The organism is Kordia sp. (assembly GCF_022447245.1).
In the GTDB taxonomy this organism is placed as follows: Bacteria; Bacteroidota; Bacteroidia; order Flavobacteriales; family Flavobacteriaceae; genus Kordia.
Map to the genome: position 1 here is coordinate 57,672 of NZ_JAKVBC010000005.1, position 57,671 is coordinate 115,342.

The 57,671-nt window shown below is 34.8% G+C and carries 21 protein-coding genes (2 of these 21 cut by a window edge); 20 read left to right on the forward strand and 1 reads right to left on the reverse strand.

Annotation, left to right across the window (positions count from 1 at the left end; all coding sequences use genetic code 11):
* The 6 genes from MK119_RS05245 to MK119_RS24210 all read left to right on the forward strand — a co-directional run.
* On the forward strand, window positions 1–857 hold the 3' portion of the coding sequence (locus tag MK119_RS05245; protein WP_290671560.1) for an immunity 49 family protein. The gene continues 16 nt to the left of window position 1, outside the view; 857 of the gene's 873 nt are visible here — the last part of the coding sequence; its start codon lies off the left edge, out of view; it ends in the stop codon at window positions 855–857.
* Window positions 858–947: 90 nt separating this feature from the next.
* A complete protein-coding gene (locus tag MK119_RS05250) occupies window positions 948–3,746 on the forward strand; it encodes a hypothetical protein (RefSeq protein WP_290671562.1) in 2,799 nt (932 codons plus the stop codon).
* A 128-nt stretch (window positions 3,747–3,874) separates the two neighbouring features.
* Window positions 3,875–5,179: an ATP-binding protein gene (locus MK119_RS05255; RefSeq protein ID WP_290671564.1), complete on the forward strand. Its 1,305-nt coding sequence runs from the start codon at window positions 3,875–3,877 to the stop codon at window positions 5,177–5,179.
* 426 nt (window positions 5,180–5,605) lie between these two features.
* On the forward strand, window positions 5,606–5,851 hold the full coding sequence (locus tag MK119_RS05260) for an ATP-binding protein (RefSeq protein WP_290671566.1): 246 nt from the start codon (window positions 5,606–5,608) through the stop codon (window positions 5,849–5,851).
* 12 nt (window positions 5,852–5,863) lie between these two features.
* A complete protein-coding gene (locus tag MK119_RS05265) occupies window positions 5,864–6,316 on the forward strand; it encodes a response regulator transcription factor (RefSeq protein WP_290671567.1) in 453 nt (150 codons plus the stop codon).
* Window positions 6,313–6,507 (forward strand): LuxR C-terminal-related transcriptional regulator, encoded by a 195-nt coding sequence (locus MK119_RS24210; RefSeq protein WP_366512773.1) that lies wholly within the window; start codon window positions 6,313–6,315, stop codon window positions 6,505–6,507. Before MK119_RS05265 ends, MK119_RS24210 begins: the two co-directional genes overlap by 4 nt.
* 39 nt (window positions 6,508–6,546) lie before the next feature.
* On the opposite strand, the gene MK119_RS05270 is transcribed toward MK119_RS24210, so the two are convergent.
* Entirely contained in the window at window positions 6,547–7,443 is an 897-nt protein-coding gene (locus tag MK119_RS05270) for a bile acid:sodium symporter (protein ID WP_290671568.1), read from the reverse strand.
* A gap of 465 nt (window positions 7,444–7,908) precedes the next feature.
* On the opposite strand from MK119_RS05270, the gene MK119_RS05275 reads away from it, so the two are divergent.
* From MK119_RS05275 to MK119_RS05340, 14 genes are all read left to right on the forward strand, one after another.
* Window positions 7,909–8,157 carry a hypothetical protein gene (locus MK119_RS05275; protein ID WP_290671569.1) on the forward strand — a complete coding sequence of 83 codons (249 nt, stop codon included), beginning with the start codon at window positions 7,909–7,911 and terminating at the stop codon, window positions 8,155–8,157.
* A gap of 625 nt (window positions 8,158–8,782) precedes the next feature.
* Complete coding sequence (locus MK119_RS05280) at window positions 8,783–9,106, forward strand: hypothetical protein (protein WP_290671570.1); 324 nt, start codon at window positions 8,783–8,785, stop codon at window positions 9,104–9,106.
* 902 nt (window positions 9,107–10,008) lie between these two features.
* Window positions 10,009–11,547, forward strand: coding sequence for a YifB family Mg chelatase-like AAA ATPase (locus MK119_RS05285; protein WP_290671571.1), 1,539 nt, complete (start codon window positions 10,009–10,011; stop codon window positions 11,545–11,547).
* A gap of 589 nt (window positions 11,548–12,136) precedes the next feature.
* The gene (locus MK119_RS05290; RefSeq protein ID WP_290671572.1) at window positions 12,137–12,718 is read left to right on the forward strand and encodes a UpxY family transcription antiterminator; all 582 of its coding nucleotides are present in this window, start codon (window positions 12,137–12,139) and stop codon (window positions 12,716–12,718) included.
* Between the two features lie 137 nt (window positions 12,719–12,855).
* The gene (locus tag MK119_RS05295; RefSeq protein WP_290671574.1) at window positions 12,856–23,412 is read left to right on the forward strand and encodes an SDR family NAD(P)-dependent oxidoreductase; all 10,557 of its coding nucleotides are present in this window, start codon (window positions 12,856–12,858) and stop codon (window positions 23,410–23,412) included.
* A gap of 40 nt (window positions 23,413–23,452) precedes the next feature.
* A complete protein-coding gene (locus MK119_RS05300) occupies window positions 23,453–24,874 on the forward strand; it encodes a DUF1302 family protein (protein ID WP_290671576.1) in 1,422 nt (473 codons plus the stop codon).
* 85 nt (window positions 24,875–24,959) lie between these two features.
* Window positions 24,960–26,711: an aminotransferase class III-fold pyridoxal phosphate-dependent enzyme gene (locus tag MK119_RS05305; RefSeq protein WP_290671578.1), complete on the forward strand. Its 1,752-nt coding sequence runs from the start codon at window positions 24,960–24,962 to the stop codon at window positions 26,709–26,711.
* 18 nt (window positions 26,712–26,729) lie between these two features.
* A complete protein-coding gene (locus MK119_RS05310; RefSeq protein ID WP_290671580.1) occupies window positions 26,730–30,473 on the forward strand; it encodes a beta-ketoacyl synthase N-terminal-like domain-containing protein in 3,744 nt (1,247 codons plus the stop codon).
* Window positions 30,474–30,617: 144 nt separating this feature from the next.
* Window positions 30,618–31,544, forward strand: coding sequence for an NAD(P)-dependent alcohol dehydrogenase (locus tag MK119_RS05315; RefSeq protein ID WP_290671582.1), 927 nt, complete (start codon window positions 30,618–30,620; stop codon window positions 31,542–31,544).
* A gap of 89 nt (window positions 31,545–31,633) precedes the next feature.
* Window positions 31,634–34,234, forward strand: coding sequence for an MMPL family transporter (locus MK119_RS05320; protein ID WP_290671584.1), 2,601 nt, complete (start codon window positions 31,634–31,636; stop codon window positions 34,232–34,234).
* On the forward strand, window positions 34,221–35,129 hold the full coding sequence (locus MK119_RS05325) for an outer membrane lipoprotein-sorting protein (RefSeq protein ID WP_290671586.1): 909 nt from the start codon (window positions 34,221–34,223) through the stop codon (window positions 35,127–35,129). Before MK119_RS05320 ends, MK119_RS05325 begins: the two co-directional genes overlap by 14 nt.
* Before the next feature lie 104 nt (window positions 35,130–35,233).
* Complete coding sequence (locus MK119_RS05330; RefSeq protein ID WP_290671588.1) at window positions 35,234–36,496, forward strand: GMC family oxidoreductase N-terminal domain-containing protein; 1,263 nt, start codon at window positions 35,234–35,236, stop codon at window positions 36,494–36,496.
* A gap of 91 nt (window positions 36,497–36,587) precedes the next feature.
* Window positions 36,588–37,316, forward strand: a complete 729-nt coding sequence (locus tag MK119_RS05335; RefSeq protein ID WP_290671590.1) for an START domain-containing protein — start codon at window positions 36,588–36,590, stop codon at window positions 37,314–37,316.
* Window positions 37,317–37,621: 305 nt separating this feature from the next.
* Window positions 37,622–57,671: the 5' portion of an SDR family NAD(P)-dependent oxidoreductase gene (locus MK119_RS05340; protein WP_290671592.1), read on the forward strand. 4,049 nt of this gene lie beyond the right edge of the window; the window shows 20,050 of its 24,099 coding nt (coding positions 1–20,050); it begins with the start codon at window positions 37,622–37,624; its stop codon lies beyond the right edge, outside the window.

Below are 57,671 nucleotides of genomic sequence, written 5' to 3' on the forward strand. Positions count from 1 at the left end.
ATTTTAAAAATTGGGATCAAGGAATTTTTGAATATAAGCTATCAAGAAACTTTGAAGGATTTAGAGATCAATTCATAGAAGTTGTTCAAGGAAATGCTACACGCCTCCATAATTTATTTGCTAGGAATAAGCTTTGGTTTACGTTGAAATATGTAGAAAATGAATTGTCATTAAAAGAACTGACAACTTATTTTAGACATGCAATGCAAAGTAGTTATGCACATATTATAACAGAAGAAAATATAACGAAAGATCAAGAAGTTTGGGTTGCTGATAAAAAGGTGTTGCTTAAAAAATCGGCAAAAGGACAAGACACTTCTGTAGATAAGTTGATGGATTTCTTTTTTATCGCCTCTATATGTCGTTGTAAAAAAGTGATAGAAGCTGTATTACGTCAAACGGATCCTGGACCATTTTTTCACAATGTAAACTTGTCAAAATCCTATCATTATCCGTACTACTATTTAGAAAAATCTTTGCATAAAATAGATGAAACAATCATTGAGCGTCAGTTAGAATCTATGAATATGAAAGCTGAAGGTTTTTTTAAACATGATGATGAATGGAACGATTGGTATCATGCAATCTATATTCCCTTAAGCGAATTGCGAAAAGCTTTTTACTTGCGAGATGAAGCTTCTTTCAATGAAAAATTGCAAGCAGCTTTAGATAAAGACCGTGCATTCAATGACGATGAAAAAGGAAGATATGCAAATCCAGATAATTGGCTTCCTTGGGAAATCATTTCGTTTGCCTGTAGAGCCTTTGATAAAGGTTGGAATATAACAGTGGAGGACAGTCGATTGCCAGTATTTTTAGTTGAAGGTAAATGTATTATTACAAATTTAGCACCTTAATTCAGTTACTACAAAATCCCCAAACATAGGTAAAAATCGTACAAATCTATTTTAGTATATTTAAGTATACAAAAGTAAAATCGCACTCGTATGGAAGCTAATCTACCTAATGAAGAAAAAGTTAAGAAATCAGTACTTGCTAAATTAGGCAATGGATTCTACAATTTCTTTGCATCATTGAACAAATTTCGACGTTCTTCTTTTTTAAGTATCATCATACTCATAGTCATGTTCTTATTGATCAAAGGACTCGATCAAGCATATACACTTTTAGTAGATATGATTGAAGATGATGCTTCTTGGTCGCTAATTTTATGTTATACAATCATTTCTGTATTTGCCTTGGTCATTTCGCACTATCCCATTTACATATATTACGCAAAAGATATCAATGACAGTAAAGACGAAAACTATTGGTACGCTCATGTTTGGTTGCGGTTTTATAAAATATTTACATTTAGTAAAAAACCAGTATCTCAAAAACCTCGGAGAGAATGTGAAAAAGATAAAAAAGAATATGAGCAAGATTATATGGCAAAGTATTTCCGTTACTGTTTGGGCTTACTCATTTTTTCTATTTGGACATATTACATCTTCAAAACCTACGAACCAAAGCTATTATTCGCGTATGATACCTTAGATGGAATATGGTGGTGGAATATCATTTTTTATGGATATCCTTTTCTAGTCATGTTTTACATGCTAACCAAAAAGCATAAAATAGAGAAAGAAAATGCTGTGTATAAAAAAGAAAATGGTACAAATTCTAAAACTTATGACAAGTTTTATACGTTTGGAGTAATATCATTTTACTTAATTACGATGATTTCCATAATACTATTGCTCTTAACGGCTTTTTGGGCAAGTTTTAATACAACATCGTATTTCTTGTTACAGTTCTTAACGCTATCATTAGCCTTAACATATATAAGTTTTCGACTCTTTCGTACAAAGTTAGATACCTACGCATCTATTAGCGATGTAAAATATATAGAAGTAAATTTTAACTACGTAGTGTTTTTCTTCATCATTGCAATCTTAATTTTAGGATTGATCATGTATAGCAATATTGCTGTGGCATACGATTTACCAATGCCAAATGCTATGGCGATCTTATTTAGTTATTTCTACATCTTTTATTACGGATTTGCATGTATGTTAAAATATCTTTTTGTAGTACAAGCGATCAAAAGGCAAAGTGAAGCATATAAGTGTGGAGATATTGATGAAAAAGAATATCTCGCTTATTCTGGTTTGCAAGAAGGTAGTATTTCTCGTCTCATTCCACTATCAGAACAAGAAAGTTTTGTGAAAAAAGGACAAAAAAGAACAGTGTATAGTTTAGGATTAATCCTTGTGATTATAGGAGTATCTATGTACATAAGTGAAAGTCCTGTACATGAGTTAGATACTTGCGAACTTCGTACTGATACTGAAGTTTTAAAGATGAACGACTATTTAAGTACACTCAATACAAAAGTTGAAAATGACAAGCCAGTTATTTTTGTAGCATCTCATGGAGGTGCCTTAAAAGCCAATATCTGGACAATGAAATTGTTGAATCATATCCAAAAGGCTACGGATGGTGAGTTTTTAAATCATACGGCTTCTTTTTCAGGAGCTTCTGGAGGAATGATGGGACTTTCGATGTACGCGGTTCTGGCAGGAAAGTTTCCAAAAGATACTGCAGGTAATTATAAAAATATTAGTGACAGAATAAAAGCAGTTGCATTGAAAAACTATGCTTCAATGGATGTTTCGTATACTTTAGGCTGGGATTTTCTTCGAAAAGCAATTCTATTCCGATACCTAAGTCAGCATAGAGACAGATCATATTACTCCATGGTATCATATCGGAACTTATTAGAAGATAGAGAAGATGATCGAAGACTGGATACTTTTTCATTTCAAAACTACTGGAAAGATAGCATCTACGATAAAAACAAATACTTTCCAGTAATCTTAGTGAATACAGCCAAAACCAATGGTAGAAGAGGAGTTTTTAGTTCGGTTCGTTATGATCAGTATGAAAGAAACTTATTTTTAAATGCTGATAATTTAGCACAATTAGAACCAATAACAGATGGCAAACGACCAGTAATTTCGTTTTACCAAGCGGTATCTTGTACCAACCGTTTTCCTGGGTTAAGTCCAGCCGCCAAAATAAAAGGTTATGGGCATTATATAGACGCTGGAGCTATTGATAACAGCGGATTGTTGACAAGCTTAGATTGGTACGATTTACTCAAAAATTCGGATGATGCTATTATCAAGCCAGAAACCAATGTCATTTTCGTAGAAATCATAAACGGAAAATCTAACTACATTAAATATTTAGTAGAAGAATTTAAGGATGTAACAGGAATAGATTTTATTGTATTCAATGAAAAAGAACAAGGAAACCTATCAGCAGTCATCAGTGCAGGAGCTAATCTAGATAAAAATCCAGACTATTTTAGTGACTTAATAAAACGTTTGGAAGAGCGTGGAAGAAAACCAGAAGCGCAAATCACAGATTCTACAGACATTGCTAGAAATTGTTGTAAATATCATGTAAAACATTTACCAATTTATTTACCAAGAGTCATCACCATAAAAGATGTAGAAGGTTTTATTGGCGGAGTTGTAGCGGATACTATCAAAAATTCTGAAGGAGAAAAAATACCAGTTAAATCCAAACTAATTGAATACCTCTCTAAAAAGAACAAGGAAATTTATGCAATGACAGAAGATACATTGCGTAAAACTGAATGGGAAACATATGAGCCTACATTAGCACGACATTTGAGTCCAAGTACACTTTTATACTACAATAAAGTTTTGGACAGAAGTGATCAAATAAAACAAAAAGTCAAATTTATAAAAGAAGCACTAAAAATGGAAGAGTAGAAAAGGGGAAAAACACCCTAAAAATAAGTGTTTCAACGGTTTTATAAAACAGGAACTATTCTTTTATTTATATGTTAAAATTGAGCATTGACCAAGTGCATTTTTTTAACACATAAACTTATAGGATTATGACAACAGAACTCATAGATTATATAAAACAAGCCGTACGATTTCGACTGGTAGATATTTCAGGAAGTAATGAAGAAATTGCATTTCCTTCGTTTGACTTTGCCAATGACGACTCAGAGTTTTCAAAATTTGTAACAGAGAATAACTTCCAAATCTATGAAATTTTGATACTGCTGCTTTCCATGTTGCCGTATATTGCACCTGGTTTTATGACAAATATACTCTCTGAATTCTTCCCTGATGGAAGTGATTTTCCTGAATTTGGAGGAGTAAAAGGAACGCAATATCGCGGAATCTTGCCTACAGGTGAAACGGCTATTTTTATTGTGGTGGGCGATAACTACAGAGCGAGAAACTTTATCATATCAATATTTAATGAAGAACATGTATTTGCCAAAAAGTCAATTTTGAGACTTGGAAATGTACCTGTAGGTGAACCAAAGATTAGCGGAACTTTATTATTAGATTTTGAATATGTAGAACTATTCGTTTACGGTTCGGTATCTAAGCCAAAACTTAGTCAAGATTTCCCAGCAGAATTGTTAGAAACACAAATGGAATGGGACGATTTGGTTTTAAATGATAAAACGCTTGATGAAGTCAACAATATCTTGGTTTGGATGGAACATAATGAAACCTTATTGAACGACTTCGAAATGCGAGACAAAATCAAGCCAGGATATAAAGTCATGTTTTTTGGTGCGCCAGGTGTTGGAAAAACGCTTACAGCTAGTTTGATGGGAAAACAAACAGGAAAAGATGTCTACAGAATCGATTTGTCATTGGTGATTTCGAAGTACATTGGAGAAACGGAAAAAAATCTCTCTAACCTTTTCAATAAAGCAAAAAACAAAGATTGGATTCTCTTCTTTGATGAAGCTGATGCTATATTTGGAAAGCGTACCGGAGTTAGAGATGCACATGATAAATATGCTAACCAAGAAGTATCATACTTATTGCAACGTATCGAATCACATTCAGGGTTAGTCATACTAGCTTCTAATTATCGTACGAATATTGACAAGGCTTTTACCAGAAGATTTCAATCTATCATCGACTTTGAAGCGCCAGGAATTCCTGAACGTTTGCGACTCTGGCAAAAATACATTCCAGAAGCTTTTATGAATGATGAAATTGATTTACAAGAAATCTCAGAAGAATATGAAGTAACAGGAGCCAATGTTGTCAATATTGTACAATACGCCTGTTTACAAGTCTTAGCGGCAGGAGGAACACAATTGACCAATGAAATCTTAATCGACGCAATTCAAAGAGAATTTATCAAAGAAGGAAGAATGGTGTAGTAGTACGTTTTGTATAATAAAACTAACAGCATAAAAACGCTAATAGTTAATATAAGACCGTGTTCTATTATGGTAAGAATCCATTATAAATGAATTGAATTCAGCGTTAAAATATTTTATAAATATTTCTTTTTCAGAAAGATACGTAAATCTGTCTATGTCGGTATATAATGGAGTAATCATTTCTTTACTTGTAACAACGTCTATAAAACCCTGCAAATCATTCAAATCATTACCCAAGTAATCAGAAGCATTTCGCACAGATTTGATCAAGATCCGATTCCAGAATTTAATCTAAAAACGGCAATTACAAATTTCTCTGAAAAAGTAGAAAATGAACAACTCAAAGTACATACGGCAATTCATGGTTTGGAACATTTTCAAAATTCACAAATCAGTATTTTTATCTTTCGAATCTAGCAAGAATTGGTCAATAATGCCATCAAACATACAGAAGAAACAACGTTGACCATTTACATCACCAAAAATGCAGATGCCATAAATATTATGGTTCAAGATGACGGAAAAGGTTTTGATGCTAACCAATTAGCAAATGGAATCGGATTGAAAAACCTACGTAAAGAAATACTAATCATGGAAGGAAACTGTGATATTGATTCAAATCCAAATCGCGGAACAACTGTAAACATTGATATTCCAATAAGAAACTAAAAAATTACACACATGAATAAGCTACAATTATTACTATGCGATGATCACAATTTAGTTTCGGAAGGTATTGTAATTATGTTGCAAAGCGAAGATCGTTATGATATTGAAATTGTGACTTCAGGAAAACAAGCCTTACAGCACATACAATTACATACAATCAATGTGTTGATTTTGAACATCTCCGTGCCTGAAATGGACGGTTTGGAAGTGTTAGATGCATTTAAAGAATTTGAAAACCCTCCGAATGTTTTGATGTTGACCATGCATGAACAAGTTAAGTGTATCAAAGGAGCTATTGCCAAAGGCGCTACAGGTTATGTGTTAAAAAGTACCAGCAAAAGTATGCTTATGGATGCGATAGAAAAAGTTGCGGAAGGAGAAAATTTTTACGATCCACGCTTTACAAATATTTTACTCAATAATCCACAAGAAACGACTCAACAGAAGCAGTTGGAACTTGTATAACTTACGCCAAGGGAGATAGATATTCTAAAGCTCATCGGACAAAACAAAAAAACAAAGAAATCGCCGACATCTTTTTCATATCGGTAAACACGGTACAATCACACAAAAAGAATTTGTACAGTAAACTTAATATCCATTCTGTATCAGAATTGGTAACCCAAGCCTTTCAACATGGTTTTGTGGAAACTTAGCGTTAAAAATTTGAAGTCAATATTACTTTAACATCTATGTTATTGTTCTTTTCTTTTCGTAAAACTCTTTAACAATGCAGTTCTGTTTTTCATAACATAACCGAAAATCAAAGTTGTAAAAAAAGAAAAAATAGCAAAAACTAAGGCTGGTTGAGACATAACTTCATTTTTAACAATAGTTGTGCTTACAAGCAATGCCAAACCTGTGTTTTGAAGACCTACTTCAATCCCAATTGTAGTCGATTGTAGGTTATTCAATTTTAGTTTTCTAGATAAAAAATAGCTGCCAATCATTGAAATGCTATGAAGTAGTAAACAAGCAGGCAATAAAACATAAATTATTTCTTGATTGATGCCGCTACCTCCATTCGTTTCAGATGCAAAAAACTTTACACCAAAAACAAAGGCAAGCAACAGGATGTTAAAATACTTTAGATAATTCTGTATTTTTTGAATGGTTATTGGATATTTCTCATTCAAAAAGAGTCCAATTAAAACTGGAAAAATTAAAACTAAGAAAACCTGTGTAATCGTATTTACAAGACTTAAATTCTCATTACTTTTTTCCAATTCAAAATACTCCAAACCAAAAAAAACTAAAGTCGGAATTGTAAATAAAATGATAAAAGAATTGACAACCGTTAGTGAAATAGATAGTGCGACATCCGTTTTCAATATATAGCTTATAAAATTAGAAGTTGTTCCTCCAGGACAGATAGATACTATAAAAATTCCCATTTTCCACTCCGGACTCAGATCGGTAAAGGAAACAATAAGCAACGCCAACAAAGGCAAAGCTATAATTTGTAAAACTAGGCCTATTGTTAAGCTTTTAGGGTTTTTAAACACATTTTTGAAATCTTCTGTTCTTAAAGAAGAACCTATACCGAACATTATTAACCCTAAAGCAAGGGAAATTAGAAAGTCTATATCCATATTTAATCTCTATACTGCCAAGATATGCAATTATATTTTTTATAAAAATATAATGCTCTTATTTATGTTACACAACACAGTTTTGTGGAATTGAGAAAAGTTCTTACATCTAAAATAAACAAACAAACCATTCTTTTTTCATGTAAAAAGTTACACGCCTACTTTGTATCCTGTTTTTAACATGTACATTTTCCTATGCGCAAAAAGTATCTGCTGAATTGCTGACAAAGCAGATAAAATCTTCTTCAGTACAAGAAAAAGATAGTCTTTTCAATGAGTTTTTAGATATTTCAAATATAGATGAAAACTGGATAAAACATGCTTTGCAGATAGTGTATCATTTCTGTAAAGAAGAAAAATATGATAAAAGCATGCTTTTTACGGAAGCTGCAATAGTAGTCTTGCCAACAAAATCAAGACAATACCCATCTTTCCAAAGCTTACTTGCTAAAGGGAAATATGTACATGCAGCGAGGAGCGCATGAAAAAGCACTAAATGCATATTATTCACTGCTACAAATTGCAGAACGAGAAGCAGATGCTAACTATCAGTTTATTGACAGAATGAATATTACAGTGATTCACAGAAAGATGCGTCAAAACCAAAAGGCGTTGGAAAAATGCACTGAAGCACTACAAATTATTGATCAAATGAAATATAAAGACAAACGAAATCATGTAAACTTGCTCACCATTTTAAGTGAAACTTATTAGGATATGTGGTAACTAGACCAAGCTGCAGCTATTGCTGAAAACGGACTAATCATCAGTGAAAAACTAGCGTATTCTCTTGGAAAAGTAGATTTATTGATAAAAAAAGGGATCATTTCTTATTAAAAAAAACTATGAAAAAGCACTAACATATTCACACCAAGCAGAAGTCATTTTACAAAAAGATACATTAACAAATGATTTCTATGAAAAAAACCTATACCAATTAATTTTTAGCGGCATGTTTCTTGAACAAGAAAAATACCAACAAACGGTTGATAAATTGCTGAAAACTATCAAATTATTATAAAAATATACCAAACGTGATGCCTATATTTTAGATATATATTTACTACTTTCTAAAAGCTATAACGAACTTAAAAACACCGAAGAAACCTTATTTTGGCATGATGAATATTTAAAACTCAACACAATTTTAGAAAAGGACGAAGACAAAGTACAAACAAAAATATATGAACAAGAAACACAGCAATTTTTATCATAATCTGGATATTTACCTTGTCGCGATCTGTAAAAAAGAACGTTCAAAAAAAGTTGTATTTAACAAATTGAACTCCAAAATAGAATCTCTAAATGCAGAATTCCAAAATCTGGCCAACAAAAAAGTGTGCAAAAACTATTTGATACAGAGGATGAAAAAGTCGCAACAATTCTAAAAGGAATTGACAAGTTAGAAACGAGTCATTATTTTTTGAATTTATATTATAGCTTAAGCACGATGGCAAAAAAGCTAAAAACAAATCGAAGCTACTTATCACAAATTATAAAAACGCACAAAAAGAAAAAGTTTAACGAATTCATCAACGATCTTCGCATAACCTATGCGATCAATAGATTGCAAACAGATAAACAATTCTGTAAATTTTCAATTTCTTCTATCGCAAAAGAAGTTGGTCACAAAAGTGATTATTCCTTCGTTAAAACACTTTAAAGAACGAACAAAAGTTAAGCCATCTGATTGTATCAAAAAACTTCAAGAAGAAAATGCCTAAAAACACAAAATAAGCACCCCATTTTGTTCAAAATTAGAAACGGTATTTTTTTAAGAATGCCTTTATTTACTATCATTGAAGAGAATATTTATCCAAAAGCCATTTTGGGAAAATAGATCATTAGTATTGATTTTTTTAAAACATTCACATTATGAAATCAAAAACGAACAGAAAAATTGAGTTAAAAAAAAGTACAATTGCTATACCATTATTAAGAAAACTGACAGGAGGCCAATGCCTCATAAGCGACGACACAGAGCCAATTCAAGTGGATAGTCCTACAGGAGCGGAAATCTCTTTCATTAAAAAATAAGTGTGAAAATTGACTGCAAAAGTATCTTTATTTTGTTCAAAATAAGGATGCTTTGTTTTTTTCATAACGATACCAACATAACTTTTGGTCACATTAATGCATTAATCTACAAGGCGAAACCGAAAACCTTTTAAAAGAGTAGGTATCAATTAGTAAAACGATTATTAAGAAAAAATCAAAAATAAAAGCACCAAAGCTAAAAAAGAAACAATTAGTAACTTTCAAGTTAATAAAGCAAAAGGCGGAGTTACGTTACGAGAAGGATGTGAAATAGAGACATCACCTCTTGGACAATGTCATTCATTTGGACAACAATGTGATCAAACCATAAGATTTGCATGTAACTCTTTAGTAGTTTGGTGTCCATAAAAACACACACAACAATTACAACAACAGGCTTGAGTTTTGCTCAAGTTTGTTGTTTTTTAACCTAAAATTCAACGCTCACAAAAAAAAATTAACGCTTACAAAATAATTTACCATTTGTATTATATAAAAAGATAGCTTTATGATAAAGATGTCTTTATTATGCTTAAAAAAGTCTATGGGAGTGCCGTTTTTGGTATTGAAGCTACTACAATTACGGTTGAAGTAAATATTGCAAAAGGAATTGGCTATCATTTGGTGGGTTTGCCAGATAATGCCATTAGAGAAAGTAATTACCGAATTGCTTCTGCTTTACAAAATAATGGTTATAAAATTCCAGGAAAGAAAATAACCATTAATATGGCGCCTGCCGATTTACGGAAAGAAGGAAGCGCGTATGATTTAACCTTAGCGTTAGGAATCTTGGCAGCATCGAATCAAATTCAATCTGAAAACTTAGAGAATTATTTGATTATGGGTGAATTGTCTTTGGATGGAAGTTTGCAACCTATAAATGGCGTATTGCCTATTGCTATCAATGCACTTGAAGAAGGTTTTAAAGGCTTTATTCTACCTGAACAAAATGCCAAAGAAGCTGCTGTTGTTAGCAATTTGGAAGTATATGGTGTACAAAACATCAAACAAGTCATTAATTTTTTTGACAATAACGAACCTTTGGAGCAAACCATTATTGATACACGTGCAGAATTTTTGAAAAACCTTGCTTTTCCTGAATTCGATTTCTCAGATGTTAAAGGACAAGAAAGTATCAAACGCTGTATGGAAATTGCTGCTGCTGGCGGACATAATATTATACTCATTGGCCCACCAGGTTCAGGAAAAACAATGTTGGCAAAACGCTTACCATCAATACTTCCACCATTAACTTTACATGAAGCCTTAGAAACGACGAAGATTCATTCTGTAGTAGGAAGCATAAAAGACAAATCAGGGCTCATTTCTGAACGTCCATTTCGAAATCCTCATCATACTATTTCAGATGTTGCACTCGTAGGGGGAGGAAGCTATCCACAACCGGGAGAAATCTCTCTAGCTCACAATGGAGTGTTGTTTTTAGATGAATTACCCGAATTCAAACGAAGTGTCTTGGAAGTCATGCGTCAGCCCTTAGAAGACAGAGAAGTAACTATCTCTAGAGCACGATTTACCATTACTTATCCAAGTAGTTTTATGTTGGTCGCAAGTATGAATCCAAGTCCCAGTGGATTTTTCAATGATCCGAACTCACCAATGGCAGCTTCTCCTATGGAAATGCAACGCTATATGGGAAAAATTTCAGGACCTTTACTAGATCGAATTGACATACATATTGAAGTAACACCAGTTCCTTTTGAAAAACTTTCTGAAGAACGGAAAGGAGAAACCAGTGCTGTTATTCGTGAACGTGTTATCAAAGCAAGAACGATTCAAACCGAACGTTTCAAAAAATCAGAAACTTTACATTACAATGCTCAAATGAACACCAAACAAATTCGAAAGTATTGTAAGTTAAGCGTAGAAGCATTGGACCTTCTCAAAAATGCAATGGAGCGTTTAAATTTATCTGCGAGAGCCTATGATAGAATTCTAAAAGTCGGAAGAACTATTGCCGATTTGGATCAAGAACAAAATATTTTACCCGATCATATTGCAGAAGCTATCCAATACAGAAGTTTGGATAGAGAAGGTTGGCTAGGGTAAGCTATTAAAAAAATAGAAGTCATTAGAATATTTTAATACTTTATAACGTAAAAATGTTAAATCAGTCCTGCTAAACGGTTTTACCAAATTGTAAGTAAATTTTATCCAGAATAATAATAAACGCATCAACAATTATGCAATAATTCATAGCTGTATATTTAAATTATTGATTTTCAATTTTTTGAAAAGTACACTAAATCATAACTACATTTTATCATATAAGTATGGTATTACAAAATTAATTTGTATGTAATTTTTTAAGTATATATTTTTGAAAATCAATAATTTATATCAACCATATTAATATTCGATAATTCCTAATTTTCGAGATTCATTTCCTTATGGTTAATACATATTTATTTTACGGTTAAAGCATATTTGTAGTTCTTAATTTTTTATACTTTTATAATCGATAAAAAATCTTAAATAAATGTTAATTAGTAGGTAAAACTGCTAACTGACCAAGCGAAGCTGTATTTAGAGCCTAAATATTTACAGTGTTTTATCGTTATTCACCTATATTCCCCCCTGGTTAATAATTAGTTAGATTATTGAACAAAATCAAATAACAATCTTAACGTTAATAACAATGCCTTTTTCTCAAAGCAGGGAAGCAAAAATTGCTGGTCCAAAAATTGAAAGAAAATCCAAGTCAAATCATGTAAACCAAAATTGGTATATTTTCTACACAGCTCCGAGAGCTGAGAAGAAAGCTAAATTTGAACTTGAATTGAGAGGATTTGAAGTGTTTCTTCCTATGATAAAAACAACTCGAATATGGAAGAATCGACAAAAAAAACAAATTGATATAGTACTATTTCCAAGCTATATTTTTGTTAAAACAAGCGAAAAATGCTTAGACGAAATATGTAGAATCAACAAAATTACGATGTATATCCATTGTGGAGGAAAACCAAGCAAGGTGTCTTCTGAATGTGTAGAGGCTATAAAATGTATGCTTAGTTTAAATAAAGAAATATCCGTGGGGAATGACTTTATTGAAGGAGAAACTGTGCGTATCGTTGAAGGGCCTTTAGCAGGCTATGACGGAGTACTAGTTGAGCAAAAATCCAAAACAAAATTCGGGATACATCTAAAAGAAATAAATCAGGTGGCTTCTATTGAAATATGCACAAATGTGCTGGAAAAAGTCCGAATAAAATCCTTATAAGCAGTCGCTTAATATTTAGGACTTTCTATAAAAAGTCTTAACTGAGTGTTCCCAAAATATACTAGGAGCATACCAATTTCTTCCATTTACTATTAAATTTTACGCATAAAAAATCATTTATTCACAATCTGAAACAAATGAATAATATCAAAGAAAAATTAATTGAAGCTACAGAATCATATTTATGTTCGCTAATCTCTGATGTAGCAGATTTACCTATAACAACCAATGATGCATCAACTCCATTTTTAGAGTTAGGAATTGATTCATTTCGCGTGTTACAAATCATTAAGAAATTAGAAGAAGACTTTGGTACACTGCCAAAAACACTCTTGTTTGAAAACTTTAATATAAGTGATTTAAGTAATTATTTTGCAGAAACGTATACGTCTATTTTAACTGCAAAATTTTCAAATACGAAAACTGTTCAAAAAAACACAACAGGGAAACCAAAGTCTAAAGAAATTAAAAAACAGTATATATCCACATCAGTAGTTCAAACTCCAAAAAAAATCAGTGCACCTCAAGTATTAGAAAAAAACAATGTAGTTGAGCAAAAGATTGTGTTAGAGAAGAAACCAATCATTATTGCAGAAAGTGAACTCATGGAACATCCTAAGTTGAAAGATTGGTACCTTACTATTTTTAATGCCTATAAAAATGAAAGTTCAACATCTAGAGGAACTCGAAATATAGCGCCACTACTGTTTATAGGAAGTGATCGTAAAGGTTATCTGAACTATAGTAAAAGTAGTAAAATGATCCTTGTATATGCATACACAGGACCAAGATCGTATCTTTCTACTATAGCAGAAGAAATTACGCAATACAGCGTAGACAATGATTTTGAAATTACAATCTTGTCAGATCATGCAATCGAGTCAATTAATAATGTACCTTTTTATGCAACGCCTTTTGGAGTTATTTCTAGGATTGAAAATATGAAAGAGTTTTCACTCGGAGGAAATAAAATGCGTCGATTACGCTACCAAGTTTCAAAATTTGAGAAAGCTGGAGTTTGTAAAACAGTAGAATACAGTAGTGGTACAGATCAAAAAACGGATCAAGAGATTGTACGTCTAATCGATGAATGGTCAGCTGCAAGAACTATGGTGAATCCGTTAATTCATATCGTTCGTGAAGAAATTCTGAATGGTACTTTAAACAAAGAACATCGATTATTTTTAACCTATTTAGATAATACCTTACAAAATGCAATTCTAATTTCTAAGTTGTCAGATGAACTAAACGGTTATTTGATGGATTTAGAATTCTATCCAGAAAATATGCCGTTAGGAGGTTTAGAATACGGAATTGTAAAAATGATGGAAACCTTATCAAGTGAAGGTGCTAATATGTTAAGCTTGGGTGGAACATATGGTTGTAAGATAGAAGATTCTCCTAATGTAGATCCAGAATTGGAAAAAACATTGAACTTCCTCAGAGAAAGTAAAATCTTTAACGATGAAGGAAACTTACAATTCAAAAATAAATTCCGTCCAAAACATCAGACGATCTTTATTTGTAGACCAAAAGCTATCAGTAATGCAGATAATGTAACCGACATTATTATGATGATTGCCGATCCATCTAAAATTGAACTGCAAGGAGAAAATCAAAAAACGTACGAGGAAGTTTCCATCAAAATGTCCGTATCTACAGATAAGGTAATTCCAGAATCTAAAACGACAGAAAATACCACGATACCACAGAAAATAACAGCAGTCGTCGCTACAGAAGAAGCGCATGTGATGATAGAAGGAAATGAAAATTCAAAACGATTAGCACAATATGGTTACAATCCGTTGAATATTCCAAATGAAGAAGTACTACATGATTTAAAAACGGATTCTTGGGCACAACTACACTCAAAAGCAATTGATGCTCAGTTGAATTTTTTATACAGACAGGTCTATAAAACGACGAACATAACCAAAAGTTTACAAACGGTATTTCCGTTTTCAAATATTGCTTTGACATCTTCTGGTCGGGATGCAGAAAAAGTATTTTTTCAATCTTGGGAAAATAAAGGAATAGTATTACAAAATTTATTATTTCCAACAGCTATATATAGCGAAATTCAAAATGGTTTTTCACCTAAAGAAATTCCGAGTGAAGCTGTATTTGATGTTACTTCTGACAAGCTTTTTAAAGGAAATTTACATTGGGATCAACTAGTTTCTTTAGTAGAAAAAGAGCATGAATCTCTTTCCTTTGTTGCTGTAGAAATATCCAATAACGCTGCAGGAGGCGCTCCGATGTCAATCGAGCATCTTAAAAAAGTGAAGCAGTTACTAGAAAAGTATACTATACCTTTAATAATGGATGGAACACGTGTATTAGAAAACGCAATGTTCATTATTCAAAATGAGAAAGAATTCGCGCAAAAAACCATTTGGGAACAAGCCAAAACTATATATTCATTTGCAGATGCTGTTTGGGCAAGCTTACCAAAAGATTTCTGTGTCAATAAAGGTGGAATTGTAGCAACAAATGACGAAACACTTTTTCATAAAATTCAGGATGCAATTGAAGATGAAGGAGTTGGTTTAGATATCATCGACAAAAAACTAATTGCCGCTTCGTTTGATAATAAATCAATCATAGAAAAATCTATTCATAATCGAATGGATTGTGTGGCATTAGTACATAATGCATTACACAATCATGGAATTCCAGTTTTACAGCCAGTTGGAAGTCATTGCATACTAATAGATGTCAAGCAAATTCCACAATTCAAAGATTTCAAAAATGCTGTCGAATCTTTTGCGGCTTGGATATATGTAAACACAGGAATTCGAGGAAGTGTACACAATGCAGGAATGCAAACAAATTCAGCAATCAATGAAGTGTTACGTTTGGCAATTCCTGTTGGAATGGAAACCAAAGAAGCAACCGAAATCAGTCAAAAACTGATTCAAGTATTCGAGCATATGGAAAACATTCCTGAGCTTGAAAAACAAGGAGTTCCAGAAACTTTTGGAACCATAGGAGCTACATATCAACTAAAACAATATCACAACATAAATAACAATCTTTTAGCAGTTAATGACGTTCAAATGACTGAAGAAAACATAGAAGCATCTTCGATAACTTCTAGTGCTTCTGAAACATATACAAGCAACGTAACATCAATCGAGTCAAAACAAAAATCATCTAACAATACAAACTACAGACAAAAAGATATAGCCATTGTAGGAATGTCGGGAAGATATCCAAAAGCAAAAAACTTAGATGAATTATGGGAGAATTTAATAGCAGGAAAAGATTGTGTAGAAGTAATTCCTGAAGAACGACTCAAGCAACGTAAAAATACCAGATTCACCAAAAAATACCGAGGAGGTTTCTTGGAAGATGTAGATAAATTCGATTCTATGTTTTTCAATATTCCACCTGCTGTTGCAGAAATGTTCGATCCACAAGAACGATTGTTACTCGAAACAGCTTGGGAATCCATTGAAGATGCGGGTTACTATCCTGAAATTTTGACACCAGAAAACACGCCAAAAAATATAGGAGTATTTGTGGGTGCGGTTTGGACCATGTATCAAATGATTGGAGCCGAAGAAAAACTCATAGGACATGATACCAATCCGAACTCATTCCTTTGGAGTGTGGCAAATCGTATTTCGTATTGTTTAAATCTATCTGGTCCAAGTATGTCGGTAGATACAGCGTGTTCTTCAAGTATGACCGCTTTATACCTAGCATGTGAATCTATCTACAATGGAGAATGTGCTGGAGCTATTGTTGGAGGCGTCAATTTAGACTTACACCAAAGTAAATTTGATATCAATTCCTTTGGTGGCGCACTTTCGCCAGATGGTGTTTGCCGTACCTTCGGAAAAGGAGCAAACGGATATGTGGCAGGAGAAGGAGTTGGAACAATCTTCATAAAACCTCTAGCACAAGCAGAAAAAGATGGAGATCACATACACGGAGTTATAAAAAGTGTATCGGTAAATCATGGAGGACGTACTAGTGGTTACATGGTTCCCGATCCAAAAGCGCAAGCAAACTTAGTAGATACAGCATTAAAAAAAGCAAACATTGATGCTAGAAGCGTAGGATACATAGAAGCACATGGTACAGGAACTGAATTAGGAGATCCAATTGAAATTTCTGGTCTTAAAAGAGCTTTTGATAAGTATGATGTAGCCAATCAAACAGTGGCAGTAGGTTCTGTAAAAACCAATATCGGACACTTAGAAGCTGCCGCAGGTGTTGTAGGAATTCATAAGGTGCTTTTACAAATGAAGTACAAAAAACTAGTTCCTTCATTACATTCAACAGAATTAAATGAGTTCATTGACTTTAAAAACTCCCCATTCTATGTAGAACAAGTGGTAGAAGATTGGAAACCGAAAGTAATTGACGGTATAGCATATCCATTGCGTGCAGGAGTAAGTTCATTTGGAGCAGGAGGTGCTAATGCACATGTAATTATAGAATCCTATGACACCAAAGAAACTTCTGAACCAGCAGAAACGAACTATCAAATTTTCCCACTATCTGCGGTTAAAAAAGATAGACTCAAAGAAACAGCAGCACGTTTGCTTGTATTCTTAAAAGAGGATGCAAATAAGCAAACATCATTACAAAATATAGGACATACGCTTCGTATAGGGAGAAAATCCTTTGAGCATAGACTCATCATTATCGCAGCAACTAGAGAAGAGCTTATTGAAAAATTAACGCTTTTCATAGACGATAAAAAAGATCAAAACATCCTTACAGGTGTTGTGGAAAGAGTGGGGAATATTGCAAAACTCCTTAACAAAAGCGAAAAGAAAGCATTTATTGAACTTATTGCTGAAAGTGGCGATTTACATAAAGTTGCACAACTTTGGATTGAAGGAATCATTAATGATTGGCAAGCGCTTGCAAGTGAAAGTGATGGAAAAAGAGTTTCTTTACCAACATATCCATTTGCCGACAAACGTCACTGGGTAGAACGAACTGACAACGAAGCAATCATAGCAACATCGTCATTAGCGCATCCTATGATTGATGCGAACGAATCTACTTTTGAGCGTCAAGTATTCAAAAAAACATTCCACGATCAAGAATTCTTCATTTACGATCACTTAGTATCTGACATTCCTACCTTGCCAGGTGTTGCGTATTTGGATTTTGCTCGTAAAGCAGGAGAATTAGCAGCAGGAAGAAAAGTAAAAGCCATCAAAAATATCATATGGCTCAATCCAATTACGGTTAACAATTCGCAACCTACAGATGTGTGGATTGAGTTATTACCACAAGCAGATCAAATCGTCAAGTTTGAAGTCTTCAGTAAGAATGAAGCAGGAGAAAAACAGCTGCACTCACAAGGAAAGTTAACGTATGTAACTGATGAAGATGAAATTTCTACAGAATTTATAGATGTAAAAGGAATCCAAGAACGTTGTACGAAAGTAGCGGATGGAGTACAAGCATATCCAGAATTCAAAAAGCTAGGTTTAGGCTTAGGACCAAGTTTCCAAGTACTGCAAGAAATCTACAAAAATGAAGATGAAATGCTCGGAATTATGAAAGTTCCAAAGGTTTGTGAGAATGAATTTAAAAACTATTTATTACATCCTTCTTTGCTTGATGGAACTGGACAAACAGTAATGGCAGCACACTTACTTTCTGAAAGTGAAGAATCATCAGAAGGGCTATTTGTACCGTATTCATTCGGAGAAGTAGAAATTTTACATCCATTTACTGAAAACTGCTATAGTTATATTCAAAAAGTAGACGAACCTAATACGAATCTGTCAAAAGCCAATTTGATCATCACAGATGAAAATGGTAAAATATTAGTCAAAATCAACTACTCTGTTGGTATTCCGTTAACAGATATTCATGAAAAACCTGCTGAAGCACCAAATACATTACAAACAGAAGAGGTAGACGAGTTTTCAGATTTATATTATACCCATACATGGGAAGCTTCTTCTGAACTAAAAAGTATAAGCGAATTCAATATGAGTAAAAGTGTCGTATTGTTTGATACTGATCAACAACTATATGAATCGTTTAAAGCAACTACAAAAGTTCCTCTAATACTTGTACAACAAGGAAAAACATTTGATAAAGTTTCGGAGAATATATTTACTGTAAATCCTGAAAATAAAGAAGACTTTACAAAACTATTTACAACGTTACAAGCGCAAAAAATAGAATTAGATACCATAGGTTTCTCATGGTCTAAGGAGCAATTCAAAGAAGACGAAAAATCATTAAAAAACTCGCTATCGACAGGTGTCTATTCATTTTTACATATATGTCAAGCATTGATGCAACTCAAATCAGATGCTAACATCTCTATTGCATACATTTACAATGGAGCAGAAAACGAGACACAACCTCAAAATGCAGCAATTAACGGTTTTATAAAGAGTTTACACTTAGAACAATTGAATATTCGTTGTAAAACGATAGAACTTTCTGAGCAAAACAATCTTGCTCAAATACTAATAGCGGAATTACAAGAAGATACCATTGAAGACTTGGCTGTTCGTTATACAACTGGACAAAGACAGGTGCGAAAACTGCAAAATATTGCACACTGGCGCGAACAAAATACATCCAAAAATACACAAGGTCTTAAAGAAAAAGGTGTATACATAATTACGGGGGGAGCTGGTGGATTAGGATTTATTTTTGCGGAATTTTTAGCAAAAGAATGTAAAGCACGACTCGTACTAACAGGAAGATCAAAACTTTCAGAAGAAAAATCTATTAAAATAGAAACACTAGAAAAACTAGGAGTCGAAGTACTATACATCGCTTCCGATATTTCTAAAATCAAAGACGTAGAAAAAGTCATCAAAGAAACCAAAAAGAAATTTGGGGATATTGATGGTATCATTCACAGTGCAGGTGTATTGCGTGACTCAAATATTCGCAATAAAACAATAGAAGAGATGCAAGCAGTATTTGCGCCAAAAATATATGGTACTTATTACTTAGACATGCTTACAAAAGATATGCAGCTCGATTTCTTTGTAACGTTCTCTTCAATGGCTGCAGTTGGTGGAAACATGGGACAAAGCGATTATTCCTTTGCCAATCACTTCATGGATACATACATCCAACGAAGAGAAATACTGCAACAACAAGGATTGCGTACAGGAAAATCGCTAAGTTTAAACTGGTCTATTTGGGCAGATGGCGGAATGAAACTAGACGCACAAATGGAAGCATTCTTCAAAAATAGCTTGGGAATCAGACCGTTAAAATCAGAAATAGGAATCGGTACGTTCACAAGTGGATTATTTGCCGAAGAAACGCAAGTAGTGGTCGTTGAAGGAATGCAAGAACGTATGGAAATCGCTTGGGGAATTCGTAAAAAAGAAGCAGCAATTCAAACACAAGTTGAAAGTCCAACAAGCACAAATACAGCAAGTGAAGAAACAAGTGGAGAAGTTGCATCATTAGTTCGTAAAGAACTCATTCAAATAGCAATGGACTTCTTAAAACTAGAGGAAGATGATGTTTCGGTAGACAAGATATTACTAGACATTGGCTTTGACTCTATTGGGTTAGCATCTTATGCCAATGCATTGAATGAAAAATATGGTTTAGATTCCATTACACCTGTATTATTCTTCGAATATCCATCGATCAATGAAATCACCAAATATTTAGTTACTGAGCATAATACAGCAGTTGTAAATACATATAATCTAGCTGGAGGAAGTAGTGTGTCTGCGCAAGCAACTCCACAAGCAAAAACAACTCCTGTAACAGAAACAAAGACGGAAACTCCATCGTTTACAGGAATTAATAAAGGTTGGAATGTAAATGCTTCTGTAGCGCAAACAACCCATACAACCGCTCAAAAATTAGGAATCTCTGCAGATAGTCGTTTTGTAGATTGCCCAATTGCCATTGTAGGAATTGGTGGCGTGATGCCAAAATCGAAAAACATGCAGGAATATTGGGAGAATCTTAAAAATGAAGAAAACATGATCTCAGTCATTCCCAGAGATCGTTGGATTTGGGAAGATTATGACGGTGACCCAATCACAGAAAAAAACAAAACAAACTCTAAATACGGTGGATTTATAGATGATGCCGATAAATTTGATCCATTATTCTTCGGAATTTCACCAAGAGAAGCAGAAATGATGGATCCACAACAGCGAGTTTTCTTAGAAACTGTCTGGAATACCATCGAAGACTCAGGCTATAAAGTGTCAGACTTATCAGGTACAAAAACAGGATTATTTGTCGGTGTTGCCGTGCATGATTACAGTGATTTAATGAACGGACTCAATGTAGAACTTGATGGATATACCGCTTCTGGGAATTCACACTGTATGCTGGCAAACAGAATATCGTTCTTACTAAATCTTCGTGGACCAAGTGCTCCGATTGATACGGCATGTTCTAGTTCGTTAATTGCAATCCATCGAGCGATAGAATCTATTCATACAGGAAGTAGTGATATGGCGATTGTTGGAGGTGTACAATTAATGATGACTCCAGCAGCACACATCTCTTTCGGTATGGCAGGTATGTTGAGTACCGATGGAAAATGTAAAACATTCGACAAGAGTGCAAATGGTTATGTTCGTGGAGAAGGTTCGGGAGCAATCTTCCTAAAACCGTTAGCGCAAGCCGAAGCAGATAACGATCAAATATATGCGGTCATTAAAGCAACTTCCGAAAATCATGGAGGAAAAGCAACCATGCTTACAGCGCCAAATCCACATGCGCAGGCAGAATTGTTAGTAGAAGCCTATGAAAAAGGACAAATAGATCCTGCTACTGTGGGATACATTGAATGTCATGGTACAGGAACAAGTTTGGGAGATCCAATTGAAATTAGAGCTTTGGCAAAATCATTTCAAGAACTCTACGCAAAGCATAACAAAGCAATTCCAGAAACACCTCATATCGGATTAAGTTCTGTAAAAACAAACATAGGACACTTAGAAACAGCCGCAGGAATTTCAAGTTTCTTAAAAGCTGTATTAGCAATGAAGCACAAACAAATCCCAGCATCGTTACATTTTGAAGAATTAAATCCGCATATCAGTTTTGCAGGAACACCTTTTTATGTAGTAGACAAAACAGCGCCTTGGAAAAGACTTGTTGGAGCAGATGGTAAAGAAGCACCACGAAGAGCAGGGATTAGCTCATTTGGATTTGGAGGCGCCAACGCACATGTGGTGATAGAAGAGTATATTCCTAAAAAAGAAGAAAAAGTGGTAGACTTCAAAAAACCGTTCCTATTTGTGCTTTCTGCTAAAAATGAAGATAGACTCAAAGCCTATGCTGATTCCATGCTAAAATTTGTAGAAAATAATGAAGTGAGTCTTCTCGATTTAACCTATACCTTGCAAATAGGTAGAGATGAAATGAAAGACCGTCTTGGATTGGCAATCAATACTGTTGATGAGTTAAAACAACTACTGCAAGAGTACATAAATGGTGAAGTTGTAGAAAATGTATACACAGGTAAAGTCAATAAGAAAAATAAAGAAATTGTTTTGCCCAATAGTTCAGATATCGCATCATATATATCAGAATATAATCATGAAGCCTTATTAAAAACTTGGGTAGTAGGAGCAGCAATTGATTGGAATGAAATCTACGGCTCCGATAAGCCAAAAAGAGCAAATATTCCAACCTATCCTTTTGCTAGAGAAAGTTATTGGTTTGACTATGACGAATCAAACGTAGGATCAAATGCAACCGCAAAAGTGATGCATCCATTATTGCACACCAATACCTCTGTATTAAAACAGCAAGCGTATAGTTCAACGTTCCACAAAAACGAATTCTTTTTGTTAGATGGTGAGAACAATTCAGAAAAAATCTTATCAGTTGGCGCATTTCTAGAAATGGTAAATACCGCTGTAACACATGCAGCCACGGCAAAATTAGATTTCAAAGCGTTAGAATTTAACAACCTTCAATGGTATAACTCATTTGTTACTGCTGATGAAAACACGATTACATTAGCGCTTAGAGAAGAAAATATAAACACCATAGCATTTGAAGCTTATAGCAAAGAAAATGATCAAGAAGATGTGCATTTTGAAGGAACGGTAGCGCTAGACGTAATGACCAAGTCACAACAAATTGATATACAGGTATTACAAAAGCAACTAGAAGCAGCAGAAAATACTGTAGCAGAATACTTCTCTACATTCTCACAAAAAGGATTGAATGGATATATAGCTCCAATAATTCAAAATATATATGCAGGACACAAACAATTATTACTTAAAGTTGTGTTGTCAGATGACTTGAAAAAAGATGCCGCAACATACGTAATTCATCCCGCAATGGTACAAGTTGCATTACAGGCTTCAGGATATATTATAGAACCTGATTTCTATACTGAAAAAGTTCCGCAGCCAGTTAATTTAAAACAACTAAGGGTATTATCGCCATGTGAAGATGAAATGTTTATCTGGATTCGTCATGTGAGAATGAACAAGCATAATGAAGAAGAAATCGCACTAGATATATACCTATTAAATACACAAGGACACATATGTGTTTCATTCAAATCATTAGTATTCATAAATGAAGAGTACAAATTGTACAACACGTCAGAATCGCTAGAATTTGAACAATACTTGGAATCTTTTTACAACATCACATCCAATGGCTCTTCAAAGAAATCAGCAGATGATGTGGCAGAAGAGTTCAAAAAACTGTTAGGGAAAGATTTTGGAAAACTTTCGTAAGAATCACAAAAAACGATAAAAAATCAAAAAAGAGTTTACAATGATCAAATCATTCCTCTCCATTACCTTGTGTTTCTTACTTTTCACACATGTAAGTCTAAGTCAAACAGAAAAGAAAAATGATACGATTCCTACACAGCAAAATAATGGAGGAATCGACTTCAATATGTTAGATGACGATATGTTTGATAGTGGAAATGAAGAAAATACAGTTTTAGATACTAATACAGATGAAATTGAATCCAAAAAATCGTTCTGGAAAGAATACATTTTTAGTCCTTCCAGACTGGGGATTAGTTATGAATTTACATACAATTTTACCGATCCGACAGAAGTAATTAAAAATCGTTTCGCTTTCCGAATAGAATACTCAAAATTTCTATTCAATAACTTGTTTGTTCAGCTAGATACAAAATCGTTTGCGTTTATGGATGGAGATAGTAGAAGCAGACCTTTGACGTATTTTAATAATGATAATTTTGAAGAGACAAACCTAGCTTTTGGTTCTATTACACGAAATGCGTTTTTACAATACAGTTATAAGCAAAGTAGTATCAAATTAGGAATACAAACGCTTGCATGGGGAGAATCTGATTTTGCTGCGATTACGGATGAAATCAATCCGTTTGATTTTAGAGATCCTTTAAACTTAAACATTGACGAGTTGCGATTGGGGCAATTTATGATTGGACTTGACTTTTACACATCTATCGGAGACTTTAGCAGTTTCTTTGTGCCAAATGCGCGATTCAATCTATTTCCGAAAGAAGGAACACGATTCTTTGTAGACCAATTTGCAGGAACAGATGTTGTAGTACAAGATGTAGACGATGATAAAAGTGCTATAGAATACGGTTTTCGATGGAAAAAAGCATTTGAAAAAAGTGATGTAAGTGTAATTGTAACGAGTTTAATCGATAATAATCTTGCGCAAGAACAGGTCAACCCTAATTTGGTATTGCTTCATGAAAAACGATTTACAACTGTGGGAATAAGTTTTAATTATGCAATTGGAAATTTATTAATACGAGGAGAAAATGCAATCAAATTTCCACGTTTATACAATACCGCCGCTTTAGAACTCATAGAACGCAATGCTTTTGATACTTCTTTAGGATTTGAATATGGTCCTAATAGTACCACAACATTGACACTAGAACTCGTAAACAATCACGTAATTGATTGGACAGAAGATATAATTGGTGTACCAAGAAATAACTTTACGGCATTTTTTGTCATTGTAAAAGAGTTGATGAAGAATGACTTGTCTTTAAATTACATTACCATGTACAATGCACCGAACACAACATTTTTCAATTTGCTTTCGGCAGCGTACAAACTCAATGATAACATAACACTTTCACTCGATGCCATCATTCCAATTACCGATGATAGAGAAAGTGCTTTTTACCAATTTCGCGATCAGCAACATTTAGCATTTAAGCTACAATTCTTTTTTTAAAACAAAAAACAATCAACCAAATAACTAACCTATTTCCTGACAGGTACTTTTTTAAAAGTGAGGAAATCCATTAAATACAATGATTATGCAAACACTTAATAATGAAATAGCAGAAAAAATTATTTCAAAGAAGATTGAGAAAAAAGAAGCAATGCGCATCTTTGATAGTTTATCAGAAACGGATAAGCTACAGCTTATTTCGCAAATAAAATCATTGACAGGTATTACAGATGTGGTTAATGGAAATGGCGCAACTTCTAATAGATTAAAACCATTAGATCAAAGAGATTTAGAAGAGCATCACCGCGCTTTTATTCAAAAACTAATTACCGAATATGAAAACTTTGTTCCAAAGTCCAAAGCAAACGTTCCTAAAAATCATTTTCACTTTGTAGACCAACGACGCAATTTTCATTTAATTAAAGAAATCAAACAATTGCATTTTCAAATTACATACGAAAAAGCCGAAGGTGCATATGTACATGATATTGATGGTAACAAGTATATCGATATATCAGGTGATATGGGCGTAAACATATTTGGGCACAAAGCTCCAGTGATTGTAGATGCCGTAAAAGCAGCTTTAGATCGTGGAATTCCTTTAGCAGGATATTCAGAAACGATTCATAAAGCAACCAAACTGATCAGTGAATTAACGGGACATGATCGCGTATTATTTACACAATCAGGAACAGAAGCTGTAATGGTGGCTACGCGTATTGCGAGAGCTGCAACGAACAGAAAAAAAATTGCGTTGTTTGAAGGTGCTTATCACGGATTATCAGATGTGGTTATGGCTATGCGCGATATGCAAGGAAATAGTTTGGCAGCAGGTCCAGGAATGCTTCAAGAATTTGCAGATCAAATCATTGTATTAAAATACGGAGATGAAGAATCGCTAGACATCATAGAAGCACATGCTGATGAAATTGCTGGTGTTTTAGTAGAACCTGTACAGTCAAGACATATTTACAACAAACCTGTTGAGTTCTTAAGAGAGTTACGCAGCATTACCATAGAAAAAGACATTCCACTAATTTTTGATGAAATGATTACGGGGTTCCGAGTAAGTCCTAAAGGAGCACAAGGAATCTTCAACATTACACCAGACATTTCAACATATGGAAAAATTCCTGGAGGAGGATTGCCAACGGGACTTGTCGCAGGTTCACAAAAATATATGGACTTAATTGATGGCGGTACTTGGGAATTTGATGATGATTCAATGCCTAAATCAAAACGAGTAGGAATGGGAGGAACGCATTCACAAAATCCACTTAAAGTTGCTTCTGCATATGCAACAATGAAAGAAATTAAAAGACAATTAAGAGAAAACGAAGACAATACCAACTATTACTCTGAAACAAGCGATTGTATGTACTGTAAACTGAATACACGTACAATGCGTATGGTAGAAGAACTAAATCAATACTTTATAGAACACAATTTGCCTATAACAATTGACTTTTTTGGTTCACTATTCCGCTTTAGATATGTAGATAGTTACTGGGGAATTACAGAAGCATTAATGTTTATCCTCATGCGAATGAATGGTGTAGAAACCAACATTCAAGGAAATTGCTTCCTAACTACAGCACATACGGATGAAGATATCAGAAACGTAATCGATGCGGTTAAAAAGAGTCTACAAATGCTCATGGAAGAAGGATTTTTCTATATAGCTCCTACAGAAGAACTAGAAGAAGAAGTCTTTGTAGAAACACCAATTGCAGTGCAACAAAATAAGACAACTCACAAAGAGACAAGCGTTAGTAATTCTCAAATTCAACAACTCAAAGATCTTTTAGTTAAAGACTTAAAAAGATTCAATCAATAATCATAATACACCAACAAAGTGGCAGCATCAAACGTACTTACACAGGTAAAAAATATAGTTTCCAAAACACTCAAAATCGCTCTAGAAAAACTAGATGTCGAAGCAGATTTTGATAGCTTCGGGATTGACTCTATCATTGCTATGGAACTCATGTCAAACTTATCAAAAGGCATGAATATTTCCATTACACCAGCGCAATTCACGGAAGTAAATACGATCAAAGAATTGGCAGAAGCAATTGAAGAATTGACTTCAGAAAGTGAATCAATTCCAGAAGTTGAAGTAAAAGAGGAAGTTCAAAAAGTAGTAGCACCAAGGCCAAAACCTACGACTGTAAATACTCCAACACGAAGAACACTAAGAAAACGAGAACAAGCGGTTTCTAGAAGAAGCATTGCGCCAAGAAAAAGCGAAAACCCACACAAAAATGTACTCGATAAAATTCAACAAGAGTTTGCTATCGATCTTAGCTATCGTAAGTTTAACTCTATTGAAGATATTGCAGATACGCTCATTAATAGTCATCTAGATGAATTACTCTCACATTACAATTTAGTAGATAATTTATTAGAAGATACTGTATATCATGAAGAAGATGTGTATGGAAACGAATTGCAGTATCAGGAAGGTGGCGTTGCGTATGATGACATCGCCATCGTTGGAGTAAGTTGTAATTTCCCAGATGCACCTAATGCAGGAAAATATTGGAAAAACTTACTTGGACAAAAAAATAGTATCAGAGAAATTCCTGAAACACGTTGGGATTGGAAACAATACTATTCGGAAAACAATGCAGAAGGCAAAACAAATTCCAAATGGGCGGCTTTGATAGAAAATCATGATTGTTTTGATGCAAAATTCTTCAATATTGATGAAGAGGAAGCCAAACTAATGGATCCGCAAGAACGCTTGTTATTACAGGAAGTTTACAAATCTTTTCAAGATGCAGGCATCAATCCGAACAACTTGAAAAACTCTAAAACAGGGATATTTACAAGTTACGAATATTCTGAATATGAGCACTATTTACGTACAAATGTAGCACAGTTAGATGTTGCCAACAAACCATTCTTTTCATCTTCGAGTCCAACGTATTATTTATCAAATCGATTATCATTTTTATTTGATTTTAATGGCCCGAGTGAAACATACAATGTAAATTGTGCAGGTTCGGCTGTAGCTATCAACAGAGCCTATCAGTCACTACAAAATGGAGAAAGTGACGTGGCTGTTGTAGGTGGAGTATCGTTGAATCTCTTTGCTGAAGATTACATTGCACTTTCAAAGTATGACATGCTTTCGCCAAATGGAACATGTGGTGTATTCGATGACAATGCCAATGGATTTACACGAGGCGAAGGAGCAGCATCTGTAGTGTTAAAAAGGCTTTCGGATGCAGAAAGAGATCAAGATAAGATTTATGCAGTTATAAAAAGCAGCCATCAAAACAACCGAGGAAATGCACGTTTTTTGCAGGAAATAGATACTGAATCTATCACAGATGTAATTGCCAATTGCTATGAAAATGCAGGGATAGAACCTACAAATGTTCACTATATAGAAGTTGATGGGTATGCAACCAAATGGGCAGATTCATTTGAGTATGAAGGCATAAAAAAGGTATTCGAAAAAGCAACAACAAAAGAAAAAAGTTGTGCTTTAGGTAGCTTAAAAGGAAATATTGGAAATCTAGAGTCTGTAAATGGTTTGGCAAGTTTCATAAAGCTTGCATTATCATTGCATCATAAAAAGTTTCCAGCGTCAATTACCAAACACAAAGTCAATTCATTTATTGACATTGACAATCCAAAACATCCATTATACATAGCAGATAAAGAAATTTCGTTTGATGCTATCCGAAGTGAACAAGATACGGTCATTAGAGCAGGAATTAACTCATTTGCAGACACAGGTGTAAATGTGCATATTCTACTAGAAGAATACACAAAAACACACCGAAATCTTTTATCAAATAATTCAGAACCGCAAATATTTGTACTCTCAGCTAAAGATCAAAATAGACTTTTGCAAAGTGTAAAAGATTATATATCATTTATTGCTAGTGCTGATGAAGCTACATTTGAGAACACCATCTACACCTTACAAACAGGTAGAGAAGCTATGGAAGAACGTTTGGCAGTTATTGCTTCGTCTTTTAAAGAATTGTTAAGTAAATTGACTACCATTAAAAATGGTTTCTCAAAAGACAAAACTGCACTTGAGAAAAAAGGTATTTTTTATGGAGCTGTAAACAAAACGGATGCAAATCCTTTAATGGGAATCTTTACAGACGACATGACTAAAACATTTATGAATGATGCAGCCCAAAAAGATCGCATGCACAAACTAGCCAATCTTTGGATTGCCGGTTTTGATGTGACATGGAACTCTTTATGGGATGGTAAAAAAGTACAACCTGTCTCTTTGCCATTATATCCATTTTACAAAACGAGATATTGGGCAGAAGTTATTGGGAATGTAAAGCCCATAGCGACTACAGTAACAAGTGAAAAAGCTGAAGTTTCAACCGCAAGTACAGCAGCACAAGAAATAGTGAAGGAATGGTTTTTTTACATTTCTGACAAAGAGAATACTGAAAATACCTTTAGTGCAGTAGAAAAAATAGAATTGTATTTACAACAAGAAATAGCATCCATTTTAAAAATGCCAGTTCAGGATGTAGATAAAACGAAAAACTTTTTGGAACTTGGATTAAGTTCAATTAACATAGGAACTTTTGTATCCAATACAATGAACCTTCTGGGAGTAACCATGTCTCCAGCAATCATTTTTAACAATCCTGAAATTAACAGTTTAGCATTGTACTTATGTGATACTTTTCCACAAAAAGTACAACATGTCAATGTTACGAAAGATGCTAAAAAAGCAGCAGAAAATAAAGTAGAAGTAACCATTGATGGAGCAGGAGGAAAAGCATTAATTCCATTACAAATAAAAGGTCGAAGAAAGCCAATCTTTGCAGTCTCGCCAGGGGGAAATGGAACCACACTATCTTTTCAGCATTTAGTGAAAGCACTTGGATATGATCAACCATTCTATGGATTGGAATTAGTAATGGGAAAAAACACTAATCCAGCAGATATTTCCATTACAAGTATTGCTACAGCAAATGTTCAGGAAATACAGGAAGTACAACCAAAAGGGCCGTATCGACTTATGGGACTTTCCAACGGAGGAATGATCGCCTTTGAAATGGCAAAGATCTTACTCGAAAAAGGGGAAAAAGTTACATTCTTAGGTTTCCTTGATTGTTTCTCGCCGTCTCAAAAAGTTATTGATATGGTAGACGAAATTGTGGGTGTTTTTAATGGAAAATTCACAGATGTTGAAGCAGCAAATTTGGATATTGATGTGGAGGCCTTGAAAAAAATGTCAGAAGAAAAGCGTTTTGACTATTTGTATGAAGTGATCAGCAAACAAGGGTTTACCATTCCAAAACAACAATTTGAAACTACATATAACATAGCACGCGCAATGGATATGAGTTGCAGAGCATACCAACCAGAAACATTAGAAACGAAAGTAAATGCGGTTCTTTTTAGAGCTACGAAAGGATATATGGATGGTTACGAAAATCTATCTGAAGACTATGGTTGGAATGCATTTTTAGCTGAAAAAATTAAAATTACCTCCATTGAAGCAGATCATTTTTCAATTACAGATCAAGCTGCTAGTGAAAAAGTAGCCGAAAAAATGGCGTCTATATTCAAAAGACCACAACGAGAAAAAGCAACCTCATAAATGATATTTTTAGTCAACTTCTTCGGTACAAGCCCACAAAGGATTCAGAGGAAACAGTTAAAAATATTTCGACGCAAGCGTTGAGGCATTTAAATCTCAATTATCGAGTAAAAAATTATCAGAAATAACGCTAAACAACCATTTATGAAAGCAGTTGTGATCACAAAATATGGTCCGCCAGAAGTTTTACAAATCAAAGAAATAGCAAAACCACAACCAAAAGCTAATGAAGTACTCATCAAAGTACATGCAACGACAGCGCATGCAGGTGATTCACGTATTCGCAGATCGAGCCCGTGGATTGTAGTTCGTTTGTTATTTGGGTTTTTTAAACCTAAAAAAAATCTTGTTCCAGGCATTGAATTTTCAGGAACAATAACAGCGATAGGAGCAGATGTAACGCTATTTAAAAAAGGCGATAAGGTTTTTGGTTTAACAGGGTTACGATTAGGCGCGTATGCAGAATATTGCTGTGTCCGCGGAAAAGTAAAAGACGGAAAACAAGAAACTAAAGGAATTATTAAAAAAATACCTAACAATCTAACGCTTGCACAATCAGCCGTAGTTGCTTCAGGCGCTTTAACAGCTTTAAAAAATTTACAAAAAGGAAAAGTCACCAAAGGCACATCAATACTTATCAATGGTGGCTCTGGAAGTTTAGGCACTTATGCCATTCAAATGGCAAAATATTATGGAGCGGAAGTAACGGCTGTTTGTAGTGGAAAAAATGTGGAGTCGTTAAGGACTCTTGGTGCAGATCATGTAATCGATTACACAAAAGAAGATTTTACCAAAACAGGCAAAAAATACGATGTTGTGTACGATGCAGTGATGAAATCGAGTCGATTTAAATGTAAAAAAATATTGAAGCCAAAAGGCAAATATCTCAACAATTATTGGCTTTCAAGTATCAAAGCAGCTGACATGGAAACCATTCACAATTTGATAGAACAAAACATACTCAGGCCAGTCATCGATAGAACATATGAAATGGATGCTGTTGTAGAAGCTCACAAATATCTTGATACGGAGCGAAAAAGAGGCAATGTCATTATTCAAATAGAAAAATAAAAAACAAGTATATCAGGTGTACAAATTGTAACTGACATACACGCTTAAAATTAACTTACAAAAATCAATAAACTACTAAAACCAATTTTATGAAGAATATGCTTAATCCCGTATCGCGCTTCATTAGTAAAATTCCAGAAAAAGTCTTAAAAAGAAAGTGGCTATACTTGGGATTTTTTGTAGCAGCGACCGTTTTCCTGATTATGAATCTTGGAAACTTAAAAATGGACATGACCATTGAAGGTTGGATTCAAGATGACGATCCTACTAAAATCGCGTTCAATGAATATCATGCGCAATTTGGAAGTGAAGACGGAGTATACATTGTATATAAACCAAAAGATGGTGATGTTTTTTCTGAAAAATCATTGCAAGTTGTAAAGTCAATTCAGGAAGATTTACTTAACTATAAAGAAACTTTACGAATAGGGCAAAAATCTGCTTTAGATCATATTGTTAAAGTAAATACTGTCGTAAATGCTCGTGTATTAACAGCTGAAAATGACTTTTTATATGCGCGTCCATTAGTAGGCGAGAATGTTCCTAAAAGTCAAGCAAAACGTGATGAACTAAGAGAAATCGCAAAAGGAGAAAAACAATTTCCATTACAGTATTTCTCAGACGATATGCAATACGGAGGAATTTACATCGAAACTAATTTTGGTGCAATTCCAATAGGTGAAGAAGAGCTAAATGTAGACGATTTGGTATTAAGTGATACAAATTCAGATTTGACACTTGAAGAAACTGCTACAAATGCTGCGACTCCACGTTTTAAACCAACGGATCAAGCAGATTATTTAAAATTGAATGAAGCGATTAATGAAATTTTAAACAAACCTGAATACGCAGAACATTTTCAATATTATGCCGTAGGAAATACGCCTGCAGCAGAATACGACTTACTTATGGTTGATGAAATGAGCGACTTGTACATGGGTGCATTGTTGATTATGATAGTGTTATTATGGTATTTCTTCCGAAGATTTTCGGCAGTAACTTGGTCGTTAACGATTGTAATTTTGAGTACCATTTGGACGTTTGGAATTTCTGCTTTACTAGGATTAACCGTAACAGGATTCTTAATCCTTACAGTATTATTGATATTAACAGTAGGTATCGCAGATTCAGTGCATATCATGTCAGGATATTCGTTTTTACGAAATACCAACACGGATCACAAAACATCTTTAAAAACAATCTATGGAACAGTTGGTACAGCATTATTGCTAACAGCTACAACAAACATGGTAGGTATCATTGCGTTAAACATTACACCTGTGGTACCAATTCAGACGTTTGCTATCATGTCTACCATAGGAATTTCATTAGCATTCTTATTCACGATTTTCTTATTACCAATATTAATGGATATATGGAAACCTTGGAAAAAGACAGACGAATCCAAATCATCAAAAAGTTTTCTTGCACGCTTGTTCCCAAATTTTGCAGTGATTATGCAGCGAATTTTGGCCAAAGTAGTTCCTTTAGTAGAAAGGAGACCGATTCCAATCTTAGTAATTTTCTTCGGAATCATTGCTTTCTGTATTTATGGTTCAACATTAGTTACCGTAAACTCGAACATGTTAGACCAATATCCTGACGATTCTAAATTCAGAGAAAATGTAGAAATCGCCGACAACAAAATGATGGGAGCTTACAGTATGGTTGTCTTTTTGGATTTAGGAAAAGAAAATGCTTTCAAAGATCCAAAAGTGTTGAAATCTATGGATAAATTGCAACGTAAGTTTGAGAAGAAATACGAAAAATACGTAGTAATGACTTCTTCATTGGCAGATGTTGCAAAAGATGCCTATAAAAAATTGAATGAAGGGAAAGATGAAAAATACATCATTCCAGAAAACCCACAAATACTTTCGCAAACATTATTCATGTTTAACAATGCAAGTCCAGAAGATCGTAAACGATTAGTAGGAGACAATTATCAAAAAGCAAACATAAAAATATCGTTACACAATTACGGATCATACGAATACAGTAAAGTATTTGAAAATATGCAAACCGACATTGCTGAAATGGTGAATAACTTAAAACAAAATTATAGTGAAGCAACAGTTTCAATTACAGGAATTTTTGCCTTAGCTATGCAAACAGCCGATTACTTAACTAAAAATGAAGTGAATAGTTTCGGAATTGCCTTAATCGCAATCTGTATCATTCTTTTAATAGTTTTTGGTTCTGCAAAAGTAGGTGCAGCAGCAATGTTTCCAAATTTATTACCAGCAATTTTAACTTTCGGATTGCTTGGTGTGCTTGGGATTCCGCTAGATTTTTACACAATGATGCTGGCTCCGATCATAATTGGTATATCTGTTGATGATACAGTAACGTTTATTACTCAGTATCGTCATGAAGTAATAAAAGACGGAAACATAAAAAGAGCATTGCGCTATACAATGCAAGAAGCTGGACAAGCTTTATTATTTACATCATTGGTCTTAGGATTAGGTTTCGGAATCATGTCGGTTGCAGCAGCAGCAGGAACATCAAATATGGGACGATTTGGTTTTATCGCAATCATGGCGGGACTCATGTGTGATTTATTCTTTTTACCAGCTTTAATTATTGTTTTCAAACTAAACTTTGGCGCCAAAAAACAAACACCAGACGAAGAAGTAGAAGAAGAAACAGTAACTCATTTAAAAGAAGAAGTTCATGAAGTCGTTTAAAAAAAGTATGCAACACATTGTACTGGTAGTTTCATTGTTCCTTATGGGAAGCGTTTTTGCGCAAAGCCCTAAGGTAATAATGGTCAAAGTAGATAGCGTTGAAAATTTCACCTACAACTCATCTATTCGAAAATTTCAATTTACCTCTTGTAGATATGATCTTTCTACGGGAAGATTGCGTTGTAAAAACAAACCTAGACAAGTAATAGTTGAAAATATTCATAAAGATTATTTGGTGGCTCCCAAAAAGAAAGACGCCAAATCACTCGATATGATCATCTCTCCAATTGCAGACAAAGGAACCAATATGTTGGTGTGGAAAAAAGCAGATCAAGATGATAACGATTTTTGGCTGTATCTACCAGCATTGGGTAAAGTAAAGCGTATCGCTTCTAGCAATGAAGGTGGTGAAACAGGAAGTGTTTTTGGAACCGAATTTTCTATAGAAGATGTATCTCCAAGAAAAATAAAAGATTATACTTATAAATTACTAGGAGAAAATACCATCAATAAAAGACCTGTATGGATTGTAGAATCTACACCTACAGAAGCACGTTCCAAAAAAACATATTACAGTAAAGTAATTAGTTATATTGATAAAGAACGCTATGTAATATTAAAAGATGAATTGTACAATCGTACAGGGAAACTTTTCAAACAATTAGTCACAAAGAAAGTAGATAGAATTGACGGAGTTTGGATTGTTACCAAATCGGCAATGATCAACTTATTATCGAGAAGAATTACAAACTATGATGTATTATCAATCGATTTTAATCTTGACATAGACGATGAGTTCTTTACACAAAGAGCCATGACAGATTTCGCATATAGAGAAAAGAAAATGAACGAATATCGAACTTCGCTTGAAGCTGTCAATTCAAACAACAAATAGTCTTTTCAATAGTCATACACTACTAACCAAATAAGCAACAACTTAGTGGTACAGTGATTTACTGTATCCTAAGTGTGTTTGTAAATGTCTTTAACCAACCTATTATGACGCAATCAAACTCAGAAACCTACTACGATGTTATCATTGTAGGCTCAGGAACTTGTGGAGCAACACTTGCAAAAGAACTTACAAAACAAAATAAAAAAATATTGATTCTAGAAAAAGGAGCTACAGTTCCTTTAAAAGAAACCTTGCCTGGCATAGCTCCTTTGCTGAATGAAATAAAAGTCACAAATAAGTTAAAAGACATGCGTGCCATAACGACAGGAGGAACTACTGCTTTTTATTTTGCAGTTGCTGCAGAACCGCCACTAGAAACATTTTCCTCTTTAGGAATCGATTTAGCGCCTGCGTATGAAGAAACGGTAAACGAATTGCCTATTAATTATTTACCAGATGATCACTTTGGACCACAATCACTCAAACTTCGTGATAGTGCTCTTGATTTAGGGCATACTTGGGAAAAACAACCGATGTTAGTAGATCTTGATAAGTGTAATAGAGGATACTCTTATGAAGCAAAATGGAAAGCAAAAAGGTTTGTTGAAGAAGCGTTAGACAATGGTGCTATTCTCAAAGAAAAAGTAGAAGTCACTACTATTATTTTTGAAGGTAAAAAAGCAGTAGGCGTAACATATAAGGAGAAAAAGAAATCCAACATTCACAAAGTGTTTGGAGAAAAAATTATTCTCGCCGCGGGCATCTTAGCTTCACCAAAAATTCTTCAAAAAAGTGGAATTAACAATATAGGAAGTAATGGTTTTTACATAGATCCAAATCGTGTTTATTTTGGCTTAATTCCCAAACTAAAATCGGTTGACAATTTTGTGGGCGCTATGGAAACTAAATTAGAAGAGGATATCTTTTTAGGAGACGCCAACGTTCCTAAACTATTTTACAAATTGTTAATGATCTCTACCTTAAAATTCAGACACTTTTTCTCATTCTCAAAAAGTATCGGAATTGGAGTTAAAGTGCACGATCCTATGAGTGGAAGCGTCTCAAAAGAAGGCGATTATCGAAAAACAATTACCGACGAAGTCTTAGCAAAATTAGATAGAGGTGGTGAAGAAGCTATCAAAATCCTAAAAAATGCGGGCGCTAAGCATATTGTAAAAAGTCCAGTCAATGTTACGAGTACAGGCGGCTTATTACAAATCAACGAACATGTAGATAGTGACTTTCAAACTGAATACAAAAACTTATACGTGTGCGATCGTTCGATATTGCCAGATACATTTAGAAAACCACCGACACTCACGCTTGTCTGTATGGCAAAATACTTAGCTAACAGACTTTGTAACTAATATTCGTTGTAACACCAAACAATACCTAATACTTAAGCAAATAGGCTTACAATCAAACAAAACAATAACTAATCTAAAATTAACATTAAGCATGGAAAACGAAAACAAACCTGCAAAACCCAAAAGATGGAAAAGAGTATTAAAACGCATTGGAATCGGTCTTATTTCAGTGATTGTTTTATTATATCTATACAATTGGTATTGGGTAAACTCTGGATCAAACCAATGGGAACTTGAAAGAGATGAAGATGGAGTACAAGTATATTCTCTTAAGGTACCAGGAGATAATGTCGTAAAGTATAGAACCATCATCAAAGGAAGATATTCACTAAGCCAGTTAGCAGCACCACATTTACTAGATCACAACTTAGAAACGTGTAAAGAATGGTTTGAAAATTGCGTAGACTGTAAAATTATTCAACCTTGGGACTCTATTCGTCAATACGACATTTCACTTTGGACCTTAGATTTCCCATCACCTTTTCAACCAAGAGAACTGCTAATCAACACATCTGTAAAGCAAGATGAAAATAAAGTAGTAACGATTGATGTAACAAGTGTACCAAATGCCATAGAACATAATGATGGTAAAGTTCGTGTAGAACGTATGCACAATGTATGGCAATTTACACCGCTAGGAAACGGTATCGCTGAGTGTCAACTTACACAAGACATTTCTTTAGGAGGATTTTTTCCACAATTTCTAATGAACATGGCTGGGAAAGATGCAAACTTTGAATTTATGCAAAAAGAACTTCCTAAATTCTTACAAAAAGAAAAATATAAAAACGCTAAATTTTCTTTTATTCGAGAACAATAAAATTCAAATATCAGGATATCATATAAAGTGATATCCTGATGTAAGCGAATTCAAAATCCTGCAAAATTCTCAAAAAGTATATCAATATGAACATACAGCGCTTACACAGTAATAATCATATCATTTCTATTCAGCGATAGCTGGAATCGTTCAAGGAGTTCTGTACCATAAGAAACTTGCTCAAAACGGAAACTTCTAGAAGTATTATTTCGATCTATTTTTTTAGTAAAGTGCACCAAATATGTCCCTTCCTAACCGTGGTAAAACATATTAACAAAACAACAACCAAACCAACAAAAGAAATAATGATTAGTGAAGAATATTTAAATGACTTGCGAATAGCAATTACAGAAATATTTAATCAATCTTTAGAGAAGCAACCTAAATATATCGTTAATTTTGGATGCGAAGATGGTACGTTATTGCATAAAATTTTTCAAGTAGTAGCCAATAATACATTGCGCGGAAAACATCTGAATCAACATCCATTATCGGTATATGCAATTGATGCTTCCAAAGAAAATCTTGAGCGCGCTACAAAAAAACTAGCGTATAATAGCGAGAATGTACATGCGCTTAAAGGCAATGTAGCAACTGTTCAAGGACTAAAGGACGCATTTCAAGAAATTAATGTTCTTTCAAATCAAAACACATTATATGTTCATAATTTGGTTGAACTTACAACTAAAGGAAAGCAAAACATATCAACAAATTGGCAAGAATATCTTCAAGTCTATGCCGATCATATGCAAAACAATCAGCTTCTATTTACAACCAATCATCTCATTACCAATACGAATTCGGATCAACAAAATGCAGTCATTGCAGAAAACTTTATCACAACCTGTGCAAAAACAGGTCTTTTTACGGAAAGGCTTTCAAAAAGATATCCGAACACTCAAAAAAATATGGAAGTTGGTTTCCATACAATCACAAAAAGAGCTTACAAAATCCGTCCAGCCTCTCTAAATGATTTAGAAATATTAGACACACTAGAAGCACTTTGTTGGCAACCACACATTCGATCTTCAAAAGAAGCTATAAAAAGTAGAATAGATACCTATCCGCAGGGTCAATACGTACTTGAAAAAGATTCAAAAGTAGAAGGAGTCATTTACAGTCAATGTATTTCAGATAAAAATCAACTCGAAAATGCAACGATGGATACAGTGCATAAATTGCATGATCCAAACGCGAATATCATGCAGTTATTAGCTGTAAATATTCACCCAAACGTGCAACTTTTTAATTATGGAGATCAACTCTTAGAGTTTATGTTGCAACGTTGTAGTTTGCGCTCTAAAGTTTCAGAAATTGTCGCAATTTCTATTTGCAAAAATTACGATAAAGATGGAGACTACACCTTTGAAGAATACCTTCAATTGCAAGGTGCACAACAAGACCCGATCATGGCTTTTCACCATAATCACGGTGCCAACATTGTAAAAGGTATTGCCAATTACAGAGAAAGAGATACTGACAATGAAGGTTACGGAGTATTAGTTCATTACACAGATTTAAATAACAGAGTCAACCAAAGTAAAACTGTTATTGAAAGCATTTCGGATGCTGATGATACTAGTGCAGGTGAAGTAAACGGAGCAGCTATTGAAAAATTTATAGTAGAAACCATTACCACACTTTTACATGTAGAAGTTGATGCGGTTGATAAAGAGCAACCTTTAATGGAAATGGGCTTAAACTCTGTAGACTTGCAAATGTTACAGCGTCAAATAGAGAAAAAAGTACAGGAAAAGTTAGAAGCTGGTTTTTTCTTTGAATACAATACGCTTGAAAAAGTGCTAGGACATATTGGAGAATTATTAAAAATAGATTTCTCAAAAAGTACAGAAAACAATCATACACAAGAACAAACAGCTTCACAATCAAAACACATGATAGTCGATACAGATATCGCTATTGTTGGAATTTCGTGTAAACTGCCTAATGGAGTTACTTCTTTAGATGCATTATGGGATGTGCTAAAAGCAGAAAAAAGTGTCATTGGAACCTATCCAAAAGAGCGTGGAAGCTGGCCAAGTAGCGATGAATATAAAGGAATAGATCAAGGTGGATTCATCACCAATGCTGCTGCTTTTGATGCTGCTTTCTTCAGAATATCTCCAAAGGAAGCACAAATTACAGATCCGCAACAACGCTTTCTATTAGAATTGGCTTGGGCATGTTTTGAAGTTGCAGGAATTCCTCCTAAAAAACGCATAGGTTCAAATACAGGAGTTTTTGTAGGTGCAAGCAATGCAGATTACAGTCGTAAAGTACAAGACGTAAAACTAGAAGTAGAAGCGCATCATGCCGTTGGAAGTTCGTTGGCAATTTTAGCAAACAGACTGTCCTATTACTTTGACTTTTCAGGACCAAGTTTATTGGTTGATACAGCCTGTTCTTCGTCATTAGTCGCTGTACATACAGCCTTACAATCATTACACTCAGGAGAATGTGATACAGCATTAGTAGGTGGCGTTAATTTCATTTGTCATCCTGATTTATCAATAGCTTATCACAAAGCAGGAATGTTATCTCCAGAAGCAAAATGCAAAGTATTTGACACCAAAGCGAATGGATATGTGCGATCAGAAGGAGCGGTTGTAATGCTCTTAAAACCACTAAAGAAAGCTATTGAAGAAGGCAATCAAATTCATGCAGTGATCAAAGGAAGCGCTATCAACCACGGTGGATTAGCAGCAGGATTAACAGTTCCAAATCCTAAAAAACAAAGTGAACTATTGATGAATGCTTGGAAAAATGCAAACATTTCCAGTACCAATCTGTCATACATAGAAGCACATGGAACAGGAACTTCTTTAGGTGATCCTATCGAAGTACAAGGCATAAAAACTGCTTTTGAAAACTATAATACCACACAAAAACCAAAAAAATGTACCATTGGTTCTGTAAAAAGTAATGTAGGTCATTTGGAATCTGCGGCAGGAATGACTGGTATGCTCAAAGTCATTTTGGCAATGAAACACAAACAATTGCCTGCGAGTATTAACTTTTCAACGCTGAATCCAAAAATAAATTTAGACAACTCACCAATAGAAATCCAACAAAAGTTACAAGCTTGGCAATCTAAAACACCATTACTAGCTGGAATTAGCAGTTTTGGTTCAGGAGGCACCAATGCGCATGTAGTTTTGGAAGAATATTCGAATACAGCTCATCAAGCGTCAAAGCAACATATTTCGGACTTATTTGTACTATCTGCAAAAAATGAAGAACGCTTAAAGGCGTATGCACAAAAGATTATTCACTGGATCGATGTGTACAAAGAAACCACCGATTTTATAGATGCTATATATAGCTGGAAAGTAGGAAGAACGGCGATGAAAAATCGTTTGGCAATACAAGCAAATGACTTTGCCGATTTAAGAAAAAAATTAGCAGATTGGATTTCTGGAATCACTAATAAAGCAGTCTTAACAAGCAAAAACAGCACAGCAATAGTATACCAAAAGAAAATCATCGCAGAAGCAATTTCAGAAAAAAATCATTTCCGTTTAGGTGAAATTTGGACTGCAGGCACTACCATTAATTGGGAAGAATATTATGCACAACACTTTTCAAATCAACAGCAACCCGCTTTTGTGCGCTTACCAACATATCCTTTTGCACATGATCAATACTGGATTCAAGAAAAAACAGAGACACAATACAACCAGTCAACAAAAAGTTCCGTTTCAAGTGTATTCGCAATTCCTGTATGGCAAGAAGCTACTATAAAAAATGCGGTTACCAGTAAATCTGATATAAACCCTAATACACATATTATACTCTGCGGATTCTCGACTTCATTGAGCGAAAAGCTAAAAAGTGAGATGCCAGAAACAACCATTGCAACGATCAACTCCAAAAAGAAGAAAACAGAAAAAATATATACAGAGATTGCAGTTTCTTGTTTTGAGTACATTCAAAAAATAGTACAGCAAAAATCGAAAATATCAACAAGTTTTCAGATCATAATTCCTGCGACAAAAGCAACTTCTTTATGGTTTGGACTTTCAGGAATGTTGCAAACGTTACAGGCAGAATATCCTTCAATTCACGGACAAATAGTAGCGGTAACCACTGAAATAGAAGTTTCAAAATTAGCCAATAAAATTCTTGAAAATCAGTTCTCAAATACAACACTTCTTGTAAAATATGAAGCAGAAAAACGTTCTGTACTGTGTTGGAAATCAATTCAAGAAGCACATCAAACAACCACTTCGGTTTTTAAAGACAATGGTATCTATCTGTTAACAGGTGGACTTGGTGGATTGGGCACTATTTTTATCAAAGAAATAGGAAAACAGACGAAAAATGCGACAATCATAGTTACTGGACGATCGCAACTTACCAAAGAGAAACAAGAAAAAATACAACAATTATCAAAGCATTGTAAACAAATACATTACTATACAACAACACTTGAAACTATTGATGAAGTAACCAGTGTTGTCAATAAGATCAAAGAAAAGCATGGTGAAATCAATGGAATTATTCATTGTGCAGGAATGGTACAAGACAATTTTATCATTCGCAAAACAGCCAAAGAATTTGCTCAAATATTACAACCAAAAGTAGCAGGAACAATACACTTAGACGAAGCTACCAAAAATGAAAACTTAGATTTCTTTGTACTGTTTTCTTCTATATTCAGTGTCGTTGGAAATGTTGGACAAGCCGATTATGCGACGGCAAATGGATTTATGGATCAATTTACAACGATGCGAAACACACGTGTAAATGATCAAGAACGATTTGGACATACACTCGCAATCAATTGGCCATTCTGGAAAGATGGTGGCATGAATATTCATGAATCAAGTCTAGGAATTATTGAAGAAGAAACAGGCATGATTCCTATGGAAACCACAACAGGATTAGAGGCGTTTGCGTATGGACTTGCCAATAGATTCAACCAATTATTAGTGATGGAAGGTGATAAAGAAAAACTCTTGAGAACCATTGAAAATCTGGCACCAAAAGCAACAGAAAGGCAACTAACTGAACAATACTTCAAAGAAAACGAGCAGCTTATTTTTGAAAAAACACTGCAAAACGTTAAAGAACTGTTTGGGGAAGTTTTAGGTTTTTCAAGTAGTAAAGTTGATGAGTCTGAGTCTTTTGAAGCGTATGGAGTAGATTCTATCTTTATCAATCAACTAAATCAAAAACTATCAAAGGTATTTGATACCTTATCAAAAACCATCTTTTTTGAATATCAAACACTTCATGACATTACGACTTATTTGGTAAACGAATACACTGATACTTGTGTAATATGGACAAATCTAACGAATGTGGAAGTTGCTAATCAAACTTCTAAAAACACTGCAAGTTCATATCAAATCACAAAACATAAAGAAAATCAAGAAACATCAAAAACAAGAAAACAAACCGATCATAAGGAGCCAATTGCCATTATTGGAATGAGCGGTGTATACCCTGAAGCTAAAAATTTAGATGAATTTTGGGAAAACCTACAAGCTGGGAAAAACAGCATCTCCGAAATACCTTCTTCTCGTTGGAGTTTAGATAATTTTTACGAGCCAGATATACAAAAAGCCGTGAAAGAAGGCAAAAGCTATGCAAAATGGGGCGGATTTATTGAAGAATTTGCACAATTTGATCCGATGTTTTTTGGAATTTCTCCAAGAGAAGCGCTCAACATCGATCCGCATGAACGATTATTTCTCCAAGAATCTTGGAGAGCACTTGAATCTTCTGGATATACGAAAAGTGATTTAAAAGAAAAATATCGCCAACAAGTAGGTGTATTTGCTGGTGTCACCAAAACAGGATTTGAACTGAAAGCACCATTTTACAACATAACAAATCATAAATTTCACCCGCGATCTTCATTTAGTTCTGTTGCAAATAGACTTTCGTACGTACTAGATATCAAAGGACCGAGCATGCCAGTTGACACCATGTGTTCATCGTCGTTAACAGCCATCCATGAAGCATGTGAACACATTCATAGAGGTGAATGCGAAATTGCTTTTGCAGGAGGCGTTAACTTGTATTTGCATCCTTCAACTTACAGTTATTTATCGTCTCAACATATGCTATCAGTGGATGGACAATGTAAAAGTTTTGGTGTAGGAGGAAATGGTTTTGTACCAGGAGAAGGAGCAGGAGTCGTAATATTAAAACCACTTTCTGAAGCTGTAAAAGACAATGATGTAATCCATGGAGTGATTTTATCAACACATGTAAATCATGGAGGAAAAACAAATGGTTATACAGTGCCGAGTCCAGTTTCGCAATCACAATTGATAAAAAGTGCCATAGAAAAAGCAGGCATTAATGCACGTGATATTAGCTATATAGAAGCACACGGAACAGGAACTGAGTTAGGCGATCCTATCGAAGTTGAAGGACTAAAAAAAGCGTTTGATACGTATACAGACGCTAAAAATTACTGTGCTATTGGTTCGGTAAAATCTAACATTGGACATTTAGAAGCAGCAGTAGGAATTTCAGGAGTTGCAAAGGTGTTACTGCAAATGAAACATGGTAAAATAGTTCCAAGTTTACATGTAGAAGAATTAAATCCGAATATAGATTTTGACAGAACGGCGTTTCAAGTTGCAACAACATTACAAAATTGGGAACGTCCATTTGTAGAAAATGAAGAAAAACCTCGAATTGCAGGTGTTTCTTCTTTTGGAGCTGGTGGATCCAATGCACATATCATTCTTCAAGAATATCAGTCAGTAGATGTAAACCCATATAACGGGCCAACATTTCATGAAAATGCAGCAGAAGTTCTTGTACCATTATCAGCAAGAACAAAAGAGCAATTAAAGCAACGTGCTGTTTCACTTTTAGAAACAATACGAACATATGCTAATAAAGCGGCATACAACTTAACTTCCATAGCATATACGCTTCAAACAGGAAGAGAAGCCATGGACGAACGAGCTGGTTTTATGGTCAGATCGTTAGCAGCATTAGAAGAAAAGCTCGTTCAATACGTCAACGATGTACCAGAAATAGAAGGTTTTGATCAAGGAAACAAAAACAATCCTGATAAAACATTCAGCTTACTAAAAAAAGAAACCGAATTCCAACAAACAATCGAGCGTTGGATTGCAGATAAAAAATTACCAAACCTACTCATGTTATGGGTAAATGGACTAGAGATCAACTGGAACAAACTCTATGATGCTAACACAACGATTCCAAAAGTTGAATTGCCAACCTATCCTTTTGCTAAAGATGAATATTGGGTGCAAACAGAAGCAATAGAAAGAAGCATCAGTAATGAAAAAGAAAATGTACAGAAAATCAATGCTTTACTTCATAGCAATACATCAAACCTTTACGAACAACGCTACAGTTCTCACTTTACAGGAGATGAATTTTTCCTTGAATCAGATGATAATTCAATCAGAAAACAGACAGAAAAGATTGTACCAGCTTTTACATGTCTAGAAATGGCAAAATTGGCAATAGTAGATGCTTTACATACAACTAGTGATGTCACTCAAATTTCATTACAAAACATACAATGGGCTAAACCTTTTGTCGTTTCAAATGATAAAAATCTATTCATAGCATTAGTTACGGAAAGTGTTTCAAAAGAAACCATAAAAGTATATTTTGACATTTTTAGTGAGGCAAATGAAGAGGAAACGTTGTATTGCCAAGGAATGGCTATTGTCAAAAATGAATCTGAACCTAAAAAATACGATGTTCAAGAATTGAAAAACAGTCTTGAAAAATATAGCATCAACAATCCCTACCAAGGAATTAATGAACTTTATAAAAGTGAAGAGCAATTGGTAGGAATGATCGATTTTTCAGAAGAAATCCTTCAATCGCAAGAACTAATTACATTACATCCAAAAACATTCGATTACATCCTAAATGTATTGTCTGAAATAGATAGTCGCCTGTCCAAAGCACACATCATTAGTTGTGATGCAGTACATTTCATAAAGTCACTACAGCAGGAATCCTGTATTATAATTTCTTTTAAGAATGAAAATGCTATAACAGATGCCTATTCATTTGACATTGATATCTGTGATACATTCGGAAATGTATGTGTACAATTAGTAGGATGTATGTTTGGACTGCAAGCAGCAACAGAGAGACTTACTACGACAGCATCTGTTCAAGAATTATTCTTTACACCACAATGGGAAGAAAGTTTGTTACAAGGCACTCAAAAGCGAGATGTGGCAAATTATCATACAGTTTTACTTGACTTTCCTCAGATTAATACGACAGAACTTGAAAATGCAATCTCGAGCAATTCATGCACGCAAATTACACTCAAAAAAGGAACGCAATATGATCAATATCAACAATATGCAGTAACATGTTTTGAATTGATTAAAAAGTTGCAAAAAGAGAAATACACAGGAAATCAGCATGTTTGGTTTGTCATTCCTAACACGGAAGCATACACGTTTTTTAGAGGAATTTATGGATTGCTACGTACTGCAATGCTTGAAAATCCGAAACTTACGGGACAAATAGTACTTTTAGATTCTCAAGTTTCAGACAATCAGTTAATTCAGCAATTGCAACAGCATACGATTAACAACAATGATCTCATTGTAAAGATCATTGATGATAAACGTTACACATATCAATGGAAAGAAACATCCGTATCAAGACCAAATAATGAAATTTTATACAAAGATCAAGGCGTATATGTCATCACAGGCGGTTTAGGAGGATTGGGAACAATTTTTGCCAAAGAAATTTTACAAAAAACTCAAAATGCAACCGTAATTCTCACAGGACGTTCTGAACTGACAATATCTATAAAGACTGCAATCTCAAAACTATCAAATTTTGGTGGTACTATCATGTATAAACAACTGGATATTGCGAATGATACTGCGGTTCAAAACTTCTTTGATATAATCATACAAGAACAGCATCAAATTAATGGAATTCTGCATTGTGCAGGAATGATTTCAGATAACTTCATCGTTGAAAAAACGAAAGAAGAATTTCGTAAAGTACTAACACCAAAAGTTGACGGAACAATCCACATAGATAAAGCTACTGAAGGCATAGAACTGGACTTTATGGTGTATTTCTCTTCAATTGCTGGAGCCATAGGTTTTGTGGGACAGGCTGATTATGCTGCGGCAAATAGCTTTATGGACTACTATGCGCATTATCGAAATACGTTGGTAGCCAAAGGAAAACGATACGGAAAAACACTATCGATCAATTGGCCTCTTTGGAAAGATGGTGGTATGGGTATAGACAATGCTACCGAAGAAATGGTAAAGCAAACCATCGGAATGCAGCCTCTTAAAACTGCTACAGGTTTAAAAGCGTTTTACGCAAGTTTGGCATTGAATACGAATCAAAGCTTGATTGTAGAAGGTATTCCAGAAAAGATCAAATCACATGTGTACAATCAAAAAGAAACAGTTACCAATTCGGTAATTGAAGACACAACACATAAAGAATTAATAGAAGAAAGTACGTATAATTTAACGCAAGTACAAGACAACTTAAAAGCAATTCTAACGGAAATTCTAGGCATAAAATCGTCAGCACTTTCACTAGAACAAACTTTTGTAGACATGGGGCTCAATTCTATTTTGGGAGTAGAATTAGCTATTGCGATCAACAATACTTTCGGAACTACAATTTCCAATGTCATTGTATACGACTATCCTAATATAAAAGAGCTATCAGAATATGTAGCTTCGCATCTAAAACATACGAAAAGTACAGCCAGTGTATCTGTAGCAAAAACAACAAAAACTGCTGCAAAAACAACGGCTAAAAAAGTACTTAATGTCAACGGTAACTATCCAACACTTACGCGTAGAAAAGGAGAAATTCGAGGAAATATCTTTTTAGGTGATACTGTTCAATCGTTACAAGATTCCGAAAAACATACACATGCTACTGATGAAAAAATCGCCATCATTGGAATGTCTGGAAAATATCCTAAAGCCAAAAATCTTCAAGAATACTGGAAAAATCTTGAAAATGGCGTTGATGCAATCTCCGAAATTCCAAACAGTCGTTGGAATATAGATGATTACTACGATGCTGATCCTGAAAAAGAAGGAAAAATATACTGTAAATGGATGGGAATGTTGGATGAGGTTGACCGATTTGATCCACTATTCTTCAAAATATCACCACAGGAAGCTACCTACATGGATCCTGAACATCGTCTCTTCTTACAAGAAAGTTACAAAGCATTTGAAGACGCAGGCTATGCAGGAACCTCTTTAAAAGACATAAAATGTGGTGTATACCTAGGCTTAGAACAAAGTGAATATACATGGCATTTACGTCAAAACCATGCAATATCACCAAATGTTACGAGTAACAACTCAGCAATTGCGGCGGCTAGAATAGCATATTTCTTAAACTTAAAAGGACCAGCGATTACCATTGATACGGCTTGTTCTTCTTCACTTGTTGCCATGCATCTTGCGTGCAAATCGTTATTGAATCATGAAACAGATATGGCGCTTACTGGTGGCGTACGACTTTGGTTAGGACCAGAAACCTATCAAGGAATGTGTCAGGCACGTATGCTTTCGCCAGATGGACGATGTAAAACATTTGACGACAGTGCTAACGGATTTGTGCCTGGAGAAGGTATTGGAACGTTGGTATTAAAACGATTAAAAGATGCCGAAGCAGACAACGACAACATCTTAGGAGTCATTCTTGGTTCTGGAATCAATCAAGATGGAAAAACCAATGGTATCACCGCACCAAGTGTAAAAAGTCAAATTTCTTTAGAAAAAGAAGTATATGCTCAGAATAATATAGATCCAAGTACCATAAGTTATGTAGAAGCGCATGGAACAGGAACAAAATTGGGCGATCCTATAGAATTGCAAGCATTAGCAACCGTTTTTGGAAATACCTCAGAAAAGAAAAACTATTGTGCTTTAGGTTCGGTAAAAAGTAATATTGGACATACAACAGCAGCGGCAGGAATTGCAGGAGTGCAAAAAGTATTACTATCGCTACAGCATCAAATAATACCGCCAACGTTGCATGTTATGAAACAAAATTCTCATTTCGATTTTGACAATTCACCATTTTATGTAAACACTGAGAAGAAAACTTGGGAAACAAATTCACGCACATTGCGCCGTGCAAGTATAAGTTCTTTTGGATTCAGTGGAACCAACTCACATATCGTAATTGAAGAATATCCGTCTGAAGTAAAGTTTACAAAAGAAGAAGTATCAGTGATCATTCCGCTTTCTGCAAAAACAACAGCGCAACTCAAAGAAAAAGCAACAGATTTACTCGCGTTTATCAGGTCTAAAAAAGAACTGAATACTGAAGCAATACATCATACATTAGACATAACATCCATTGCGTACACATTACAAGTTGGAAGAGATGACATGAAAGAGCGCGTAGGCTTTGTGGTCGATTCAGTAGCGCAATTAGAAACGAAACTACAATCCTATCTGGATGATGCTTCGACTGATACAGAAATTTACCAAGGAAAAGCTACTGCACAAGACGAGACCTTATCACTATTTAGCACGGATGGAGATTTGCAGGAAGCTGTTGGAAATTGGATCACCCATGGAAAACTTGAAAAGCTGCTCAAACTTTGGGTAAATGGTCTTAGCATTGACTGGCGTAAATTTTATCAAGACAAGAAACCAAAACGCATCAGTCTTCCAACATATCCGTTTGCTAAAGAAAAATACTGGGTAGAACCTCAAAATACAAGAGATGCAATAGCCAATCATAATGGAGTATCAAAAAAAATACATCCGTTAGTGCATACCAATACTTCAGATTTAAGCACGCAACGTTTTACAGCAACATTCAGCGGAAACGAATTTTTCCTGCAAGAGCATTTAGTGCACGGATATGCAGTGTTGCCAGGGGTTGCCTATTTGGAAATGATTCGTGTGGCACTAGAAAAATCGGTTCCAAACGTACACGATACACACGAGGTAACACTGCAAAATATCTTCTGGATTCGTCCATTAGAAGTAGTTGAGACTACAGAAATAGAAATCACAGTCACACCAACGGATGCGGCAACAATTACTTTTGAAATTACCACAGAAACGGCAGAAGAAACGATTATCAATTGTCAAGGAGAAGCAGTTTTCAATCAAAAGTCTGAAAAATATAGTATAGATATTACGGAACTAAAGCAGTCATTGGAAACACAAATTCAAGCTGAAAAATACTATACATACTTTGATAAAACAGGCGTTACCTACGGAACAGCTTTCAGAGGAATTGAAACGGTTTACAAAGGAAATGACGCCACATTAGCAAAACTAGCATTGCCTGAAACACTAGAAGCTTCATCACAAGTATTTGGGGTACATCCAAGTATGTTGGATAGCGCATTGCAAAGTTGTGTAGCATTAATGGTAGATTTAGAAGCAGACACGAATAAAGCATTATTACCATATGCTGTAGAAAATGTTCACGTGTTTTCTCATACGACAAATACGATGTTTGCTTATGCAAGATTTGCCGATGGTTTTTCTGCTGACGATGTTGTCAAAAAGCTAGACATTACGCTTACTGATAGCGCAGGAATAATTTGTGTAGAAATAGAAGGCTTTACCGCAAGATTCTTACAAGAAACAGCATCCAAAACAGTAAGCAATCAGTTTGATACAGGGTTAAAATATCTGTCGCCTGTTTGGAATTTGAAAACATTTTCAGACGAACTAAACGTATCAAAAGAAGACAAAATTCTTTTGATCGGAAGTACAAAAACACATCTAAGTTGGTTAAAAGAAACAGTTCCAAATACAGAATATCTAGAAATTGAGAATCGGGAAACTTTGGAAAGCATTGCAGCCAAGCTTCAAAATAAAATGTTTGATCAATTAGTTTGGATTGTACCTGAAACAGAAACCAAAGAAAAGATTGAAAAAACGATTGCAGCGCAAGAAACAGGAGTTTTAGAAATCTATCGTATCACAAAAGCACTGCTAAAAGCGAATCTTGCAGATACAAATCTCAATTGGACATTCATTACACAAAACACACAAAAAGTTACTAATAACGATGTAATAAACTATGCACATGCAAGTGTAGTTGGATTTGTTGGTTCGTTAGCAAAAGAATATCCAAACTGGAATATTCGCCTTATAGATCTAGATACATTTGCTACTGTAACAGCAAAAAAATGTCTTTCACTTTCGTGGAATATACAAGGAGATATGTGGGCATATCGTCAGGAAGAATGGTTCCATCAAGAATTTGCATACATTACAGAGGTCAATAATCAGCATACCTTATACAAACAAAATGGAGTATATATCATCATTGGTGGCGCAGGCGGATTAGGAGAAATCTGGTCGCGTTACATGGTGGAAAAATACAATGCTCAAATTATTTGGATTGGTAGAAAAGAACGCAATGAAGCGATTCAGGCTAAAATTGAGGCTATTGGTACGCTTGGAAAAGCACCAATCTACATTACTGCGGATGCAACGGATAATGATTCGTTAGTACAAGCACACAATCAGATTGTAAAAACGTATCCAAATATCAACGGAATTGTACATTCTGCCATTGTCTTAAAAGATCAAAGTTTGAAGACCATGGAAGAAGACCGTTTCAAACAAAGTCTAGCTGCCAAAGTAGACATCAGCGTACACATTGAGCGTGTTTTTGGCACGCACGATCTAGACTTTATGTTGTTCTTTTCATCGTTGACTTCTTTTGTAAAAGCGCCAGGACAATCAAACTATGCTGCAGGATGTACTTTTAAAGACAGTTTTGCACATGCGCTTGATCAACAGAAAAACTATCCTGTAAAAACCATCAATTGGAGTTATTGGGGCAATGTAGGAATTGTGGCAGATACATTCTACAAAGAACGAATGGCACAACAAGGAATTGGCTCTATTGAACCAGCAGAAGGTATGCAAGCCTTAGAAGTATTGATGTGTACGGACTTGCCACAAATGGCATTGCATAAAATTATCAATGAAGAAGGAATTGAAAACGCCAACTTAGCTATTACGGAACAAGTACGTTTCTATGAAAATAATGAAGTGTTCAGTATATCGTCTGTGGCAAAACAATTACCAATGCAAGATACAGACGCGCAAATACAAGCGTTAGCAGCAGTTCAAATTCCAAACGAAATGAATGCTTTGGCGACAGAAATTGTAGTATCAAGCTTAGTTTCGGTAGGATTGTTGCAAGGAGGAAAAAATAAAATTTCAGATCTACAGGTACATACACCGCCAGCACCATTCTTTGAACGTTGGTTAGCAGCGACAATCTCATATTTACAAGAAGAAAAAATTCTTACTAAAAACGCACTATTAGTAAAAGAAGAAGTGCCAGATTTAACAACGATTTGGAAACAATGGGATAAAGCCAAAAACGTATGGAATGCCAATCCGAATTGGGAAAAACAAGTCACGCTATTAGAAACTTGTTTAAAAGCATTACCCGAAATTTTAAAAGGAGAAGTACTATCCACAGATATTATATTTCCAAATTCTTCATTGCATTTAGTGGAAGGTGTTTACAAAGGAAGTTTCCAAGTAGATTATTTCAATGACGTATTATGCAATACACTAAGAACCTGCATCAATGAACACTTACAAAATACACCTAACAAACAACTAAGAGTTTTGGAAATTGGTGCAGGAACTGGTGGAACCACTGTGAAAGTGCTACCTGTGTTAAAAGAATTTGGAGAGGTTGTAACTGAATATCGTTATACAGATCTATCCAAAGCATTTTTAATACATGCTGAAGAAAACTATCAGCCACAATTTCCAAGATTAACAACATCCATACTCGATGTATCAAAACCTATAGAAACACAGGCTGTAGAACCTAATTACTACGATATCATCATTGCCACAAATGTACTGCATGCTACGTCAAACATGAGGCAAACCATGCGAAATACCAAAGCACTTCTCAAAAATCAAGGAATAGTGCTGATCAATGAAATGAGTACGTGGACTTTATTTACGCACTTAATTTTTGGACTGTTGGAAGGTTGGTGGTTGTATGAAGAAACCAATCTACGTGTGGCAGGAAGTCCTGGAATAGCTCCTGAAAACTGGGAAAAAGTACTAAAAGAAGTAGGCTTTTACCAAACACTGTTTCCTGTTGAAAAAGCACATACGTACGGGCAACAAATCATTGCAGCTGTGAGTGATGGAAAAGTAGTGCAAAAACATCTTAAAAAAGATGCAAAAGTTGCGAAGTCACATAAAACTGTAGCAAAAGCATCAATCAAGAAAAAGAGTTCTAAAACCGTAGTCGCTTCACAAGGAAATCTTCGTGAACAAACAAGTGTATTTTTAACGGAATTAGTTGCAAAGTCACTCAAGATGAAACCGCAACAAATAGAAGCTTCACAACCCTTAGAAAATTACGGATTAGATTCCATCATGGTAGTGCAATTGACTAATCAATTCCGTAAAGTATTTCCAGACATCACAAGCACCTTATTCTTTGAAGAAAATACAGTGGATGGTTTGGTAAATTATTTCCTAGAAAACAAAAAAGAAGCTTTAGAAGCTCAATTTGCAGATACCATCACGGAAACCATAGTTGTTGAGGAAACAACACAGCCTATACTAAAGAGTAAAGATGCTCGTAAACCATTTGAAATTTTACGAAAAACAAATAAACCTGAAATCAATCAAACATCTACAAAGACGGATGCGCGTTCAAAATTTGATGTCGCAATTATCGGAGTAAGTGGTCGTTATCCAAAAGCTGAAAATATAGATGCTTTTTGGAATAATTTGGCAAAAGGTAAAAACTGTATCACTGAAATACCGAAAGATCGCTGGAATTGGGAAGACTATTTTGATGAAGAAAAAGGAAAAGCAAGAAAAATATATACAAAATGGGGCGGATTTATCAATGATATTGACAAGTTTGATCCGTTATTTTTCAAAATTGCACCCAAAGATGCCAAAAAGATGGATCCGCAAGAACGATTGTTTTTGCAAACTTGCTATCATGCCATTGAAGATGCAGGATACACGCCAAAAAACATGGCGTCAAACGATAAAATAGGTGTTTTTGCTGGAATTATGAATTCGCGTTACACGCCACAATCACTTCATTATTCGGTAGCTAACAGAGTTTCGTACACATTCAATTTTCAAGGACCAAGTATGGCTGTCGATACAGCCTGTTCTTCTTCACTAACAGCAATCCATTTAGCGCTAGAAAGTATCTATAATGGTACAAGTGAATGCGCTATTGCTGGAGGAGTTAACATCATTATCGATCCTGAACATTACATACAACTTTCAGCAATGACAATGCTGTCTACGGGTAATCAAAATAAGGCATTTGGAAACAATGCCGATGGATTTGTTGATGCAGAAGGTGTCGGAGCGATCATTCTAAAACCTTTACACAAAGCAGAAAAAGACGGCGATCACATTTATGGAGTGATTAAAGGAAGTGCCATCAATGCAGGCGGAAAAACAAACGGATACACAGTACCAAATCCAAAGGCACAATCGGCAGTGGTAAGCAAAGCATTAGAAAGTGCCAATATTAGCAAAAAACAAATTAGTTATATAGAAGCGCACGGAACGGGAACGGCTTTAGGAGATCCTATCGAAATTTCTGCACTCACACGCGCATTAAAAGCAGAAAACAATACGAATACATGTGCGATTGGTTCTGTAAAATCAAATATTGGACATTGTGAGTCAGCCGCAGGTATTGCAGGATTGACGAAAATTCTACTGCAATTTAAGCACCAACAATTGGTACCTTCATTACATGTGGATGTATTAAATCCTGAAATTGACTTTGAAAAAACGCCATTCAAGTTACAACAGACTACAGAGACATGGCAACAACCATATGTAGAAATCAATGGCAAAAAGCAACACATTCCACGAATTGCAGGAATTTCCTCTTTTGGAGCTGGTGGCGCAAACGCACATGTGATTCTTGCTGAATATGAGACAGTTAAAGAAAAATTCGCAACACATACACCAAATACAGAAGTTGCGATCGTTGTATCTGCTAGAACAATAGCACAACTCAAAGAAAAAATACAAGAGCTTGTTCAATTCATAGAAACCAAAAAAAACAAACTAGATCTATTAGCAATCGCGTATACGCTTCAAACAGGTAGAGAAGCCATGGACGAACGTTTTGCTATTATAGTTTCTTCTGTTCAAGAATTGGTAGAAAAGCTTAATGCATATCTAAACAATACGTTAGCAGCTTCAAAATACCATCAAGCGAAAGTAAAAGAACACAAAAATGAAGTGTTAGACTTCAAATCGAATGCAAACTATAAAGAAATACTTTCAGCTTGGACTAAAGACGCCAACTACACACAACTCTTAACTTGGTGGACTAAAGGAATTGATGTTCAATGGAGTGAAGTATATACAAGCAAACAACCAAAACGAATCAGTTTACCTACATATCCGTTTGCCAAAGAACGCTATTGGATAACACCAAACAAACACAATGCTAATAGTGTAGGAGCAGCAAAACTGCATCCAATGATACACCGAAATATCTCTAATGTGCGTCAGACACAATTTGCGACAACATTTATGAGAGAAGAAGCCTTCATTAAACACTATGCTTTAAAAATCAAAGATTTAGAAATCAATACGTTACCATTTTTAGCAAGTATAGAAATGATTCGTGCTGCGATCGCGATTGGTGTACCGAATACGAATGAAAATGCTATTATGGAATTAAACAATCATCATTTTGGTTCCTTATTAGAAGTAGCAAACAAGCAATCGATCCAAACAGCGCTTTTTGCAATTGATGACAATTCGGTAGGCTATGAAGTACATACTGAACACTCTGAAAAAATAAAGGTACATGCGCAAGGAGTCGCAAGCTACAAAGACAGAGATTGTATAGAAAAATTGGCGCTTGACGAACTCTTTGAGGAAATGAATCATAGTATTGATACGAAGACATTCTATCAGGAGTTTACCCAAACTGAAGTAAGCTATGGAGCATATTACCAAGCAGTTAAAAAAGTACATCTAGGCGAGCAACAAGTAATAGCGGAACTACAAATTCAAGAAGCTTTCCAGCAAGATGCAGCGGACTATGAATTACATCCAAGCATTTTGGAAGCCATCTTACAAGCAAGTACATTATTGTTGCCTCAACAAGAAATTGCTCATATTCCTACGTCGATAGAAACGATTCGAGTTATACAATCTTTAGGAAATGAAGTATTTGCTTGGATCCGCTATAGCGAAACTACGACACAAACGGATAACGAAATCATAGTAGATATTGATATTTGTGATACAGAAGGAATTGTTTGTGTACAATGCATAGGTATCTCTTTTAGCACTTACGTAGAAAGTACTCTGAGTGAACCCATTGCAACGACAGCAGCTACAGTACAAGAAATAACGCCAGTGGAAATGGTGGAAACGCCACAAGAAATTTTCTTTGACGCTTTAGTGAAATCTTCAAAGTTAGCAACGGAAACAAATATAGAAAGCAGAACGCATAATTCATTAGAAAAACCTTCGACGATCAAATTGGTAACTCCAGAAACGACAGTATTTGATAAGAAGCATGTAGCAAGTTTGAAAAAAGGACGTGTGCAACTTACGAGCGGTAACTCATTACAAACAATAAGCACAACAGCGGCAAAAATACGCATATTCAATGAAGGGAAAGGCATCTACAAACTGCAACTAGAAGCATCTAAACTAGATACCATACTGATTTCACAATTCAAAAGTGCGTTACAGAAACTAACCAAAGAAGAACAGCTAAAAGTGCTTCATATCGTGGGAACTCATACTGAATTTTTACACGGAGACAATGAAAGTTTCAATGAAGCGTTGCAGCAAAAACTATTTGATGAACTAATTTCGTTTCCATATCCAACAATCGCTCATGTGCAAGGAAACACATCTGATGTTGGATTCTTACTAGGTACATTATGTGACTTTATGATCTGTAGTAAAACAGCAACATACAGTTTCTCACAAATAAATAATGAACTTACACAACTTTTCAATGAACGTTTTGGAGACGTTTTAGCAACAGCTATATTACAATCAAACAAGCGTTTTACAGGAACACAGCTCAAAGAAATCGGATGTAGCATGCCAGTTGTTGGTTCAAATGAAGTAACAACTACAGCAATGCGCTTAGGAGAAAATTTAGCAGAAAAGTCACAGTTGTCGTTAGGTTTACTAAAGCCATATCTATCAAGACATCTTGTAGAAAAGGTTGGTAAATTAACAGCAATTACAACAGCAGCACACATAGCTTTTGAAACCATACCATTTTCAAACACCAAGTACATCGATATAAAATACACAAATGATCAATTTTGTGAACTAACGATCAAGGATACCAAATTAAAAGGGATTCAAAAGCTACAAAGCGAACTAAAAGATATCATTTCAAAAATCAACACAACAAAAAATCATGTGACGTTGATTTTAAAAAGTGAACAAGAAAGTTTCATTCCAGAGACAGCAAAAGATACAGATGTCTTACAAGTCTCAGAAAGTCTATTCAATTGTAAATATCCAATCATCACCGTATTCAATCAATCACCAAGTTCAAAAGCATGGTTTATAGGTTTACATACAGATACGATAATTTACAAAGAAGCTTCAAACTATTCAGCTAAGGGATTACTAGCGAATAAAACATTGGCTGCACAAGCAACATTGATGTTTAATGCTCGTTACGGAGAACTCGTAAGCAAAGAGCTTTTAGTAGTAGAAAAAACATTCAACGGAAACGAATTAAAAGCACTAATTCCAACACTTGCAACAACAGAAGAAAACGAGCTTGCAACCTCTTGGTCACAAGAAATAAACAGTTTAAAAGCTTGGAAAGCTGCTGTAAAAGATACAATCAAAGAAAAGCAATCACAAGTTCCAACTTGGAAACTAGCGCTTACAAAAGAAGAAAAAACACCAGAAATAGGAGCTGTAACATTACAATCTTCTGTGATCAAAGCCATCGTACATGAAGAAGGTATCTTAGAAGTACGCTTAGAAGAACGCAGTGCCAAAAATATGTTTACAGATGCTTTTATTGCTGGCGTAACAGAAGTTTTTGAACATATAGAAAACAATCCATACAAAGTGATTATCCTGACAGGTTATGACAACTATTTTGCTTCAGGAGGCACAAAAGAAGGTTTGGTTGCTATTCAAGAAGGGAAAAGTAAGTTTACAGATACCAAAATCTATCAACTAGCAATGGAATGTAAAGTTCCTGTGATCGCTGCGATGCAAGGACATGCTATTGGTGGCGGTTGGTCGTTTGGCATGTTTGCGGACTTTATTTTGTTCAGTAAAGAGCGTAAATATTTAAGTCCGTACATGAACTACGGATTTACACCAGGAGCAGGAGCTACCTATATTT

What these genes read in the sequence shown, in the direction of transcription:
- MK119_RS05320 (WP_290671584.1), top strand. Translation starts at nt 31,634, where the DNA reads ATGAAGAATATGCTTAATCCCGTATCGCGCTTCATTAGTAAAATTCCA.
- MK119_RS05325 (WP_290671586.1), top strand. Translation starts at nt 34,221, where the DNA reads ATGAAGTCGTTTAAAAAAAGTATGCAACACATTGTACTGGTAGTTTCA.
- MK119_RS05315 (WP_290671582.1), top strand. Translation starts at nt 30,618, where the DNA reads ATGAAAGCAGTTGTGATCACAAAATATGGTCCGCCAGAAGTTTTACAA.
- MK119_RS05295 (WP_290671574.1), top strand. Translation starts at nt 12,856, where the DNA reads ATGAATAATATCAAAGAAAAATTAATTGAAGCTACAGAATCATATTTA.
- MK119_RS05265 (WP_290671567.1), top strand. Translation starts at nt 5,864, where the DNA reads ATGAATAAGCTACAATTATTACTATGCGATGATCACAATTTAGTTTCG.
- MK119_RS05285 (WP_290671571.1), top strand. Translation starts at nt 10,009, where the DNA reads ATGCTTAAAAAAGTCTATGGGAGTGCCGTTTTTGGTATTGAAGCTACT.
- MK119_RS05305 (WP_290671578.1), top strand. Translation starts at nt 24,960, where the DNA reads ATGCAAACACTTAATAATGAAATAGCAGAAAAAATTATTTCAAAGAAG.
- MK119_RS05275 (WP_290671569.1), top strand. Translation starts at nt 7,909, where the DNA reads ATGCAGCGAGGAGCGCATGAAAAAGCACTAAATGCATATTATTCACTG.
- MK119_RS05335 (WP_290671590.1), top strand. Translation starts at nt 36,588, where the DNA reads ATGGAAAACGAAAACAAACCTGCAAAACCCAAAAGATGGAAAAGAGTA.
- MK119_RS05250 (WP_290671562.1), top strand. Translation starts at nt 948, where the DNA reads ATGGAAGCTAATCTACCTAATGAAGAAAAAGTTAAGAAATCAGTACTT.
- MK119_RS05300 (WP_290671576.1), top strand. Translation starts at nt 23,453, where the DNA reads ATGATCAAATCATTCCTCTCCATTACCTTGTGTTTCTTACTTTTCACA.
- MK119_RS05330 (WP_290671588.1), top strand. Translation starts at nt 35,234, where the DNA reads ATGACGCAATCAAACTCAGAAACCTACTACGATGTTATCATTGTAGGC.
- MK119_RS05290 (WP_290671572.1), top strand. Translation starts at nt 12,137, where the DNA reads ATGCCTTTTTCTCAAAGCAGGGAAGCAAAAATTGCTGGTCCAAAAATT.
- MK119_RS05270 (WP_290671568.1), bottom strand. Translation starts at nt 7,443, where the DNA reads ATGGATATAGACTTTCTAATTTCCCTTGCTTTAGGGTTAATAATGTTC.
- MK119_RS05255 (WP_290671564.1), top strand. Translation starts at nt 3,875, where the DNA reads ATGACAACAGAACTCATAGATTATATAAAACAAGCCGTACGATTTCGA.